Consider the following 57,671-nt stretch of genomic DNA (forward strand, 5'->3'; position numbering starts at 1 on the left):
TGGCGAAGGTGCTACAAAGCTTGTTGAGGTTGAAGTTAATGGGGCAATGACAAACGAAGAGGCCCAGAAGGCTGCTAAACAGATTGTTGGATCTAATTTAGTGAAGACAGCTATTCACGGAGCAGACGCTAATTGGGGGAGAATTATTGGTGCGCTTGGGCAAAGTCAAGTCCAGGTTGATCCGAACAATGTAGATATTTCCATTGGTCCCATTCAAATGTTAAAAGAAAGTACTCCTGTTTCCTTTTCTGAAGAAGAAGCGAAAGCATATTTACTTGGTGAAATGGTTGAAATTCACGTTAATCTACATATTGGTGAAGGTATAGCAAAAGCATGGGGATGCGATTTGTCATATGATTACGTGAAAATAAATGCAAGCTATCGTTCCTAAGGAGGAATAGACAATGAAGCGTATTGTTATTAAATGTGGGGGAAGCGTGATGGATCAGTTATCACCTGCGTTCTTTGAAAGTTTACATTTTTTAAAGAAGAATGGTTATCAACTTATTTTCGTTCACGGTGGGGGTCCTGAAATAAACAAAATGCTGCAAATACACAAGGTGAAATCCCATTTTATTAATGGTTTAAGAAAAACCACGCCAGAAACAATGAAGATTGTTGAAATGGTGTTATCAGGTGTAGCGAATAGGAAGTTAGCGACATTGCTTGATAGTCATGGTTTTGAAGCAGTTGGTTTAAATGGGAGTGACCACGGTTTTTTACAAGCTGATTTTATTAATGAAGCAGAACTTGGGTTAGTAGGAGAAATTACTAGAGTGAAAGCGGAGTTATTAGAGGTCATTCTTAATAAAGGCTATATACCTGTTGTAACACCTATAGCTACAACGGAAGATGGCAAGAAGCTAAACATTAATGCAGATTTTGCTGCTGCATCTGTAGCAAAAGCCATTGAAGCGGAAATGTGTATATTCGTCACCGATGTTGAAGGTGTATTAATTAATAAACAACTCGTAGAGCATTTAGATACAGAAGAAATAAAAGAGCATATTGATAGTGGTGAAATCTCTGGTGGGATGATACCAAAGGTGAATTCTGCTGTGGCGGTGTTAGATCAAGGCCTTGCTAGTGTAATGATTGCTTCCGGGAAGAAAAATTTTTATAACGGAGAAGCATGGACAGGGACTATGTTGACTAAAAAACAAGTAGAGGTGGTACAATGAATCATTTATTCCCCACATATGCTCGCTGGGAAGTGGAACCAGCAGATGCAAAAGGTACAAAACTAATAGATAAAAATGGCAAAGAATATTTAGATTTCACTTCAGGTATTGGTGTCACTAATTTAGGCCATCGCCCTGATGCAGTCCAGGCCGCAATCACAGAACAATTAAACAAGTTTTGGCATGTATCGAATCTATTTACACAAGAAAAACAAGCAGTGGCTGCTGAAAAGTTAGCACATGCATCTAGTTTAGCTTATACATTCTTTGCAAATAGTGGAGCAGAGGCAAATGAAGGGGCAATTAAATTAGCCAAAAAAGCTACAGGTAAAGACAAAATCATCACTTTTAACAAATCCTTTCACGGTAGAACAATTGCTACGATGGGGGCAACAGGTCAGGATAAAGTGAAACAAGGATTTGGAAGTATGCTGCCAACATTTTCGTATGCTGCTTTCAATGATATCGAATCGGTGAAATCATTAATAGATAATGACACAGCAGCTGTGATGGTGGAAGTGGTTCAAGGTGAGGGTGGTATTCATCTTGCAGATTCGGCCTTTTTAAAAGACTTACAGCAATTATGTCAAGAATACAAAGCGTTGTTAATTATTGATGAAATTCAAACAGGCATTGGTAGAACAGGTAAACCATTTGCATTCCAACATTATGACCTCCAACCAGACATTATCACTTGTGCAAAAGGGCTTGGAAGTGGGCTACCAATCGGTGCGATCATAGGCAAAGAAAATTTAAAGGAATACTTCGGTCCAGGCAGTCATGGTTCCACATTTGGAGGAAATCCATTAAGTATTGCTTCAGCAAACGCTACAATGGAAATTGCCTTCAATGAAGACTTTTTGTCAGAAGTGAATGAAAAAGCAGAATATTTACTTGAACAGTTGAAGGAATCGCTATACAATATAGAAGAGGTAACCGCCATTCGTTCATTAGGACTAATGATTGGTATAGAGATGAATACAAATACAGCGCCTTTATTACAATTATTAAGAAATGATGGTTTACTTACGTTATCTGCAGGTGAAAATGTTTTGCGATTATTACCGCCGTTAACAGTAACAATAGAAGAAATAAACCAAGCAGTAGCGATACTGAAAAAGAATATAGTTCCAGTTCAGACAGCCTGAAATATGGCTGCATTTTTAAACCTAAAAATGCATAAAAATTAATTTAGTTCAATGAATATACAGACGTTCACGAGGTGTTTAAGATGGAAGGGTATTTACATTTAAAAAGCGGTCATTGTTATAAAGGGGAATGGCTTAATACGCCACCACAGAATGAGGTTGCAGGAGAAATTGTTTTCTTTACAGGAATGACGGGTTATCAAGAAGTGCTAACAGACCCATCCTATAAAGATCAGATTATCGTTTTCACTTATCCTTTAATTGGGAATTACGGTGTGAATGAAGCAGACTTTGAAAGTAAAGAGCCACACGTAGCTGGAGTGATCGTTTATGAGGGGACTGATGAACCTTCACATTATCAATCTGCCTATACACTGAAGGAGTACTTGCATAAATGGAATATTCCTGTGCTAGGGCATATGGATACAAGGGCTATTGTGAAAAAAATTCGTTCAGTTGGTTCCATGCCAGCAACTATGTCCACTCATTCTGTAAAAGAAACAACATGGTGTATACAGGAGGATCATAAGGTTGAAATGGTCTCTAATCCTCAGATGCAAACATATGGCGAGGGTGATAAGCATGTTGTCCTTTATGATTTTGGCTATAAAAAATCAATTCTCAATAGTTTATTAAAACAAAATTGTAAAGTGACCACTGTGCCCTTTTCTACAACTTTCCATGAAGTTGCTGCGTTAAATCCTGATGGTATCCTGCTGTCCAATGGTCCTGGAAATCCAAAAACGCTTCAAAAAGTTTTACCTGAAATTAAAAAAGTCATTACCAGCTATCCTACTTTGGGGATTTGTTTAGGACATCAGTTAGCAGCACTTGCTCTTGGCGGTAACACAACAAAGTTATCTTTTGGTCATAGAGGGGCGAATCACCCTATTAGTGATCTAAAAACAGGGCGTGTAATGATGTCTTCGCAAAACCATAGTTATGTTGTGGATACAGTAAGTTTAGAAACAACTGGGTTTAAAACAAGGTTCATTAATTTACATGATCAATCTGTTGAGGGTCTCACTCATGAAATTTATCCGATTGAAACGGTACAATTTCATCCTGAAGCTAATCCTGGACCAACAGATACGCATTATTTATTTTTAGAATTTATTCAAACGATTGAAGAGAAGAAAGGGAGCGTTATCGCATATGCCTAAAGACAACAGTATCCAATCTATCCTGGTCATCGGATCGGGACCGATCGTGATTGGGCAAGCAGCAGAATTTGACTACGCAGGCACGCAAGCATGCGCGGCGCTTAAAGAAGAAGGCTATAAAGTAATTTTAGTAAATAATAACCCTGCAACAATTATGTCAGATCACGCTTTTGCAGATAAGATTTACTTTGAACCGTTAACAGTAAATAGTATTGAAAAAGTTATTCAAAAAGAAAAACCAGACGGCTTATTAGGAACTTTAGGCGGTCAAACAGGTCTAAATTTAACCTTTCAACTAAGCGAAGCAGGCGTATTAGATAAATATAAGGTGAAATTATTAGGTAGCAGTATCGAAGCAATAAAAAAAGGTGAAGATCGGGAAGCATTTCGCCAATTAATGAATGACTTAAATGAACCAGTTCCAGAGAGTGAAATTGTTCATCATGTTGAAGAAGCGGTTGCTTTTGCTGAAAAGATTGGTTTCCCTATCATTATCCGTCCTGCTTATACACTTGGTGGAACAGGTGGCGGTATTGCTACAGATATGAATGAATTAAAGCATTTCGTTAAAAGCGGCCTAAAAGAAAGTACGATCACGCAAGTACTTGTAGAAAGAAGTATCGCTGGATTTAAAGAGGTAGAATATGAAGTGATGCGCGACAGCAACAATACTTGTATTACCATTTGTAATATGGAAAATATTGATCCAGTAGGTGTACATACAGGAGATAGTATTGTTGTTGCCCCGAGTCAGACATTAAGAGATGTAGAGTACCAAATGCTTCGCAGTGCTTCTGTTAAAATTATTTCTGAGTTAGGCATCATTGGGGGATGCAATATTCAATTTGCCCTAGACCCAGAAAGTAAAAATTACTATCTGATTGAGGTGAATCCTCGTGTTAGCCGATCTTCTGCTCTTGCTTCTAAAGCAACTGGATATCCGATTGCAAGAATGGCAGCAAAGTTGGCTGTAGGTTATCATCTTTCCGAAATTATTAACCCAGTTACTGGTGATACATTTGCAAGTTTTGAGCCGGCACTTGACTATTGCATTGTCAAATTTCCGAAATGGGCGTTTGATAAGTTCTCTGGTGCTGATCGCAAATTAGGTACGCAAATGAAAGCAACAGGAGAAGTAATGGGGATTGATAGAAACTTGGAGAGAGCGTTAATCAAAGCGGTTCATTCCCTTGAAGGAAAAGGACTTGATCTTCAATATCCTCGCATTAAAAATAATACAAAAGAGACGTTATTGAAGAAGCTAGCAGGTCAAACAGATGAAAGATTCTTTATTATATTGGAATTAATGAGACGTGGTGTAAGCGTTGAGGAGATAAAAAACATCACTAAAATTGATTATTTTTATCTGTCAGCTTTCCAACGTTTAATCTCATTAGAAAAAGAGATTGCACAAACTTCACTCGAGAATATTGAACGGGAAAGGATGCAATTAATTAAAGAAAAGGGCTTTGGCGACGCCTACCTTGCTTCAGTGTGGCAGGTCGATGAAAAAGCTGTCCGTCATAAAAGAAAAGAAATGGGGATTATCCCATCATATAAAATGGTTGATACATGTGCCGCTGAATTCGCTGCGTCTTCCAATTATTTTTACTCTAGCTATTTTGGAGAAAATGAACAAATACCGAGCGATAAAAGAAAAGTGTTAATCATTGGTAGCGGTCCGATACGAATTGGTCAGGGGATTGAATTTGATTATTGCTCTGTACAAAGTGTCTTTGCCCTAAAAGATGAAGGTATTGAAACGATTATGATAAATAATAATCCCGAAACAGTAAGTACGGATTTTACGACAGCCGATCGTCTTTATTTTGAACCGTTAATCATTGAAGACGTGATGAATGTCATTGAAGCGGAGCAAGTGACTGAAGTCATTGTTCAAGTAGGCGGACAAACAGCGCTTAACTTGGCTAATCAGCTAGAGAATTACGGGGTAAAATTACTCGGTACTGATTCGAAAACCATTGATACTCTTGAAGATAGAGAATTATTTTATCAATTATTAGATGAGCTTGAAATCCCACATATTCAAGGATATGTCGCAGAAAATGAAGTTGAACTTGAACAATATGTTAGAAAAATCGGCTATCCTGTTTTGATTAGGCCATCTTACGTTATTGGTGGGATGGGGATGGAAACCATTCATAATGATGAGGAATTCAACGTTTATAAAGCGAAGGATATCCCGTTCCCTGTACTTGTAGATCAATTTTTACAGGCGAAAGAGGCGGAGCTTGACTTAGCCGCAGACGGAGAACATGTTCTGATCCCGGCGGTTATGGAGCATATTGAAAGAACCGGGGTTCATTCGGGTGATAGTATGTCAGTCTTACCGCCACAAAGCTTACCAAAAGAAGTACAAAACCTTATGATTAAGTATGGACAATTGATGGTTAAAATGCTTGGATATAAAGGACTAATGAACATTCAATATATTATTGATGAAAACAAAGTTTATTTACTTGAAGTAAACCCGAGGGCAAGTCGAACAGTGCCAATTGTAAGTAAAGTGACTGGGATTCCATTGGTCCAAAAGGCAACGAGAGTATTATTAGGAAAGAAATTCTTCGAAAAGGACCAACTTCCAAGTGATACGAACCAAACATTTGTTACTGTCAAATACCCGGTTTTCTCTAACTATGCACTAAAAGGTTTGGATGCTAAAGTAGGGCCAGAAATGAAGTCAACGGGAGAAGGAATCGCGTTAGCGGCAACTTTACCGCAAGCTTTAAAGAAAGTGTTCCAATTACATGGAGATAAAGAAAGAACCGTTTTATATAGTGGTGAATTAACAGACGGAATCAGAGCATTGGCATTAGAGTCAAATACCAAACTGCTAGATGCTCAAGGGGCTGAATTAGATGAAACGACTGTTGCCCTTTATAATCCTTTCACTGGAGAAGAAAATCAACGTATGCGGGAATGGGCGGTTAAAAATCGACTACACACTTTCAGTGAATTAGAGTCACTTGAGGCCTATTTACTTGCTTTAACTGAAAAAGATTGGCACGCAGTAGCAATTGAGGATTGGCAAAATGAGAATGTAAAGGAAGTGACGATATCATGATTACAACATCGACTGTATGTGGTAAAAAGTTAAATATAAAAGGAAATAATATGCTAACATTAGCTGACTATTCTTCTGAAGAAATCATTGGTCTTGTCGAAAAGGCTTATGAAATGAAGCATACGGATCATCAAGCCGAAGAGCCATTGAAGGGCAAAATATTGGGGATGATATTTGAAAAGTCATCTACGCGTACAAGGGTTTCCTTTGAAGCGGGAATGTTACAACTTGGCGGTCATGCCCTATATTTAAATCGCAATGACATGCAGATGGGTAGAGGAGAAACGATTGCAGATACCGCGAAAGTACTATCTAATTACGTTGATGGCATTATGATTCGTACATTTTCTCATGATATTATAGAAGAACTTGCTACACATGCTACGATTCCAGTGATTAATGGGTTAACGGACCTTTATCATCCTTGTCAGGCATTAGCTGACTTGTTGACGATTAAAGAAGTAAAAGGAAAATTAGCAGGTATCCATTGCGTTTATGTAGGAGATGGCAATAATGTAGCTCACTCATTAATGATTGCGGCAGCAAAAGTGGGCATGCATATGACGATTGCATGTCCTAAAGGCTACGAACCAAATGAACAAGTGGTCGCTTTAGCACAAGGATTTGCTGAGGTGACGGGTAGTAAGATTGTCGTTGAAAACGACGTGAAAAAAGCGGTTGATGGCGCTGATGTCATCTATACAGATGTCTGGACGAGTATGGGTCAAGAAGAAGAAAATGACATGCGCTTACAAGTCTTTCATGATTATCAAGTGAACGAGTCACTTGTAGCCAATGCAAAAGAAGATTATGTCTTCCTTCACTGTTTGCCAGCGCATCGTGGGGAAGAAGTCTCAGCGACTGTGATTGATGGAGATCACTCTGCAGTTTTCCAACAAGCCGGCAATCGCCTTCACGCACAAAAAGCATTATTAACTGAATTACTATAAGTTAGTAACGAGTGGAAGCATGGATTATTCTGTTATTCGAATAATTCATGCTTTTTTCGTTAGATGAGAATTCATAAATATAACAGGATTGCGCGGTTACTCAGTGAGGAAAAAACTGAAATGAGTGCCGAGTAAAAGATTTTGCACGTCACTAAGACAAAATTCACAAAGATAAATCATAGCGAATCTCATCACAGCGAAACAACAGAAGTCATTCAATCCCTACAATTTCCTTTATGATTCCACCTTCTCTCGGAAATAATAAAAATGTAAGTTTGAAGGGGGGATTCATTTGGGACAAAATCGACAATTTCGAGCCGGGCAGAAAGCGCCCAATAATGGTAAATATATAGAAATCGGTGAGACAGGTAGTAATGTCAATAATCCGCAAATGGTACATCTTCGAGCTGGTGACCGATTTCCTGAGAACTCAAATCATAATCGGTTATGGACGTATCAAAGAAAACCGTAATAGTAAGTAAAACAGATGCCATCCCAATATGTGGATGGCTTTACATATGACAGGAAATAATTTTATAATGAATATAAAGGTCAAAAAAGGTCAGGAGCGTGACGTGTGATTGGATATTAATCAAATGACAACCTCTTTACAAGAAGGTTTAATGAATGCCAAAAGGATGGCGACAGATAAAGGACATCAAGAGGTGGATACGGTGCATCTTTTCCTTTCCTTCTTGCAAGAGGATCATCTATTTACAAATATTTTAAAACGAAGTGGTTTTACAATTGAAATTGTGAATCAATCATTGCAATATTTATTAGAAAGAAAACCTAGTGTTAGTGGAAATGGTGCGAATTTAGATTCTTTTTATCTTACTAATGATTTAAGAAAATCCTTGTCTAAAGCTGATGAATTAAGACGGCAATGGCAGGACGATTATATATCCATTGAACATATACTATGGGCAGTGATTCTTTCAGAGACGAATATCACTCATCTCTTTTCAGCAAAAAAGAAAGAAATCAAACAATCGATTGAAGAAATCAGGGGGAATCAAAAGGTGACATCACAAAACCCAGAAGGCATATATGAAGTACTAAATAAATATGGTAGAGATTTAGTGGAAGAAGTGAAAGCAGGTAAATTAGACCCTGTCATTGGCCGAGATCAAGAAATACGTAATGTCATACGCATTCTTTCAAGAAAAACGAAAAATAACCCTGTCCTCATCGGTGAGCCAGGTGTTGGTAAAACAGCAATTGTTGAAGGATTAGCACAAAGAATTGTTAGAAAGGATGTACCAGAGGGACTGAAAGATAAAACAATCTTCTCTTTAGATATGAGTGCGTTAATTGCTGGCGCTAAATTTCGTGGTGAATTTGAGGAACGCTTGAAAGCAGTGTTAGCAGAGATTAAAAAGAGTGATGGTCGTATTCTTCTGTTTATAGATGAAATACATACAATCGTTGGGGCTGGTAAAACAGAAGGTGCGATGGACGCTGGTAATATGTTAAAGCCGATGCTTGCTCGAGGTGAGTTACATTGTATTGGTGCAACAACATTGGATGAGCATAGAAAGTATATTGAGAAGGATCCTGCATTAGAGAGAAGGTTTCAACAAGTATTAGTAAAAGAACCCGATGTAGAAGACTCCATCTCTATTTTAAGAGGTTTAAAAGAGCGATTTGAAATTCATCATGGGGTCAATATCCATGACAGGGCTATTGTTGCCGCAGCTACTTTAGCTGATCGTTATATTACCGATCGTTTTTTACCAGATAAAGCAATTGACTTAATTGATGAGGCATGTGCAATGATCCGGACAGAAATTGATTCTATGCCAACGGAACTGGATGAAGTAACGAGAAAAGTAATGCTGCTTGAAATTGAAGAAGCCGCTTTGCTAAAAGAGTCTGATGAAATCAGTCAAAGTAGGTTAGAGAAACTAAGAGAAGAACTGACTAACTATAAGGAACAAGCGAAAGAAATGAGGGCGAGATGGCTAACAGAAAAAGCTGCGATACAATCGATTCAATCAAAACGAGAGCAGTTAGAATTATTGAAAAGAGAGTTAGAGGAAGCTGAGAATAAGTATGACCTTAATAAGGCAGCAGAGTTAAGGCATGGGAAAATCCCCGCATGTGAAAAGGAGTTACAACAATTAGAAGAAGAGGCAAATAATAAAGAGAATGATAACCGTTTATTGCGTGAAGAGGTAACCGAAGAGGAAATTTCAGATATTGTATCGAGGTGGACTGGTATACCTGTCTCAAAATTAGTTGAAGGTGAACGGGAAAAGTTATTGCGATTAGAATCGATTCTACAAAAAAGAGTCATCGGCCAAAATGATGCAGTCACACTTGTCTCCGATGCCGTATTAAGAGCAAGAGCAGGCATAAAAGACCCGAAGCGGCCTATTGGTTCTTTTATTTTCTTAGGTCCTACAGGGGTTGGGAAAACAGAGCTAGCAAAGGCTTTAGCGGAATCTTTATTTGATAGCGAAGAACATATCATTAGAATAGATATGTCGGAGTATATGGAAAAACATGCGGTATCAAGGCTAGTTGGTGCCCCTCCAGGTTATGTTGGCTATGAAGAAGGTGGACAATTAACAGAAGCAGTACGTAGGAATCCCTATGCGGTCATATTACTAGATGAAATTGAGAAAGCACATCCTGAAGTGTTCAACATCCTATTACAAATGTTAGATGATGGAAGGATTACCGATTCTCAAGGTCGAACCGTTGATTTTAAAAATACAGTCATCATTATGACATCAAATATAGGGTCTCATCTATTGCTTGAACTCGCTGAAGCGAAAGAGGATAATTATATAATAGAAGAAACTCGGAATAAAGTATTAGATATGTTACGTTCGCATTTCCGGCCAGAGTTTTTAAATAGAGTAGACGAGGTTATTTTATTTCATCCATTAGGTAAAGAAGAGATGAAAGGAATTGTTGAAAAGCTCATCCATGAGCTTCAACAAAGGTTAACCCACCAACAAATTAGCTTAACGATAGATGATAAGGCAAAGGCTTATATTGCAGAAACAGCTTTTGATCCCATATACGGTGCAAGGCCATTGAAGCGTTATATGCAAAAAGAAATAGAAACAGCATTAGCAAAAGAAATGATCGCGGGGAATATCCAAGAGAAATCACATGTCACTATCTCTAGTGATCAAACACAACTAATCATAAAACATTCATGAACTAGTTCAAACTAGCATAAACTGGATATATTAGCGAAAGTAAAAAAAACAAAAGTCATCCATATTGGATGACTTTTGTTGCCATTCTTAATGTAATCCTTCTTTTTCTTCTGGTGCTGCAGGAATCACAGCAGCAAGAATGTAAAGTAAAATACTTACTACAACCGAAAGGACGGTTGCCGTTTGTAAATCATAACTTACACCATTCATGTTGCTTACTACATAAGTAACCATATTCATAAGTAAGAATGTCCAAATGAACGTCCAAATGTATTGCATTTTTACTCACCTCATACGTATGTCAGTCTATTTAATAGTATCATACAATGGTTGGATTATAAACGTGATTCACTGATTTTTTTCAAAGGATTATGTCTAAAATGTGAATAACAGATGGAATCAAGCGTTTGAACTAATTCATTAAAAGCTAGGCAAATATCCTATTCAAATCACCTGTACAATCATACATTAGTATGAACAATAGTAAAGGGGTTAATAAAATGGATAGCCGAAACTTTCAATTGCATACAGAATGGAATATGATTCATTACCCAGAAAAGCCAAGTGGTTTCGGTATTCTTATCATTGGGGATGAACGCCATTTTGTTGATGAGAAACAAAGCTTTTGGACACAAAATGAAGGAAAATCATCTCTCATATCAGCATTAAGAAGAGATGGTTATACTATCTTTTATTCAAATCTATATGGACGAAATTGGGGAAGTCGTAAAGCCATTGAGATGGCAAAAAGATTGTATGCCCATACGATAAGACATGAAATTATTAATGAAAGAATCCATATTATCGCTGAAGGTATGGGCGCACTTGTCGCAAGTGCATTAATGAATGAAATGAATGAGAATATACGTTCAATGACTTTTATCAATCCCATCTTTTCATTAAAAACACATTTGGAACAAGAAAAAGAACATAAATTTTTCTATAAAAAATTAAAGAAAGAAGTAGAAGCTGCACTTGTGAGTAATATTAAAGAGATCGATGAATCCATCGCAATAAATGAAGAACAATTTCTTCAAGTAGACCTCCCAGTAAAGATTATTCATATCCTCTCAAGTAGTCGTGCATATAAACAATCTCATCATTTAAAAGAATTATCAGTGAAATGGTCTGAAAACAATCAACAAGTCTCAATCAATTATTTATTACCAGAGAAAAGGCATAGTTTAAGTAACCATATCATACGATTTCTTAACGAAAATGAGGCGATATTATAAGTCTGAGGAAAATGTCCCTCAGGCCATTTTTTTGAGAAATTAAACTCGCTAATTTGATTAGTCATATTTGCGTGAGTGATTTCGATGATATCTATCGATTATTTCGCATAGTATACAATAAAACAAACGACTGGAGGCTGGGGTATGAAGCAAGCAGTTGTGATTGATGGTTATAGTTTCGTAGGGTTTGGCGCTTGTAAAGGGTTGTTAGAAGAAGGGGAAGAGGTTTTACTGTTCAATTCATTAAAGGCTGATGATGGGCCAGAAAAACAATTATCCATTGGGAGAAACGCGAACTTAACCGAAGTGGATATGAATAGTTTACAAACTTTGCTCGAAGAAGAAGCCACTGTTTTTATTGATGGTTACAGTTTATATATTAAAGATATAAATCTGGAGCAGTTTTTAGTTCCATTGTTAGATATCATCTCTTTTGAAAAGAGAAAATGTGTGATTATTTTACCCATCCAATGGCTGTATTCAAGTGAATCAAAAAAATGGGTACAAAAGACATTTTCTCATGCTCATATCTATTACTTGCCAACCGTTTATGGCCCGTTTCAACCAGAAGAAATGCTTTTTCAACAAAAACTGATGCATCCTAGTTTGAAGAAAAGTATAAGTGAAAAGGAATGGCGGAACGATGCTGTTTATATTGACGAAGCCATCACCTGTTTACTGCATGATTTTTCAGCAAGCAAAAAGAGTGGTGAAAAAATAATTAACTCTGGGATTGAAAACCATTGGCAACAATGTGCAGATTACTTACAAATTAATCTTGAAAGTCATACGGTGGACGATGATGTCAGTTGCCTAGAAGAACATGAAACCATTTATATTAAAAACCATCTATCGGTGGAAAAAGGGCTTCGTCAACAGAAAAGACATGTAGATATTCTCCTATAATATAAAAGTACTTTCATCGGAAAAACCTTTTCAATCACTAAGATAAAAGGTTAGAATGATGTTAGTTGGTCTTTTCGAAAGAAAAAATCAACTAACATAAAGGGGCGAAAGATATAGAAATGAAGAAAGCTTTAATTATGTGGGGGAGTTTAGTCCTGTGTCTTTTCTTATTAACGTCATGTGGACAGGTATTTTCTGGGGGTCAGCTGCAAAAGGCTGGCTTATTAGTGCCGGATACCATTAATGATCAAGTGTGGGGTACGAAAGGGTATAAAGGCCTACTCAAGATACAGTCTACTTATGATATTGATGTGTATTATAAAGAAGGAATGAACTCACAACTCGTTGTCGAAAGAGCGGTAAAGGAATTTTCAAAAAAAGGGGTCAATTTAATTTTTGGACATGGAAATGAATATGCAGAGTACTTTAATCAAATATCAGCACAATATCCAGACATTCAGTTTATAAGCTTTAACGGGGACGCACAAAATGAAAATACGACAAGTTTAAATTTTGAAGGATATGCAATGGGCTTTTTCGGAGGTATGGTGGCTGGTGAGATGACATCTACTAATATTGTTGGTATTATTGCGGCATTTGAATGGCAGCCAGAAGTAAAAGGTTTTATTGATGGTGTGAACTTTCAAAATGATGAAGCAAATGTTAAAATACATTATGTTGAAAATTGGGATGATGCCCATAAGGCTGCGGGGTTAATGGACAAGTTGGTCATAGAAAAAGCAGATGTCGTTTATCCAGCAGGTGATGGATATAATGTCCCTGTCATTGAAAAAGTAAAAGAGCATGGTTTATATGCCATTGGTTATGTTTCTGACCAATCCCATTTAGGAAAATCAGCAGTATTAACAAGTACAATTCAATATGTTGACCATTTGTATGAAATAGTAGCAGAACAATTTCATAATGGAGAACTGCAGTCTGGGAACCTTTCTTTTGACTTTCAAGATGATGTCATTTCATTAGGTGCGTATAGTCCAGAATTATCTCCAACCTTTATTCAACAATTAAATGCAGCAGTAAAAAAATATAAAGAAACAGGTAATTTACCGAAAGAACCATCATAGGAGGATCACAGAATGTCAAATGATAAAACAATGGAATTTATGCAAATCGCGATGAAATATCTACCTGAAGCAAAAGCGGAACTAGAAAAGTCAGGTGTAAATTTATCAATGGAAATGATTCAACCGTTTATGACGATGTTTACACAAGTGATGAATGAAGCTTATGAATTAGGGAAAGCAGATGCACAAAAAGAGCATGAATAAGAAAAAAGCTAGCGGCGTGGGATCGCCGTTAGCTTTTTTTATTCATAAAGACTTCAACGATTGGAGCAGCATGTTTTAAAAGTGGTTTTAATTCCTCTGCAGAATCCATTAATTGAGACATATTGACCATTAATTCCCCTAAATCTAATTGTTCGATTGTATTCAAAATAGAAGGTGATTTTTCCTCCTCCTGCTGATGTTTTCTTCCGAGAATCCAATCTTCACTTTGACGAGCATCTCTATTACCAAACATAAATTGATTAAAAAACGGTTCTTCACTCATATAAGCAATCCTCCTTTTGATCTTCTATTGTATAGGTTATTCCTTATAATATATGGGTGAATAAAAGAAAAGGTTGGACGAAAATAATAATTATGAAGAAAAATATTGAAACTATACCTGCTTATTTGATAAAATTAGTACCAAGTACTAATAATTGATATTAAATTTTATTTCTCGTAAACAAAAAGGTTGAATTTCTTATAACGACAAAGTGGAAAAGAAAAAGGGAGTGGGAAAGATGAATGCTGGAATTGTTGGCTTAGGTAGATACTTGCCCGAAAAAATAGTAACGAATGCTGATTTAGAAAAAATAATGGATACTTCAGATGAATGGATCCGCACGAGAACAGGTATCGAACAAAGGCGGATTGCCGATGACGATACAGATACTTCTGATATGGCATTCGCTGCTGCAAAAAAAGCATTACAGGATGCAGACTTGTCTCCTGAAGATATCGATTTAATTATTGTCTCAACTGTCACACCAGATCAGCCATTTCCAAGTGTTGCTTGTTTATTGCAGGAAAAGTTAGGGGCAAAGAAAGCAGCAGCTATGGATGTAAGTGCAGCTTGTGCTGGTTTTATGTACGGTGTGATTACAGCGAAACAATTTATTGAAACGAAAACGTACCAGAATGTACTAGTGGTAGGCGTTGAAAAGCTGTCTAAAGTAACCGATTGGTCTGATCGTAATACAGCTGTCCTTTTTGGAGATGGTGCGGGTGCTGCTGTCATTGCCCCTGTATCTGAAGGAAGAGGCATTTTATCATTTGAACTAGGAGCAGATGGGAGTGGAGCGAAGCATCTCTATCAAGATAAGTACATTGTGATGAATGGTAGAGAAGTTTATAAGTTTGCTGTTAGACAAATGGGTGAAAGTTGTATTAATGTATTAGAAAAAGCAGGTTTAACAAAAGAGGATGTAGATTTTCTTATCCCTCATCAAGCAAATATTCGTATTATGGAAGCTTCTAGACAACGTTTAGAGTTACCAATTGAAAAAATGTCAAAAACAATTGATAAATATGGTAATACATCAGCTTCTTCTATACCAATTGCTATGATTGAGGAGATAGAAGCTGGGAAAATTAAAGATGATGATATTATCGTAATGGTCGGATTTGGTGGCGGATTAACATGGGGAGCCATCGCTTTAAAATGGGGAAAATAAGTATAAATATAATAGGTTTTATTGATATAAAAGGAGTGACATAATAGTGGAAAAAAAACGTGTCGTTGTAACAGGACTTGGAGCAGTAACACCGGTTGGAAATAATGTAGAACAGTCGTGGAGTAATATTAAAGCTGGAAAATCTGGAGTAGGACCGCTAACAAGATTAAATGCTGATGAATATCCTGCTAAAGTAGCTGCGGAAGTGAAGGATTTTGATATTCATGAGTATTTAGAGAAGAAAGATGCAAGAAAGATGGATCGCTTTACTCATTATGCAGTGGCTTCTTCCATCATGGCAGTGAAAGATGCTAATTTGACGATAAATGATGAAAACGCGCATCGTGTTGGCGTTTGGGTAGGATCAGGAATCGGTGGAATGGAAACATTCGAGAATCAATTTGAAACCTTTTTAAACAGAGGCTACCGCCGAGTGAGTCCATTCTTTGTACCAATGATGATACCGGATATGGCTGCAGGGCAAGTATCAATCACATTAGGTGCAAAGGGAGTGAATTCTTGTACAGTAACCGCTTGTGCAACTGGAACGAATTCAATCGGTGATGCTTTTAAAGTCATTCAGCGTGGTGATGCTGATGTCATGGTAACAGGAGGAGCAGAAGCACCAATTACGAGAATGTCTGTTGCAGGATTCTGTGCTAACACAGCGCTATCTACCAATCCAGATCCAGCTACAGCAAGTCGTCCATTTGATAAAGATAGAGATGGATTTGTTATCGGAGAAGGTGCAGGTATTCTCATTCTTGAAGAATTAGAACATGCACTAGCTCGCGGTGCCAATATTTATGCTGAAATTGTTGGGTATGGTTCTACTGGAGATGCCTATCATATTACCGCACCTGCACCAGAGGGGGAAGGCGGTGCGCGTGCAATGAAAATGGCACTTGACGATGCGGGACTCACTCCTGAACAAATCGATTATATTAATGCTCATGGTACGAGCACAGATTATAACGATAAATATGAAACTGTTGCAGTGAAAAGTGTTTTTGGTGAACATGCTTATCATTTAGCCATTAGTTCAACCAAATCTATGACAGGTCACCTTCTAGGTGCTGCCGGAGGCGTTGAGGCGATTTTCTCTATCTTAGCGTTAAGAGATAGTACGTTGCCACCAACGATTAATTACAATACAAAAGATCCAGATTGTGACTTAGATTATGTACCTAATGTATCAAGAGAAAAAACTATTGGAGCTGTTATGAGTAACTCATTAGGCTTTGGTGGTCATAACGCAACAATCGTCTTCAAAAAATATCAATAATAAAATGAAACACGGATAAGTTCTGCTTTGTTACATGGCGGAATTTGTCCGTGTTTTTTATATTTTTATGGTTTTCTTTTGAACCGATTATTTGTCTCTTCCATAAAATAAACAACAACATTTGATGGGAGAGAAACATATGCCGGTAATTAGAACAGATGAATGGTTAAATCAGCATTTTACTGATCCAGAAAAGTTAATTGAACCATTGTTAGATTCATTCCATGAAAACGAGCCACAAAGGTTATACCAATTCTTATCCTCCTTTGGCATGTATTCACCAAATAGAAGGAATAAAGAACAATTCAAACAGTTAAAAGAAAATAGAACATGGGAAAAGGTTGAATTGTTATTAAATAAGTATAGAAAAAACTGGAAAGGGCCAGATGTCCCAATTTACTTATTTCCAATTGCACAAGGCGGATTATTCTTTAGAACATCTTATGTGAAGTCTGGCTTGTCATTCCCTGACAAGATGTTTTTATTTCTCGCTCCATTAGAAGATGAGAAAGAGTTAGAAGCATTATTTGTTCATGAATACCATCATATCTGCAGAATGAAGAGATTAAAAAAAGAAATGGCTGAGTATACACTATTGGATAGCATAGTATTAGAAGGATTAGCAGAATGGGCAGTGGAGAAGAGTTGTGGAAAATCGTATCGTTCAAAGTGGTGCACAGAACATGATAGAGAAAGAATACGATACTATTGGCATAAATATGTAAAAAACAATATAGACATAAAGAGAGACAATGAATTACATGACCAAATTCTATTCGGTGAGGGGAAATATCCAAAAATGCTTGGCTATTCCATTGGCTATGAAATTGTCTCAATGTATGACAATGAAAAGAAAATCAAGCTTAAAGAAAGCATGGTTATTCCTTCGAAGTTATTTTTGCCTCAGTGGGAAAAAGAATAGAGTAGGTGAGAAAACATGTAAAGGAAATAAGGAAATTGTCAAAGTAAGTAAAATAGTATTTTTTCCTTATATTAACATACAAGTAACAGGATGTAAGAACTATTTCATGACCACTCCATACTATTTATAATATTATCAAAAGATAGATTTTTGAAAAAATTCCTTGTATTCGTAATCTATTTGTAATAATATACAGATAATTAATCCTAGTACTAAATATTTTACAATACTGTAAGATATTACGATTGAGGTGTTGAAATGGTAGGAAAAGAAGATAGTCCTAGCTTGGACACAATTTTACAAGTAAAAGAATTAAAAGCAGGTTTTGATATAGACGGAAAGGTCTATCACGCAGTAGATAATGTATCTTTTGACGTAAAGAAAAAACAAATTCTTGGTGTCGTGGGAGAATCAGGCTGTGGAAAGAGTGTCATGTCTATGTCCATTATGCAGTTATTACCGAAGGAAACAGGAAAAGTCACTGGTGGTGAAATTGTTTTTGAAGGTAAGAATATTGAGAATTACTCCATTAATCAAATGAATACCATCCGAGGTAATGATATCTCAATGATTTTCCAAGAACCAATGACGGCACTTAACCCTGTATTCACAATTGGTTTTCAATTACAGGAGATTCTCTTTAATCATCAGAAGATTTCGAAAAAGGATGCGCGAGAAAAAAGCATCCATCTTTTAAGACAAGTAGGCATATCAAGGCCAGAGAATATCGTTGATGAATATCCCCATCAACTTTCAGGGGGAATGAGGCAACGGGTAATGATTGCTATTGCGATTGCCTGCCAACCAAAGTTACTTATAGCTGATGAGCCAACGACTGCATTAGATGTGACAGTACAAGCCCAAATACTAGATTTATTAAGGGAAATTCAATCAATCAATAATATGGCAATAATTCTTATTACCCATGATCTTGGGGTCGTTGCTGAAATGTGTGACGATGTAATTGTTATGTATGCTGGGAAAATTGTTGAAAGAACAAATGTAGATGCACTTTTTCATAACCCTAAACACCCTTATACACAGTTATTATTACAATCGATCCCTAAATTGGATGAAGAAGAGAAAGAATTAGGGTCGATTGACGGCTTAGTACCATCCCTTAAAGATATGCCAGAAGTTGGTTGTAGATTTGCTGATCGTTGTCCAAAAAGAATGCCTGAATGTACTGAAATCACACCTTTATTAGGTTTTGTTGAAAATGGACATGAGGCTGCCTGTCTTTTATATGAGAACAGCTATCAGACTAATGGGAGGAATACATATGTCAAATAACACAGCTGAGAAGCGAGAAGTGTTATTAGAAGTAGAAGATTTAAAAACATATTTCCCGATTAAAGCAGGTTTTTTTCAAAGAACGGTAGGACATGTCAAAGCTGTAGACGGAGTTAGTTTTCAAATACATAATGGCGAAACATTTGGACTTGTTGGAGAATCGGGTTGCGGCAAATCAACGACAGGTCGAACGCTTTTAAAACTTATGAATCCAACAGATGGAAAAATTATTTTTGATGGACAAGATATTTCAAGTTTGAAAGGAAAAACTTTAAGAGCAATTCGCAAAGATTTTCAAATGGTTTTCCAAGATCCATACGCCTCACTTAATCCAATGCAAATGGTTGGGGACATCGTCTCAGAACCGCTCGTTAATTTTAGAGGGAAATCAGTGAAAGAATTAAAAGAAGAAGTCATGGATCTCCTTAATAAGGTCGGACTTCCGTCAGATGCTTATTATAAATATGCTCATGAATTCTCTGGTGGTCAAAGGCAAAGGATTGGTATTGCGCGAGCATTAGCACTACGTCCAAAGCTAATTATTGCGGATGAACCTGTATCAGCACTTGATGTATCTGTACAGTCCCAAGTATTGAATCTCTTAAAGGAACTGCAAAATGAATTTCAATTAACATTTTTATTTATTGCACATGATTTGAGTGTTGTTAAGCATATGAGTGATCGAATTGCTGTGATGTATTTAGGTGGAATTGTTGAAGTAACTGATAAGAATAGTATTTTTGCAGAACCACTTCACCCATACACACAAGCTTTGATTTCGGCCATACCTGAGCCGGATCCGAGAAAGAAGAAACAGAGAATTATCTTAGAAGGTGATGTACCAAGTCCGGCCAATCCTCCAACGGGTTGCCCGTTTCATCCACGCTGTTCACATGCCATGAAAGAGTGCATGGAAGTGAAACCGACTTTAAAGGAGGTGAAGGCTGGTCATAACGTAGCTTGTCATTTATATAACTAAAAAATCATTTAGGGGGAGAACAATGAAAAAGAAATCTTTTTGGTTAATTTCGTTATTACTCGTATTCTCTATGTTTCTAGCAGCTTGTAATAGCGGGAACGAAACGAGTGGGAATGAAAAAGATGGAGATAAAGAAGAAGCTAACACTGGTGAACCGGTTGAGGGTGGAAAAGTCACGTTAGCGGTAACAACTGCGCCTGAAGGGGTATTTGAAGCGGCTTACTACCGTAGTGCAGTTGATGCACAAATTTTAGAATTTACCGGGGATGAAATTTATCAAGTAAATGATGACCTTGAGTATGAACCAGATCTTGCTACATGGGAAATTAGTGAGGATAAGTTAACATACACTTTCAAATTTAAAGAAGGTGTAAAATGGCATAATGGTGAAGAATTGACAGTAGAAGACTGGCAATTCGCATTAGAAACAATGGCTGATCCAGATTATGATGGCGAGCGTTTTAATTATGTAGAAGGCATTAAAGGCGCAAAAGCGAAAAAAGATGGGAAAGCAGACTCAATTGAAGGCATTAAAGTGATTGATGACTATACAATCGCAATTACATTTGAAGAAATGAAGCTAAACAACCTTGAGAATTTATGGTCCCATCCAATGCCTAAGAAGCATTTTGAAGGTATAGCTGTAGCTGATTTAGGTGAATCAGAGCAAGTAAGAACAAATCCAGTAGGTCTTGGACCATTTAAAGTAAAAAGTGTGAAACCAGGTGAGTACGTAGAGTTAGAGAAATTCGCAGATTACTATAAAGGCGAACCAAAGTTAGATAGTGTCGTAGTAAAAGTGATTGATGCTTCCGTAGCAAATGGAGCGCTTCAAAACGGCGAAGTAGATATTATGGAAGTGATTCCGAACCAAGTGGAAGAACTCGAAAAAATGAATCATATCACTGTTGAAGAGACAACAGGTGTTGGTTATTCATACATTGGTTTAAGATTTGGTCATCGAGATCAAGAAGCACGTACGAATAAAGATGATATTGATAAGTTTAAAAACAAAGATCTTCGCCATGCTCTTTTATATGCAATTGACCGTCAAGCAATGATTGATGCATTCTTGTCTGGTAAAGGTAAAGTATTTAATACGGTTATTCCATCCACTTTCTGGATAGCAGCAGACGAATCTGAGTTAACTCAATATGAGTATAATCCAGAAAAAGCAAAAGAATTACTAGCAGGAGCGGGCTATAAAGATGTAGACGGAGATGGGTTCGTGGAAGATCCAGATGGAGAACCGTTCTCAATTTCTTTTGGGCATTATGCAGGAAATGCTACATTTGAAGGCCGTTCTCAAGCGATCATTCAATCTTGGAATGATATTGGTGTGAAAACAGAGTTAGCGACAGGGTCATTAATCGAATTTAACCTATATAACGATATGAAAACAGAAGATGATGAAGCATTAGAAGCATTCTTTGGCTCATGGAGCACTGGTTCTGACCCAGATCCATCAGGATTATGGGCAAATAATGCCGAATGGAACTTTGGTCGTTGGGTAAATGAAGAAAATGATAAATTATTAAACGAGGCTTTAAGTGAAAAAGCGTTTGATAAGGACTATCGTAAAGAAGTGTATGTAGAGTGGCAAAAACTATTCAATGAAGAAATACCAGCTATTCCATTATGGGAAAACTTAGATTTATACGGTATTAATAAACGCTTACAAGGTGTTCATATTAATGCGGTTGGATTCCAAACTAACACTCATGAATGGTATGTTACAGAATAAGCGTCACGCGAACTTTTAATTGATAAGGAGAATGGAACATGCTGCAATATTCACTTCGCAGAATATTAGGTATGATACCGTTGTTATTCCTTACTTCCATTGTGGTTTTTACCCTGGCAAAGTTTATGCCAGGGGACCCTTTTGGGGGTGAAATTGACCCATCAAATACAAATCCAGAATATATTGAAGAAATGAGAGAAAAACTGGGATACAATGACCCTATTCATATTCAATATATCAGATGGGTAACAAATTTCGTACAAGGAGACTTCGGACACTCGACAGCACATAAAATACCTGTCTTTGATTTAATTGTTGACCGTTTACCGAATACGATATTTTTGGCGATTGTATCACTGATAATTACATATATTTTTGCTTTTGCTATGGGGATGTACTCCGGTAGAAGGCCATACACATGGGGAGATAATCTAATTGCAGGTTACAACTATGTAGGACTAGCTATTCCTTCATTTGTTGCCGGAATCATAGCTATTTACTTTTTCTCCTTTCAATTAGGATGGTTTCCATTTGCAGGATCCGTTGAAGTTGGACTACAACCTGGTACTTGGGACTATTATATAAGTAGAATGCATCATGTACTCCTACCAGCCTTAATTCTTGGTCTCATGGGGACAGCTTCGTATACGCAGTTTTTACGAAATGATGTAATAGAAAACAGCCGTAAAGACTTTGTACGTACTGCTCGAGCAAAAGGCACAAGTGAATCCGCTATTTATAATAAACATATTTTACGGAATTCGATGATCCCATTAATCACTTTTTTAGGTTTTGATATTGCGACATTAATAGGTGGAGCGGTCATCACTGAAACAATTTTTACTTATCCAGGTATAGGTTTATTGTTTTTGGAATCAGTCGATAGACGAGATTATGCTGTATTAATGACGATTACCATGCTGCTTTCATTTTTAACGTTATTAGGTAACTTAATTGCGGATTTACTGTACGGCATTGTTGATCCGAGAATTAGGTTAGGATAGGGGGCAAATATGGTGAAAGCATCTTTAAATACAGACGGTCAAGTTTTAATAAAAAACAAGCAAAAGCAGTTCTCTCCTTGGAAATTAGCGCGGAAAAAATTTCTCAAGAATAAAATTGCAATGACTAGCTTATTTGTTTTCGTCTCATTTGTGCTGATTGCGGTTTTCGGCCCATTATTTACGACACATGATATAACACGAATCAATTTCATGTCGATGAATTTGCCACCTTCTGCGGAGCATTGGTTCGGAACAGATACGAATGGTAGAGATATCTTTACACGTATGGTATATGGAGCGAGAACATCACTTTTAATTGGTTTATCATGTATGACATTTATTATTGTTATCGGAACGATAGTCGGCGCAATTGCTGGATACAATGGTGGAAAGATTGATCAAATATTTATGAGGATAACTGACTTTGTACTAAACTTTCCATTTCTAGTCTTTGTAATTGTTCTTAATACAATCTTAGTGGGGAAAGTCTCTGGCGTTTGGACGCTGATATTAGTTATCAGTTTATTAAGCTGGGGTGGGGTTGCCCGGATCGTTCGCAGCCGATTTTTATCAGAAAAGGAAAATGAATATGTTTTAGCAGCGAAATCAATTGGAACAAGACCTATCAAGATTATTGGAAAGCATATCTTACCTAATGTAGCGTCGACAATCATTGTTCAAGCAACTTTAATGTTGGCAGTTACTATTGTGGCAGAAGCAGGTTTAAGTTTTTTAGGGTCTGGTGTCCCAGCTAATATACCAAGTTGGGGTAACATGCTTTTTGAAGCGCGTGATTCTGACGTATTAAGGAATAAAACTTGGATTTGGGTACCGCCCGCTGCAGCTATTACAATCACAATACTAGCAATTAATTTCATTGGAGAGGGCATTAAAGACGCTCTAAATCCTAAGTCTAGAAGGTAAAGGCTTAGCAGGTAAGTCTGAAAAAGAATGCAATTGACCTTTTAAGGTAATTGCATTCTTTTTTTTGGGGGGAAAATCGATCATGTGATTCGTAATGAGTGTAAAGTTTATGGAATTTAGCTATTAACTATTTATTCTAAATTATATTAATATTTATCTTAATGAATAATAAATGAATATTATAACAATTACTTCCATTTAAAATACACTTTATATAGATTGAATAATTCTATATAAAGTACAAATTGCATTTTTGAATGAGATAGAAAAGAATAATAATGGATTAGATTGTAAAAGAAAGGAATAAAATCAGTGTTGTTTGCCCATACTTATTGACAAATAATCATGCGAGTGGGGGTTAGGAAATGTTATATCTTCATGATGTTTGGGTGAACTGGTTTGAAGGGGAAGAGAATGGTTACAATGTTTGTCAATTTCATGAATGGCGAAAAGATGATGCAGTTGAATTATTGGATCAAGTACCGCTACTAAGAATTACACCAGCACTATTTCATTATATTGAAAATGATCTATCTGAATTACCACAACAACTATTGAATGATGTGTATCAAAAAGCGTATTTAAGAAAAAATCATGAAAGAGTGCAATTGGATTATTGTTTTGTCATTACTGATGGGACAAGCATTATGGCCGTTGATACAATAGGGTATCATATTCCAATTCGAAAGAGTAGATTGATACCAAGACAAGAACAACTTACATATGAAATGATTTCTAATCACGATGAAATGGAATATACTTTTGAACAAAAGCCGAGTCTAAAAAGTTTTCACATTCTTTCTCCAGATCCAGAATTAATGAAAGGCCTGACAAGGAAGGAAAGGCAGCTCAAACAATTAATGTTTATGGCACTAGATCAACTTCATAGTTCAGAAAATGAAGCGGAAATTCGCTATTGGTTTACAGAATGGATGCCTGAAGAGTATAAAAGTATTCAATCAATGGGTTTCCATGATGCATGGATGAATTTATATGAAGACAGTAAGATAGGTTGGTCTAAGAAACATGAAAGATTTTGTGAGAATATCATTAAAGGACAACCTTTTTTTGAAAAGTTATGGGAAATGGAAAATGGTTCAAAGGTAAATTAAATCAAAAAGGGACGCTCAATTTAATTTGAACGTCCCTTTTTTTATTTCCTTTTTCTTCCTAATCCCATAGCGTTTTCCATCTTTTTAACCATTTTACCTGCAACTTTATTGGCATTTTCTGCTCCTGCATCTAATATCTCATCTAATTCTGCTGATTCCATGAGATGATGATATTTATCTTGAATAGGTTTTAAGTGGCTAATAATTACTGTAGCTAAATCCCCTTTAAAATCACCGTACCCTTTTCCTTCATATTTATTCACAATATTTTCAATTGATTCACCTGAGAATATCGAGTAAATCGTTAATAAATTTGAAACGCCAGGTTTATTCTCTTTGTCAAAAGCAACGATGCCATCAGAATCTGTTACAGCGCTTTTAATTTTCTTCTCAATTTGTTTCGGTTCATCCAAAATAGAGATAAATCCTTTTTTATTAGGGTCAGATTTACTCATTTTTTTCGTTGGATCTTGAAGTGACATGATTCGTGCGCCCACTTTTGGAATGCTTACTTCTGGAATCGTAAAGATGTCATTGTATTTTTTGTTGAATCTTTCTGCTAAGTCTCTTGTTAATTCTAAATGCTGTTTCTGATCTTCTCCAACCGGGACAATATCTGTACCATATAATAGGATATCTCCAGCCATTAGTGGTGGGTAGGTTAATAAGCCGGCTGAGACAGCTTCTTTCCCAGCAGATTTATCTTTAAACTGCGTCATTCTTTCTAACTCACCGATATAAGAAATACATTGTAACATCCATGCGGCTTGTGCATGTGCAGGTACTTCGGATTGAACGAATAGAGTTGCCTTATTAGGATCTAAGCCTACCGCAACATAAAGTGCTGCTAGGCTACGGATATTGTTTCTTAGTTGTAAGCGATCCTGTGGAACAGTGATAGCATGTTGATCGACGATACAAAAGTAGCAATCATACTCATTTTGCAGCTCAACAAACTGTCTTAATGCCCCGATATAGTTACCAATTGTTATTGTTCCACTGGGTTGAATACCAGAAAAGAGTGTTTTTTTCATCATAATCCTCCTATTTGCTATGAGAAATGAACATATAAAAAGACCACTCATCCCTAAAAAATCTAGGGACGAATGGTCCGCGGTGCCACCCTAATTATTCACATATGTGAATCTCTTAAAGGCTGGTAACGTTAGCCCAACGTGAATGACTTATATGATCCATGCTCAAAAAGTCCATTCTATTTAATAGGTTACTTATTCGCACCATCCATAAGCTCTCTTAAAACCATCTTAAATATACTACTCTTTTCTCACAGCAATTTGTATTATTTATTTGTAATCATAATATAATATATGTAGAAGTAAATCAAGTGAGCCATATAACAGTGAAAAAAATTTCCCTTTGTTATATACCAATAAAAACTTATGAAAACCCTTACATAACAATAATAATACATGATTCGACATTTTTTTGAAAAAATATAGATAATTTAGATTATTTAAAACGGGCTTGAAATAAACTTTTAAAGAAACTATAATAAAACCTACCAAACGACATCTTTACAAACTTGTTACATTTTGTTCGTGTACAGGTAGATGGTATGATGCAAGGGTGAGTTTATCGTAGTCTGATAGATACAAATTTTAATATTCAAGCAGAATTATCTGAATAGAGGGAATTTGCAACTATCGTAAATGAACTTACTTTTTTTACTTAGATGCATAAAGAAGTCAAATGTTTTTATACTAAAAATTGTTTGATTTTTTCATTAATCTACTCTATGTGAACAACTGTTATTTCTGTAGAGAATCGTTTGAATTAAAAATAGGGGGTTTCACCGTGAAAAAAAGATGGTCAATCTTTTTAAGTATGCTACTTTTAGCTAGCATGGTTCTAGCAGCTTGTGGAGGCGGCGATGACAATGCAGATGGTGGCGATGGAGGTAGTGATGTACCTCAAGAATTAAAAGTAAATATTAAAACTGAACCACCTTCATTAAATCCAGGTTTGGCTGAAGATTCTACTTCTGGTACTGTTCTTCGTAACGTATTAGAAGGATTAACTCGAATTGGTCAAGACGATAAACCAGCGGCCGCTATGGCGGAAGATTGGGAAATTTCTGAAGATCAAAAAACATACACATTTAACATTCGTGAAGATGCACAATGGTCAAATGGTGATCCAGTAACAGCAGAAGATTTCGAATATGCTTGGAAATGGGCTCTAGATCCAGCTAATCAATCGACATATGCTTATCAACTTTATTATATTGAAGGAGCAGAAGCAGCACATAGCGATGAAGCTAGTTTAGATGATGTGGGTATTAAAGCGGTTGATGAAAAAACACTAGAAGTAACGCTTGCGAACCCGACACCATATTTTCTTGAATTAACTGCATTCTATACTTATTTACCAGTAAACAGTAAAATAGCTAAAGAAAATCCTGATTGGGCTACTGATGCTGGTGATGATTATACGACAAACGGACCTTTCCACTTAGCTGAATGGTCTCATAGTGACCAAATCACGCTTGAAAAGAGCGACACTTACTGGGATAAAGACACTGTAAAATTAGATAAAATTGAAATGTACATGATTAATGATGCAAATACTGAATTATCTATGTTTGATAATGGTGAATTGGATTGGGCAGGTTCTCCAACAGGAGCTATTCCAACAGATGCTATGCAAGCGCTAAAAGATGAAGGTAGATTAGAAACACAAGCAATCGCTGGGGTTTATAACTACAAATTCAATACGACTGTTGAACCACTTAACAACGAAAATATTAGAAAAGCTTTATCTCACGCTCTTAATCGTGAATCAATCATCAATAATATTACACAAGGTGAACAACTTCCAGCTATGGGTATTGTTCCACCTACAATGTTCCCAGAAAATGAAGAAGGCTACTTCCCTGATAATGATGTGGAAACTGCAAAAGAATTTTTAGATAAAGGCCTTGAAGAATTAGGACTTAGTGATGCGTCTGAATTGCCTGAAATTAAACTTTCTTATAATACAGATGAAGCTCATCAAAAAATCGCTCAAGCAGTCCAAGATATGTGGAGCGAAAACCTTGGTATTAACGTAACTCTAGACAATGCGGAATGGAATGTATTCCTTGACAGTGTAAACAGTGGAGACTTCCAAATTGCTCGTATGGGTTGGTTAGGAGACTTCAATGACGCCATGAACTTCTTGGAAATGTACAAAGATGCTGACGGCGGTAATAACAATACAGGATGGGAAGATCCTGAATTCCAAAAATTACTTGAACAATCACAAACAGAAACAGATGCTGACAAACGTCAACAAATGTTAAAAGATGCAGAAGCTATCTTCATGGATGCAATGCCAGTTGCTCCAATCTATTTCTACACAAATAACTGGGTTAAAGTTGATAACCTAAATGATGTATTTGTATCTGGTTTAGGTGACGTACAATATAAGTGGGCTCACTTCGAATAATTTGAACGAATGAATAAAAGGTATATAGGATGAAATTTCCTATATACCTTCGTTCTTGTAAGAGAGATGATTCGACTTTTGGAAATGATACTATATATTTCCAAAATGGAATCGCGAGAGAATATAATAGAGAAAACCAACAAAGTAATATGGAGGTGTTGGACAATGACGAAATATATCGGAAAGCGTCTGCTATATATGCTCATTTCATTATGGCTAATTATTACAGCGACCTTTTTCCTTATGCGCATTGCACCCGGAAACCCGTTTGCTTCAGAGAAGAAGTTACCACCTGAAATTGAAGCAAATTTACAAGCACACTATGGCTTAGACAAGCCTTGGTATCAACAATATTATGATTACCTAGTAAATGTTGTCACTTGGGATTTTGGCCCATCTTTTAAATATAAGAGCCAAACGGTTAATGACCTTATTTCAGAAGGATTTCCGGTCTCTTTTGTATTAGGTTTAGAAGCCATTCTTATTGCTGTTGCTTTTGGTGTGTTATTTGGTGTAATAGCTGCCTTAAGACAAAATAAGTGGCAAGATTATTCAACGATGGCAGTAGCGGTTTTAGGAATATCAGTCCCATCGTTTATTATGGCAACTTTCCTACAATATTTCTTGGCCATTAAACTACAAATATTCCCTGTTGCTCGTTGGGAATCATTTATGCACACCGTATTGCCGGCGATTGCACTTGCTGCAGGTCCGATGGCATATATTGCGCGACTAACACGATCAAGCATGATTGAAGTATTAGCAAATGATTATATTAAAACTGCTAAATCAAAAGGTTTAAGTGGTGGAGTAATTACAGTTAAGCACGCAATGAGAAATGCTCTTCTTCCGGTAGTTACTTATTTAGGCCCATTAACCGCGGGTATTTTAACAGGTAGCTTTGTTATCGAGAAAATTTTCGGTATTCCAGGGTTAGGTTTCCACTTCGTAACAAGTATTACAAATCGTGATTATACAGTAATAATGGGTGTAACCGTGTTTTATAGTATTCTTTTACTATTAGCTATTCTCCTAGTGGATATTGCGTATGGAATCATCGACCCAAGGATTAAACTAGCTGGGAAGAAAGGAGAATAATCAATCATGCAAAGTGCGAATGATAAATTCAAAGTTGTCGGCACACAATTAGATGATGCTGAAAAGATTTCGAAGCCAAGTCTTTCTTATTGGAAAGATGTCTTCATTAGATTCCGAAAAAATAAGCTTGCTATGTTTGGTATAGTCCTACTTATTATTCTCATCTTCATGGCAATCTTTGGACCATATATGACAGAATATGACTATAAGTCAAATGATTTAACAAATAAAAATCAGCCACCTTCTGCTGAGCATTGGTTCGGTACAGATGATCTTGGGCGAGATATGTTTGCCAGGACTTGGGAAGGTGCAAGAATTTCTATCTTTATTGGTGTTGCTGCTGCATTAATCGATTTATTTATCGGTGTTGCTTGGGGCGGAATTGCCGGATACAAAGGCGGTAGAACGGATGAAATAATGATGCGTGGAGCCGATGTATTATCAGGAATTCCCTATTTATTATTAGTAATCTTATTAATGGTTGTACTAGGCCAAAGTTTAAGTACGATGATTATTGCTATGACAATAACCGGATGGATTAATATGTCCCGGATTGTTCGAGGGCAAGTACTTAGCTTGAAGAATCAAGAATTTGTTCTTGCTTCTAAAACTTTAGGTGCAAATACAACAAGAATTATGGGTAAACATTTAATTCCAAACTCAATGGGTCCAATTTTAGTTACAATGACATTAACAATTCCTTCTGCGATCTTTACAGAAGCTTATCTTGGATTCCTAGGATTAGGTTTAACACCGCCTCTAGCGAGTTGGGGTACAATGGCCAATGATGGTTTACCAGCGTTAAGATATTACCCATGGCGATTATTCTTCCCTGCGATCTTTATTTGTTTAACCATTTTTGCATTCAATGTAGTCGGTGATGGTCTACGTGACGCACTCGACCCAAGAAGCCGTAAATAAGGAGTGAGAACATGGAAAAAATTCTCGAAGTAAAAGATCTAAAAGTCTCATTCCAAACTTATGGAGGGACGGTACAAGCTGTTCGTGGTGTTAGCTTTGACCTTCATAAAGGTGAGACATTAGCTATTGTTGGTGAATCAGGTTCAGGTAAAAGTGTTACTTCACAAACACTAATGAAACTAATTCCAATGCCTCCAGGCCAAATTACTGGTGGAGAAATTCTTTTCTATGGTGATGATATTGTACCTAAATCAGAAAAAGAAATGGAAAACATACGCGGTAAAGATATAAGTATGATTTTCCAGGATCCAATGACTTCATTAAACCCAACAATGAAAGTTGGTAATCAAATCATGGAAGGTTTGATTAAGCACCAAGGATTATCTAAAGCAGATGCTAAAAAACGTGCAATAAAGTTATTAGAACTAGTTGGTATTCCGATGCCTGATAAACGAGTAAATCAATATCCGCATGAATTCTCAGGTGGTATGAGACAGCGTGCAATGATAGCTATAGCCTTGGCTACAAACCCTAAATTACTGATTGCTGATGAACCTACAACCGCTCTTGATGTAACTATTCAAGCTCAAATTTTAGAGTTAATGAAAGAGTTACAAGCGAAAATGGACACATCTATTATCTTTATCACTCATGATCTAGGCGTTGTTGCCAATGTGGCAGATCGTGTAGCTGTTATGTATGCTGGTCAAATCGTTGAAATAGGCACAGTAGATGAAATCTTTTATGATCCGAAGCACCCTTATACTTGGGGACTACTTGCTTCTATGCCAAGTGTTGATAATGATACAAAAGATGAATTAGCTGCCATTCCTGGTACGCCACCAGACTTAACAAATCCGCCAATTGGTGATGCATTTGCTGCAAGGAACAAATATGCATTAGCCATTGATTACGAGGAAGAACCACCAATGTTTCAAATTTCTGAAACACATTTTGCGAAAACTTGGTTGTTACATCCTGATGCGCCTCATGTGGAACCACCTGAAGCCGTGAAGTTGCGTCAACGTCAAATGTCCTCCAATTTTGATAAACCAATCATTGTGAAGGAGGGTATTTAAGTTATGGCAGAAAAATTACTTGAAATAAAAAATCTAAAACAACATTTTAATGTTGGTAAATCAAATATGGTTAAAGCTGTTGATGGTATTACCTTTGATATTTACAAAGGTGAAACGCTTGGTCTAGTTGGTGAGTCAGGTTGTGGGAAATCCACCACTGGTAGAACAATCATCCGTCTATATAATGCAACGGATGGACAGGTCCTATTTAATGGCGAAAATGTTCACGGTAAAAAATCAAACAATCAACTAAAAGCATTTAACCGGAAAATGCAGATGATTTTCCAAGACCCTTATGCATCCTTAAATCCCCGTATGACGGTTGCGGACATTATTGCTGAAGGTATTGATATCCATGGGCTTGCAAAATCGAAAACAGAGCGTATGGAGCGCGTTTATGAGCTACTTGAAACCGTAGGCTTAAATAAAGAACATGCTAACCGTTATCCACATGAGTTCTCTGGTGGACAGAGACAGCGGATCGGTATTGCTAGAGCGCTAGCTGTAGAACCGGAATTCATTATTGCTGATGAACCAATTTCTGCTCTTGACGTTTCTATTCAGGCACAAGTTGTTAACTTAATGAAAAAACTTCAGCGTGAAAAGGGGCTAACTTATTTATTCATTGCTCATGATTTGTCAATGGTTAAGTATATTAGTGATAGAATTGGAGTAATGTATTTTGGTAAGCTAGTTGAATTAACAACAGCGGAAGAGTTGTATAGCAATCCTCTTCACCCTTATACACAATCTCTATTATCTGCTATCCCTTTACCGGATCCAGAGTCAGAAAGAACTCGTCAACGAAAAACATATGACCCAGCTGTTCATCAATATAGTGCGGATGATAAGGTTGAAATGCGTGAAGTTCGTCCTGGTCATTTTGTTTACTGTTCTGAAAAAGAATTTGCACAATACCAAAAAGAATATAAAAGTTAACTTAAAAACGATCTCTTATTGAGGTCGTTTTTAAATTGATTGAACTTGCTTGAGATCTGCTCCTTCCTAAAGAATCAAAAAATATATTAGTTATGAAAACTAAGAATATTATAAATATGTTTAGTGCTTTCACTCACTAAAATGTATGAATATAGTATACAATAGTTTGTATGAAATTACTATCGCAAAAATTAAAATATTTCTTATTATTACTAATTTCTTTTGCATTGTGTTTAACTTCTAGTAGAATAGGAGATAAGAAAAAGATAATAAATGGATGAGGAGGGAAAAATAGTGAGGGTAATTAAGGTAGCATTTTTCTTACTATTATTAAGTGTAGTTCCACAATTAGACCATGCAAATGCTGAACAGCAAAGTTACCAGCTTCATGCACAGAAAGAATATGCTGGTTTTTTAATGGAATTACCTGAACAAATGAAACGGTTTACATACGATTCAGGCTACGACTTTACCTACCCAGATGCTATTAGAGGTATTTATGTGACTGGACCATCGGCAGGAGGAGCAAATTTTGAGCGGTTAACTAATTTTGTTGATGGGACAGAATTAAATGCGATGGTTATTGATATTAAGGACGATTGGGGAAACCTTACATACCAACCGGAAGATGATAGTAAATATAAAGAGATTGTTGAGCCATATATAAAAGATACGGAAAAGATGCTGTCGACATTAGAAGAAAAAGAGATTTACCCTATTGCGAGGGTCGTTGTTTTTAAGGATTCAACACTAGCTAAGTTAAAGCCGGAATGGTCGTATAAAGAAGGAAATAAAGTATGGACAAACGGAAGAGGAGAAGCTTTTGTTAATCCGTTTATGGAAGAAGTGTGGCAATATAATGTCGATATTGCTATAGAAGCAGCTAAAATGGGATTCCAGGAAATTCAATTTGATTATGTGCGTTTTCCTGAAGGTTTCGAGCATATGGCTGATTCATTGAAGTATAGTAAAGGAAAGTATACAAACGGTAAAGATGATGTTCAGTTAAGAGTAGATGCTGTTACAGACTTCGTTAAGTTTGCGAAAGAACAATTAGAGCCGTACGGTGTCAAAGTATCTGTTGATATTTTTGGTTACACCGCTACTTTACCAGAGGCACCTGGGATTGGCCAGAACTTCTCAAAAATCTCAGAACATGTTGATATCATTTCTTCTATGATTTATCCAAGCCACTGGGGACCTTACTTTGGGATTCAAAAACCAGATTTAGAACCGTACAAGCTTATTAAGGAGTATGCAAAGGTAGAGAATGCCAAAAGAGAAGAACTAGCTTCTCCGCCTATTTCTAGACCTTGGCTACAGGATTTTACCGCATCTTATTTAGGAACTGGTAATTACAAGCCATATGGTAAGCAAGAAATAGAAGATCAAATTAAAGCCTTAAATGAAGAAGGAATTGACGAATTTTTATTATGGAATGCTGGCAACCATTATACAGAAAATGTTGATTATACTCCAATAAACTAAAAAAAAGCAGCTGATATGCCTTTATCAGCTGCTTATTATTTGACACGAAGTGTGTATGCGTTATCATAGTATATAGGATGAGGATTATTTCTTCTTTCCGCCCACGTTTTTCCATCCGGTTTGCATAAACGCAGATTGGTCTACGAATTCGGATTTTTTCTTGCCACCGAAAAATTTTATTCCCAAGCTGTTTAATAGTACACCTAAAAGGGAAGTTAAACTGAGTATGAGCAATGAAACGATAATTAAGTCTGAAAAGTAACCAATCATTGATAAACCTCCAATTTTCTTTTCGGAAAATTCAAGTTATTCTGATGAAGTTCTATTTCTTATAATAAAGCATTTATTAAAGAATGAAAAGAATGAAAATCACAAATACTTTGAGATAGAACGTTCACAAACTTAGTTTATTTATACGTGAATGATGACTTATTTATACGATTTTCTTATACAAGAAGAGAAAGCTGGAAGTTTATCACGACTGGAACTATTAAAATAATAAAGGGGTTTGATCCATGCATTGGTATGAAAAGTTGAATCAGTACTTTCCTGTAGAAGAGATGAAGTCAAAAGAACATATGGAAACACTGTTAAAGGAGAGACCTGATATTTATCATAAAGATGAGGGTCCAATGCATGTGTTAATGTATGTGGAACTTGAAACTTTTGTTTTTATCGACTATTTATTTGTGTCCAAAGATTCAAGAGGACAAGGTTTAGGGCATAAATTAATTGATCAATTAAAGGAAAAAGGCAAACCAATTATACTAGAGGTTGAACCTGTTGATTATGAAGATACTGATACCGAAAAACGCTTAAAATTTTATAAAAGAGAAGGTTTTGAGCACGCTCAATCGATAGGTTACCGTCGTCGATCGCTTGCAACAAATGAAGTAAATGCAATGGAGATTTTATATTGGGCACCAAATAACGAAACGGAAGAAATGATTTTTGATGCAATGATAAAAACATATGAATTGATTCATACGTACAAGGATATCCAGTTCTATGGAGCATCGTATCAACCAGTAGATGAAGTCCTTACTTTTTCTGAGGATGACAATAATAATGATGTTTTAAAAGATATTTAATCTAAAGAAAATCTCGAACAATCTCATGTTGTTCGGGATTTCTTTTTATGTAAGGTGCGGCTCAATATCTTTTCCTTCATTTAATGCTTTTTCATTTAATGTCGATGATTGAGAATATAAATGTTTATTCTTTAAAAATAAAGGGTATTTATTTATTAGAGTTGTATAAGTAATATAGTAACAGTTTTCATTATTCTATAATTGAACAGTTTGTGAACAAATAAAAAAATCAAAATTACATGAAACCTTTTTTGAATCAAAACGTCTTATATTATAGATTCACTAAGGCAGAAGTTAATTGTTTAATTGGCAATAGGTGTATGAAAGAATGTAAAAATGTATATCATCTGTTCTACAGATGGTGTATAATAAAATAGAACAGCTTATTTAAATTAATTATAAATTACAACAATAGTTATAGCCTAGTGGATTATTCTCAATGAGAAAGTAAGCCTGTTCATTGAAAACGGGAAACAAGTGTAGCAATAGCAAGAATAGCATAATTAAACAATTACGACGAATAAAATATACTTTAAATTTCTAAGGAGTGTGAAATTGTAAAATGGTCACATTATACACTTCACCAAGTTGTACATCATGTAGAAAAGCAAAAGCATGGTTAGAGGCAAACGATATTGCATACAAAGAAAGAAATATTTTTTCAGAACCTTTAGCAATTGATGAAATTAAAGAAATCCTTCGTATGACAGAAGATGGAACAGATGAAATTATTTCAACACGTTCTAAAACTTTCCAAAAGTTGGATGTTAATCTTGAGACAATGCCTTTACAGGATTTATTTGAATTAATTAGAGATAATCCTGGTTTACTAAGAAGACCGATTATCTTAGATGAAAAAAGATTACAAGTCGGTTATAATGAAGATGAAATTCGACGTTTCCTTCCTAGAAAGGTTCGTACGTATCATCTACGTGAGGCTCAAAAGTTGGTTAACTAAAACCAATCTTGCTTTTCTTAATTTCTCATTTAACTTGAGTGTGCTTAAAAGATAACGAGCAAATCCTTTTATATGGATTTGCTCGTTTTTTTGTTCTATAAAACAATTTTGGGGTAATATCAGCAAAAGTCGTCTTATCCATCTTTACTGAGAAAAGCAAAGCATAGGTTAGGAGATTTACGCGCCCATCCAAAGTTTAAAGCATCAAAGATAGCCGACAAAAATTCTTTAGGCATTTCTGATACATAATGGGAAGAACGACATTTCTCTCCCCTGACTTTATTAATTGCTTAATAGAGTCGACCGATTTATTTTACAGTTATTCATACCCGATTTTTTCAAAAGGAAAGTACTGCGTTTTAATCACAAATCAGTTGTGAAAAAAAGCTTTTTCATCACCCTAAGCTTGTTTCTTGTAGGGGACAGGTTTTTTTGATAAAATACAAACACAATAAAGATATATTGTATTAGCGAATATAGGCATTCATTCGTTTTTTGCCAATTGCATTTTTGGGCATTCCCTTTACAACATATTTATCATAAAATATAACAAAAGGTAAAACATAATAGGTATATCTGTTTTTACACGTTATTTTCTCATTATTCTTGCTAGAATGACCATAAAAGAATAATTTTCTTGAAATAGGGTAAATGGTAGTAAAGCAGTACAAATTAGGGGTTATAATCCCTTCACAAAAAGCAAGAAGGGAGAGTTGCTAAGTGGAAATCGAGAGAATTAACGAAAACACGGTGAAGTTTTATATCTCGTATATTGATATTGAGGAAAGAGGCTTTGATCGTGATGAAATATGGTACAACCGAGAAAGAAGTGAAGAACTTTTTTGGGATATGATGGATGAGGTTCATACAGAAGAAGATTTTGTGATGGAAGGTCCATTATGGATTCAAGTTCAAGCACTTGATAAAGGATTAGAAATCTTAGTAACGAAGGCGCAATTATCTAAAGACGGACAAAAGTTAGAACTTCCTGTTTCTGATGAAAAAATGAAGGATTTTGCTGTAGATGAAAGAGTAGAAGCTATGCTTGATCAATTGCAGGAAAATGAAGAAGAGGAAGTGGAAGAAAAATTAGATTTCGTTATTGCTTTTCGAGACTTTGAGGATATCATTTCATTATCCAAGCGAGTGGAACTAGGAAATGTTCATACGCAACTGCGTTCATACAAGAATAACTATTATTTAATCGTCGAATTTCCTGAGGAACAATTCGAAGAGGATGAAATTGATAATATTCTAAGTATACTACTTGAATATGGTCATGAAACAGATACGACCATTCACGTCATTTCTGAATATGGAAAGGTAATTATCGCTGAAAATGCTTTAATTGAACTTAAAAAATATTTTTAATAAAAATCCGATTTCTTTAAGAAGTCGGTCTTTTCTTTTTATGCAGGAAAAAAGAACGAGAGGTGAGAAGTTAGTAATGTATAGAAAGGATGTGAGCCGACATGTTAAAGGCAATAACGAATGAGGGTGAGCTTATTTCTGCTCAAGATGTTCATAAATATAAGGAAAAGTCTTTTTATTGTCCAGAATGTAAGGAAGTTGTCATTTTGAAGAATGGCATCTTCAAAAAGTCTCACTTTGCTCATAAACCGCAAAGTCAATGCTTTGAATCATACGAAAAAGAGTCAGAAGTCCACTTAAAAGGGAAATTATTGTTATACGCTTTATTAAAAAAGCACTATAGAAATGTTGAGATTGAGAAATACTTCGCTAACATCGATCAAAGAGCGGATATCAGCTTTGAACATAACGGAGGCGTTTATGCTATTGAATTTCAATGTTCAACCATTCCTACAAAAATAGTTCATAAGCGCACAAATGGCTATATCAAGGCTGGAATAAAACCATTGTGGATATTATCCCACAAACAACTCCATACTATAGGAAATCATTTATTTTCTTTAACCGCTTTTCATTATGCTTTTCTTCAAAAAACTTCCGCAAATAAATTAATCATCCCTTTTTTAAACGTTGATACTGAAAGTTTGTACATACTTTATCATCTCCTCCCAATTACTACGAGAAAGACTTTTGCCCTTCTAGCCCTGAAACCACTTCGTTCGAATACTTTGTACGAATTATTGAATCCGCCGAATAATAAAATGAACTTTTCTTTCTGGTTGCAAGAAAGGGAAAATATAAAAAGATATGGAAACCTTAAATATAGCTCGTTTTCTAACCGATTTAAAGAAGAAATCTACCGTTGCGGCTTTCATATCGAAAACCTTCCAGACTTTTGTGGTCTTCCGGTAAAGGGAGGTGCTAAACTAAGTACTTCACCAATTCAGTGGCAAACCTTTATTTTTATAGATATATTACGCCATGAAGAAGTATTTTCTCTAGAAAACGTCTATGATTCGGTGCAATATCGCTTGGAACGGAAAGATATTCGTATTAGAGTAGAGGTACCTATAGCCCTCAAAAAAGTAATTGATAATTATTTACATCTTTTAAACACTATAAATGTAATAGAGGAGATCGATGGTACTAAATATCAAATAAGGACTTCTAATAGGAAGAATAGAAAAATAAGTAAAGAAGAAGGGGAAATGATTATGAAAATGGCATTAAAAGAATATTGAAGTATTTTAAATGAATGGGTGAAACATAATACTGAACAATTACTTTCATTTGATGTAAGATAGTAACATATAGTAATTTTTAACATAATGAATGTAGGAGGAAAACAATATGGCTAACGATTCTACAGTTAAGAAACTACCAACAAGAAATGAGGTGCCAGTGGAAGAAACTTGGCGTCTTGAAGATATTTTTGCAAGTGACGATGATTGGACTAAAGAATTTAATGAAGTAAAAGAGTTATCTACAGAAGCAGGCAAGTATAAAGGGACATTACATGAAAGTGCCGAGGCTCTTTATGATGTTTTACAATATCAAGATCATTTACTCTCTCGAATTGTGAAGCTCTTTACATATGCAAGAATGAGATATGATCAAGATACAACAAATGCAACTTATCAAAGTTTAGATGATAAAATCAAAGGGTTGTATTCAGTAGTTGCAAGTGAACTTGCTTTCATAGTGCCAGAAATTCTTGCCATTGATGAAGGGCAGTTAGCTCAATATATGGCTGAAAAAGATGAATTAAAACTATATGAACATGCGCTTGAAGAAATCAATCTTCAACGTCCTCATGTACTTACAGCAGAAAAAGAAGCCTTACTTGCACAAGCCTCAGAAGTAATGGATGCATCGAGTAATACTTTTGGTATGTTAAATAATGCTGATTTAACTTTCCCAGCGATTAAAAATGAAGATGGAGAAGAAGTAGAAGTCACACACGGTAGATTCATCAACTTCCTAGAGAGTGATGATCAACGTGTACGTCGAGATGCTTTTCATGCAATGTATACAACTTATGGCCAATTTCGGAATACATTCGCTAGTACGTTAAGTGGAAATGTGAAAAGAAATAACTTCAATGCAAAGGTACGGAACTATCAATCAGCTCGACATGCCGCCTTATCCGCCAACAATATTCCAGAATCAGTTTATGATCAATTGGTAAGTACGATTAATGATCATCTTTACTTACTTCATCGCTATGTGAAACTACGGAAAAAAGTTTTACAATTAGATGAATTGCACATGTACGATCTATACACACCTTTAGTCAAAGATGTAAAAATGGCGACTACTTATGATGAAGCGAAAAAACTAATGATTGAAGGGTTAGCGCCTTTAGGTGAGGAATATCGCAGTATTTTGGAAGAGGGATTACAGAATCGCTGGGTAGATGTTTCGGAGAATAAAGGAAAGAGAAGTGGTGCCTATTCTTCCGGTGCTTATGGTACAAATCCTTATATCCTTCTTAATTGGCAAGATAATATCAATAACCTTTTCACTTTAACACATGAATTTGGTCATTCAGTTCATAGTTATTACACACGGAAGTCACAACCATATGCTTATGGTGATTATTCCATTTTTGTGGCTGAAGTAGCCTCAACTTGTAATGAAGCGTTATTAAATGATCATTTATTAAAAACCATTGATGATGATAAAAAACGTTTATTTCTACTAAATCATTTCTTAGAAGGGTTTAGAGGAACGGTATTCCGTCAAACGATGTTTGCGGAATTTGAGCATGAGATTCACCAAATGGCTCAAAATAACGAGGCTTTAACAGCAGATGCCCTTACTGAGAAGTATTATGAACTGAACAAGAAATACTTTGGCGGTGAGGATATCATTATTGATAAAGAAATCGGTTTAGAGTGGTCAAGAATTCCTCACTTCTATTACGATTATTACGTGTACCAATATGCTACTGGTTACAGTGCTGCAACAGCATTAAGTGAGCAAATTTTAAAAGAAGGAAAACCAGCAGTTGATCGCTTTATTGGTTTCCTAAAAGCAGGTAGTTCCGATTACCCGATAGAAGTGCTCAAAAAAGCGGGTGTGGATATGACAAGTTCAGAACCGATTAAGGCAGCATGCAAAGTATTTGAGGAAAAGTTAAATGAGATGGAACAATTGTTAGAAACGATTTAAATTAATTATCAAGCAGCCTAAATCAAAAGATTTAGGCTGCTTACTCATTCAGAAAACAAACAAATAGTACTGCAAGAAAGACAAGATATTTTTCTAATGATAAAGGAAGTTCACTATAGTGATAGAGAATTTGACAATAATGTGAAATGGTACACAAACTATTGCGAGCTTAAAAAAGCCATGGTATATTTATATTGTGAAGTTAATCACAAACAAACAATTTACCCCTTTGTTTGATCGTGAAAAATTTCTCCCATCCCCTTTGTTAAATATATTTACATGAAAAACCCTACGCCTCATGAGAGAGTGTAGGGTTTTTTACTGTCTGGATTGAAAGTTGGATTGATTCTTGAATGAAGGACGTATTCATTAAACGATTAGGATCCTGCTCTCCCAAACTTTTTATCCTATCAGATTAGATAGTATGGAGATGCACTTACTCATTAAAAGCAGAGTGCTTTGCCTTTTACAAACCTCTTTAAAATCAGGCAGCTTACCATAGTCAGAAGTTACGTTGCACATCCTTGAGAAGGTCAATTGCTCAAAGGTAAGGAAGACGCTTCATGCCGCAATTGTGACTGTAAGATAGCAGGGATAGATGGATAGATGAGGGTTTTTTATCAGGGCATAAAAAAAGACTGATGATAAACATCAATCAGTCGAGTGACTTCCAAAAAGCTCCGTGCTTTGCGGGTACTTGCTCAACAACTTGCTTCAGTTGGAGCTTTTTCATTTCTTTATTTACTTCTTGCTCAGTCATATTATAGACGACTGCTATTTCTGAAGTAGCGACAAGTTTATAATGTTTAATAAACAGCTCTATGTCCGGTAATGGAGAAGGTTCGAGTTTATATGGAACCATTTCCTTTAATATTTGTTCATACACATCAAAGCTGTACTGCCCTGTAATTTTTATGCCTTCATCTTCAATGTTTTCATTGAAGAACACCATCGTTGGAATTTCTTCTACATCCATCTCAGCTGTAATCTTTACATCACATTGAAATGCTTTTGCAGCACTTTCGGAATGTATATCTGTCACAAATTCAACAACGTCTAAGCCAATTTGGTTGGCGCATTCTTTTAATACTTCAAAATCTGATACATTTTTCTTTTCGAGAAACAACTTTTCTTGTAGTTTTCTCAAAAAACGAATGCCGGCTTTTCTGCCCTGTAGTTCGGCTGCCTTAATAGCAATGGAGGCTAACTGAGGGGATAGTACCGGATTTTCGTACCAAACAGATCCGTCACATGACATCCCTGATCGACTAGCGGTTTTCTCCCACTGTTCAACTAATTGGTCGTAGTTTTGCCTCTTGCCTCTATTTAAAGCATTTAGCTTCCCACTTATTACATGCTTGAGAGAAAAATACCGGCCATATTCTACGGACAGTTTTTTAATAATCGGTTCTAAACTCCAACATTCTGGGCATAGCGGGTCAATAAACATATAGATTTCTAACGGTTTATTTTCACTGCCATGACAATGTGGTGAGACAGATTTACTTTCAAATTCTTCATGATTCATTTGTCATCACCCTCTAATTCATCTTTTTCAGGTGTATTTACCATATGTTGTGCCGTGAGAGTTAGTCTCTCAAGAAATCCTTCTTTCAAGCGTATATCCAATTCGACTTCATTCATTGCATCCTCCATACAAGAAAGCCATGCCTTTGCACGCGTCATTGTGATGGCAAAAGGTAGGTGACGTGCTCTCAGCATCGGGTGGCCGTGTTCTGAGGTATATAATGGCGGACCGCCTAAAAATTGTGTCAGAAACTGCTTTTGTTTTCTAATTGTTTCAGTTAAATCGTCAGGAAAGATTGGGACGAGCTCAGGATGTTGTCCAACCCGTTTATAAAATGCTTCAACTAGTTGGTGAAGTTTTTCCTCACCTAACGCGTCGAACGGAGTATTGATATTCTCGACCATTGTAATAGAACCCCTTTAAACAAAAGTATGTTAATAAAAGCGATGATCATGTCATCAGCTAGACATAATTCCTTCATGTTTTGATATTATTTTATCAATGTAACGGTTATATCTCAAACAAATAGCTTTGTGCCACTAATTAATATTAAGAATACAGGTGTTTTCAGTTCTATTATATGGGGCATATCTCTTGAAAAACAAGTACGGAGGATTATCTTTGAGGTGGGATTTCTTAAATTAAAAAAGTAGTGACTAAAATGAAGTCACTACGATACTTAGACAAATTGTTTTTGATTTAGTAAATTCTCTGTTACTTTTTGTACATAGTTTTGTGTTTCTTTAAATGGCGGAATACCATTATACTTATCAACATTACCGGGACCAGCATTATATGCTGCAAGGGCAAGGTCGGTATTATTTCCATATCGATCAAGCATTTGTCTTAAATATTTTGTACCTGCCATTACATTTTGTGTGGCATCAAATCTGTCAGTCACACCAAGCCACTTAGCTGTTTCAGGCATTAATTGCATCAAACCACTCGCACCTGCTGAGCTAACTGCATTTGGATTGAAATTGGACTCTTGTTGAATAACCGCTGTAATTAATTCAGTTGGTACGTTATAGGCGGATGCAGCCTGTTGAATGATATCTTGAATGGATTGATCACTATTCTCTTCTTTAAACTTCGTAAGCTGTACAGGAGGAAGAGAAACGGGAGAAGAAGTGAGCATTGTTTCAGCGATCGTTTGTATTGCTCCTATCTTCTGTGAAAAATCACTAGAAGTATCATTCATACTAGCGGTAATTGTGTTTGATAATAATTGTGAAAAATCAGTTGTATTGCTGTTTTGCGTTGTATTTGGAAGAAAGGTTTGTAAGCTTTGCACTTGCATTAATAGTTTCAGCTGATCAATATTCATTATGACTCTCCTCGTATGTCCTTGTTAATCATCTCATCTTCTTTTCTGAACTTCCCGAAATAATCTTTTCACTTTGTTCTCTGTTTTTCTTATCGGTATGTTCATCTCTTTTAATAGTTTTTTAAAGGAATTTAAGCCATTTTCCCTATTCGAAACCTCATATTCTAATTCATAATCCATCTTATCTAAATATTCACTATAATCTAGGACAATTAAACCGTTATCATCATTTTTTTCGGCACGGCTTGTTAATAAAGAACCAAAAAATTCAAACGTCTCTTCAGGGAAATGAAGATCACTTTTAAGTGAAGATAAATATTGCTTGTCGATGTACCCTTGATTTATGATATGCTTTGCTTCTTCCGGTTGAAGATCATGGTTTGTTTCTAATAATCCATCTGAGTGAGGTTGCTTTAATGTAAGTTCGAATTGATTATTCTTTTCTCTAATTCTGAGCGCACACCCGACGTTTTTTAAAAAGAAAGTTGGTGTATCAAAATAATAATTGATTTGTGTGAAGAAATCTTCGTCTTCTATATGAAGCTGCTTTTTTAATTGAGCAAATTCTTGTTCTGTGAGCATGTTTTTGAATTCAATTTCTATATTTTGTGACATGATTAATCCTTCCTATTCTCTCGACTATATGTATAATCAAATTAGAGATAATACATGATTGCTTATACTTATATTTATTATGGCGCTGTATCACATAATCTGCAATGTTCTTTGAGATTTTTTCCCCTTCTATGGTAAAATGTAAGAGTTTGGAGGTAAAAGAATGAATAAAAAAGTAGAAGTACAAAGTGCGTTATGGAATGATGAAGGAAAGGAATTATTATTAGAAATTGACTCAACTTTATCTGTGAAGGATTTTGAGCCGAGAGAACAGATGCTAGTAGATTCCGACCATTTATCATTTATATACATAACAGAAAAAAATGATGATTATACATATATCATGTTACATGAATCATTATGGCAACAATTAAAGCAATCATTGGTTGTTAATGGTGAAGTGTATTTGTATGATGGAAAAGAAAAACTTAAATTACCTTTATTTCATGAAGAGTTACAATATCTTATTGAAAATATACGGGGTAACAGTAATTATGGAGATGAAATGGTTGAGAAAGTCGAGGCTATGTTTGAATAACTTCTCTACGAATGAAGTGTAATCATGTACCTAAGTTTCTTTCGTCGCTTTATTGCAAAAATTTCTAACAATCATGTTAGAGAAATGAACTTACATAAGGGTGGTGCATGTATGAAGCATTGGGATCAATTTTTAGGGCCGTATAAACAAGCTGTTGAAGAGTTAAAAGTGAAACTAAAAGGGATGAGAAGTCAGTTTGATTTTGTCCCAGAGCATTCTCCAATTGAATTTGTGACTGGAAGAGTAAAACCTATTGCTAGTATATTAGATAAAGCCAACGAAAAAGGCATACCTCTTAATAGGTTGGATGTAGAAATGCAAGACATAGCTGGTATGAGAATGATGTGTCAATTTGTTGATGATATCATGAAGGTAGTAGAATTGTTACGCATGAGAAATGACTTTGAAGTCGTGGAAGAAAGAGATTATATTTCTCATGAAAAAGCAAGTGGTTACCGCTCTTACCATGTAGTTATTGCTTATCCTGTACAAACCATTCATGGGGAGAAAAAGATATTGGCGGAAATTCAAATTAGAACGTTAGCGATGAATTTTTGGGCTACGGTTGAGCATTCATTAAATTATAAATATAAAGGCCAATTCCCATCTGATATTCAAATGAGATTACAAAGAGCCGCTGAAGCAGCATTTAGATTAGATGAAGAAATGTCATCGATTCGAGGAGAAATTCAAGATGCACAAGCATTTTTTTCACAAAATAAAGAAAAGCAGCAAAAGAATAAGTCATAGAATCAAAAATTAGAGGAGCTACTAAAAAATGAGATTTGCGATTACGTCTAAAGGTGATACGAAATCGAATACATTGATGCATAAGATGAGATCGTACTTACTTGATTTTGATCTAGTTTATGATGAAGAACAACCAGATATAGTCATTTCTGTTGGTGGCGATGGAACTTTATTGTACGCATTTCACAGATATAGCAGCCGCCTTGATAAAACAGCTTTCGTTGGTGTCCATACGGGCCACTTAGGATTCTATGCTGATTGGGTACCTGATGAAATTGAAAAGCTTGTGATCGCTATAGCAAAAACTCCTTTCCAAGTGGTGGAATATCCCCTTCTTGAAGTGATTGTCCGCTATTTAAATGGTGGCAAAGAAACAAGATATTTGGCTTTGAACGAGTCCACGGTTAAAGCTGTGAACGGTACTTTTGTGATGGATGTAGAGATTCGGGGTCAACATTTTGAAAGGTTTAGAGGAGACGGCTTATGTTTATCCACGCCTTCAGGGAGTACAGCTTATAATAAGGCGTTAGGTGGTGCGATCTTACATCCATCATTGCCTGCCATTCAATTAGCTGAAATGGCATCGATTAATAATAAAGTGTTTAGAACGGTTGGTTCACCATTGGTTTTACCAGCACATCATGCATGTCTCTTAAAACCTGTGAATGAACCAGATTTTAAGATTACGATCGATCATTTATCATTATTGCATAAAGATGTAAAATCAATTCAATACCGTGTAGCTGATGAAAAAATTCGTTTTGCTAGATTCAGACCATTTCCATTTTGGAAAAGAGTACATGATTCATTTGTTGCCGATTAACTGCGTGACTTTGGATGATATTGATGCTAGTTGAAAGAAATCCGAACAATCATTCTAATTCTGTCAAAGGGTTCGAATATGTTCGGATTTTTCATTCTGTGAATGCAAAAAAAGAATACGTCCAGCTATCCCAAGCAAAAATAGAAAAAGTTACTAATTACCAAGCTTCCAAAGGTTTGATTAAAGATCATGGGATGATACTTAAAAAATATTTGCACACTTACCTCTGCAATTTTTTAAAAAAGAAGCAAGATAATGAAGCCTACTGTTTTTCAGCTCAATTTTACTTGCATCCCAATGTTGCTGTCTTTGGTTGAATGAACTTCGTTTATAAGGAGATATAGAATGTTTACTTTACAATGGCAAATTGATTCACTTGCTACACCAGTTAATATTAAATCATTCCTTTCCCAGCAAAATATTTCTAAAACCGCTTTAACAGATATAAAGTTTGCTGGAGGTTTTATAAAGGTGAATAGAGTTGAACAAAATGTGCGGTATATGCTAAATAACGGCGATGTATTAGAAGTTGGTTTTCCACCTGAGAAAAGAAGTGAAGGTTTGCTTCCTGAAAATATTCCTCTCTCGATTCTTTACGAAGACGATTCACTATTAATCGTTGTGAAGCCAGCAGGTATGAGCACCATTCCATCTCGAGAACATCCAGATGGAAGTTTAGCGAATGCTTTATTAGGTTATTATGACCAGCAAGGAATAGTTTCCACTATTCATATTGTTACAAGACTGGACAGAGAGACGTCAGGTATAGTGTTAATTGCCAAGCATCGTCATGTTCATCACCTTTTAAGTCAACAACAGCAAAATAATGGAGTCAAAAGGAAATATAAAGCTTTTGTTTGTGGTCTAATGGCAACAAAGGAAGGGTGGATAGAAGAACCAATTGGCAGAAAACCTGATAGCATTATCGAAAGAATGGTTAGCCCGAATGGCAAATATGCAGCGACTTATTTTAAACAACTATCCCAGCAAAAAGAAAGACAATTCACTGAGTTAGAATTGTCTTTAAAAACGGGCAGAACCCATCAAATTCGAGTGCATCTTTCTCATATCGGCTTTCCTTTAATCGGAGATCATTTATATGGTGGTTCGACTAAATGGTTGCGAAGGCAAGCTTTGCATTGTTTTTCTCTATCTTTTACCCATCCTATATCAAAGGAACTCCTTAGCTTTTCAATTCCCTATCCTGAAGATATGCAAGCATTATTAAATTAATCAAAGCAAGTAAATTTCCCCTCTTGGAAGGGAAGGGAAGAGGAAACAGATACAGTCTTTAATTCAGGGTACTTAAGAGCAGTTAATTTGTTACCAAAAACTGCTCCAGTATCAATATTATATGTTTGATTGATCTTGCGCACTTCTATCACAGGTGTATGGCCGTAAACAATTAATGTTTGTCCGGTATAATGTTGTGCCCAGTCTCTTCTAATTGGAGATCCATCAGGATGTTTCTCTCCAGTAATATCACCATAAAGAGCAAATGTTTTTACTTTTTTATCGTTTTTACCAATCCACTCTTTCTTCATTCCTGCATGTACTAATAATAGTCTTTCTTCATCTAGTAAATAATAAAGAGGAGATTGTTCGTATAACTCAATAAACTTTCTAAGGATATCTTTTCTTTCTTTATTATTTAAGCTTTGTAATTCCGCTACTGTCGTTTCTAAACCGTGAGTCGTCTTTACAGGATTTCCTAATGCATAACGATATAATTTATTGCAATGATTGCCAGGAACATAGTAGGCACGACGATTTTTTATTAATTGATATACGGTTTGAATGACTTTTAATGATTGTGGACCACGATCAGTTAAATCACCGATAAATGCGAGCTGCCTATCTTCTCTTAAAGGAATGCCGGAATGCCAGTCATAGCCTAGCTGGATGGTGAGATCCTTAAACTCTTTAAAACAACCATGTATATCTCCAATAATATCTAGTTTCATTTGCTGTCCCTCACTTTTATAGTAGTTTGAATCATTTAGGTATGAAAGGTATACAATTCTTATCGTTTGCATTTTTATTTTTCATATGTTTAGATTTTATTTCGACTAATTTTACTAAAAAGGAGTGACATAGAATGGAACATGGGAATTCAGTCGCCTCACTTGTAATTGTTATCGTGATTGCATTCTTAGTACCGATTATACTACATCGTTTAAAAATCAACTTTATCCCTGTTGTAGTAGCAGAAATACTAGCAGGATTAATTATTGGGAAAAGTGGATTTAATATTGTACAAGAGGATATGTGGCTTGAAACTTTATCGACATTAGGGTTTATATTCTTAATGTTTCTAAGTGGGCTTGAAATAGATTTTTCAGCATTTTCATCGAAAAAGAAAAAGCAACGATTGGAAAATGGCAAACCTGAACCAAATGCATTTCTCACTGCGAGCATTATTTTCGCCGGTATTTTTATCGTGTCATTAGTTTTATCGTATGTATTTGTTTTAGTAGGCTTTATCGATAATGTGTTTCTAATGACGTTAATTATATCAACAATCTCACTTGGTGTTGTTGTTCCTACGTTAAAAGAAGGGAACATCATGAATACTAATATCGGGCAAATCATCTTGCTTGTAGCAGTTATTGCCGATTTAGCAACGATGATTCTACTCGCTGTATTTGTTTCAGTTAATGATGGCGGAGAAGGGAATACATGGTTATTATTATTACTATTTATCGCTGGCGTGATCCTATACTTTATAGGAAGAAGATATAAAAATAATAACTTCATACAGTCGCTATCAACAGGAACCATTCAAATTGGCACGAGGGCTGTTTTTGCACTCATTATTTTCTTAGTAGCTGTTTCGGAATCTGTTGGAGCGGAAAATATCTTAGGGGCATTTTTAGCAGGTGTGCTTGTGTCTTTATTGGCACCAAACCAAGAACTTGTTCATAAACTAGATTCGTTTGGATACGGCTTTCTAATCCCGATTTTCTTTGTAATGGTAGGCGTAGATTTAGATATTTGGTCACTTTTTGCTGAGCCAATGTTATTAGCGTTTATTCCGTTATTATTATTGGCATTGCTCATATCTAAATTAATCCCGGTATTTTACATGAAGAAATGGTATGATATGAAAACGGTTGTTGCGTCAGGGTTTATTTTAACTTCCACGCTTTCATTAGTCATTGCTGCTGCGACTATTGGTCAAAGAATGGGTATGATTTCTGAAGAAATGGGTGGGATGTTGATATTGGTAGCTGTTATCAGTAGTATCTTTACACCTATTGTCTTTAAGAAATTATTTCCAAAAGAAACGGTCAAAGAGAAGAAGATTAAAGTATCCTTTATTGGTGCAAACCAGATTACAATGCCGTTATCAAATGAGTTAGCTTCTGATATGTACGAAACTAGTGTATATCATACCGTTCAGCAAAAAGAGGAACCATTTATTACACCAGCCTTTGAGTTGAATGAACTTCCTGCTTTTTCAATGGAAGCGATAAAAGAAACAGAAATTTTGCAAGCTGATGTTGTTGTTATTACAACTGGAGATGAGGATATCAACCTTGAACTGGCAGAAGCACTGAAAGAATCAGGAATTAATCGTGTAATCTGTCGCTTAGAAAACCCCATTCTAGAAGAAAAGGCAATAGCAGCTGGTATTGAATCTTTTTCAAGTATGTTGTCAACGAAAACCTTATTACGAGCGTTGATCGCTTCTCCAAGTGTTGTGGAGATAATTGAAAATCAAGAAACAACATTATATGATGTGACATTACGAAATTCAAAATTTGATGGAATGACGATCAGACGATTTCCATTTGCCGGTGATGTGATATTTGTTCGTATCTTAAGGGGGCAAGAAACTATTATACCCCACGGTGATACAGAGCTTTTATTAAATGATCGCTTAATCGTCACCGGTTCTCGGGAATATGTGGAAGAGTTAAAGTGGGAATTAGAGCTTAACTAAAAGGAGTAGTTATTTCAAGGTGCGAATAGATTCTATGACAGAGTCTATTCGTATTTTTTTATATCTTCTTTCCCGTCACATTCCTATTGAAAATTAAATATTTTTCATGTAATATTAGTACTAGGTACTAATAACTTGTATAAATTATAGGGGGATTATAATATGACGATCTCATTAAAAGGGAAAACTTACGTTGTGATGGGCGTAGCGAATAAACGTAGTATTGCCTGGGGAATAGCAAGGTCACTACATACAGCAGGTGCAAATCTCATTTTTACATACGCTGGTGAAAGATTAGAGAAAAGTGTCCGAGATTTAGTCAGTACCCTTGAAGGTGCGGAGGACTCACTTGTAATACCTTGTGATGTGACAAATGATGAAGATGTAGAAAGTTGTTTTAAACAAATTAAAGAGGCAGTTGGAGAAATTAATGGAATTGCTCACTGTATCGCATTTGCCAATAAAGAAGAGCTTCAAGGGGAGTATATGAATACATCTAGGGATGGCTTCTTATTAGCGCATAATATTAGTTCGTATTCCTTAACAGCTGTTGCTAAAGCAGCAAGACCATTAATGGTTGAAGGAAGTAGCATCGTTACCATGACTTACCTTGGTGGTGAAAGAGCAATTAAAAACTATAATGTCATGGGAGTAGCAAAAGCTTCTCTTGATGCAAGTGTAAAATATTTAGCAGTTGATTTAGGAAAAGAGAATATTCGCATCAACTCTATCTCTGCTGGTCCAATTCGTACTTTGTCAGCTAAAGGTATTGGTGAATTCAATTCAATTTTGAAAGAAATCGAAGAAAATGCACCATTACAAAGAACAACAACGCCTGAGGAAGTCGGAGATACAGCTGTGTTCTTATTTAGCGACATGTCAAGAGGCATTACAGGAGAAAATATCCACGTCGATTCTGGTTATCATATTCGCTAAATTTTTAAACGGACGTAACAAATAAGAGCTAGCTTTTTTAAAAGTTCACATTTTGCGCACTTTACTCGTTGATTTTAGGACGAGTGATGTGCGCATTTTTATTTTTCCAAAATATCTCCCAGAACTCTTTCCATGGTTCGTATCGATGATTTTGTGAGTGACCTTTTTCGAAGCACTCATTAGAGATTCCGCCAATTAAGTGAAATGTAAAACCCATTGGCATGGTCCTTATCCGAAATGCCTCGCAAATCCATATTGCTTAACTATCATCCTGCTTTTTATACATATGCTATCCTTTGGATCCCCTCTAGCTGTTAGCAACATCGATACAAGAAACTTTACAATAAGAAGAAATAAGACAATCAGGGATATGAATATAAATTTATTGTAGTAGTGTTTCTCAGATAGAATTCTTCTTTCGAGTATTTCCTTTCAGTGTTTAAAATGAACGCCCATTTTTATTTCACATATAATATGTTGGAGCTTCGAATTTATTGAAGAGGGACGGGTGAAAGACATGGATACACAAAATAAAAAAAAGAAGCCTTTATTATATGTACAACAATCTAATCTTCCTTCTCCTTCGACGTCAATGCAGTCAACTTATTCCAGTAAAAATGAAGTGGAGAAAGAAGAAAATGAAGTTATCACAAATGCTTCTATAGATGAAAAAGGTATGGTGGAGGAAAAAGGAGAAGATGTACAGCAAGTTTTGGAGGAATACGAGGAAAGTCATTCAGAAAGCGAGCAAGGTTTTAAACGCGTGAAAAGTTTTAAGGATATGAATGTACAGGAAAGGATTGATTATCTCCTTCATTTTCCAAAGCAGTTACCGCCTGTACCTTGCCTATTTATAAGTGATGATAAGCATATTAGGGGATTTATTGAGTTAAAACAAGGCAATGAGTTAATGATTAAAACGTTAAGCGGCAGTATGCAAACCATTCATATTCATAGTATAAAATCGATAAAAATGGTCGGTTTTAGGTAAGTTGACTGTAAATAAAGAGCCAGTCGAGTGAACGACTGGCTTTTATAATCATTAGTCTTCGAAATATTCAACACAATTATCAATTGGTAAATAAATATCTTGAATACATTGAACTGCACAGAAGCAATCCAAATCTACAGAGATACAGTTTTCACTAGAACGGAAACCATCTACTTTGCAGATTTTAGATAAATCAATGCAGCAGCCTTCTGTAATATCAGCAGTTTCAAAGCAACCAGGATCTGTTTCAGTAACTGGTTCTAAGACTCTTAGAGTAGCACATGAATTATCGAATATCTCTTCTACTCTAAAGAAAATTGACGTACAAGAGCAATCATCAACATTTGTCAAAAAAGCGTGGAATGGTGAACCATCAGCTGTGCTTAACGTAAATACGCGCGTGTTAGGGCGTCTGATTTTTTTCTTTTTACCTCTCTTTGGAGAGATCGCGCCGATTGGTTCTAAGAAACAATTTGAACCGCAATCACAATCATCATCTTCGCGAACTTGATCTTGTATATCTCTTATCGCACGTACGACTTCAGCTACACAGCTGCCGTATTTATTATCCTTTTTGTTACAACCCATATTCTTTTCCTCCTTATTTCATTCTTTGATCTACATTAATAACATATTGATGAAACAGGCTATGGGTTACGGACAAACGCCTTATTTTTTAAAAAAATAGGCATATTTTTTAGGTGAAGGGTGGAGATAAGAATGGATCTTACCTTTTTTGAATTTCTTTTACTCTCATTTGCTTCTTTCCGTCTAACAAGACTAATTGTTTATGATCAAATCACTGAATTTATAAGAAGACCATTTATGTTAGAAGTTGATGAAGAGGATGAACAAGGGAATATAGAGACTTATATCATTCCAAAAAATAAAGGGGTAGCTGGCTTTTTTGGTAAGCTCCTTAGTTGTTATTGGTGCACGGGGATATGGAGTGCAGTAATTATATATGTAATGTATGCATATTTCCCTACAATCGGTGTGTTGTTAGTGGTGATTTTGTCAATTAGCGCCGTAGCGGCAATTATTGAAGGGGCAATTCAAAAAATGATTATTCAATAAAAAATTGGGCTATTGCATTATACGAGCTCTCCATCATTTGAATATGTTAAAGATAAAAGGCATATATGATGAAGGAGGGTATGGAAGGTGAACAAAAAAATATATACAAATAAAGAAGCTTTTAAAAAGAGAATTGCAGAAACAGGGGGAAGTAAAAAATCCTCCGGTTGTGGTTGTGGGAAGAAAAAGAAGAAAAGCAATTAATATAAAAAGACGAGCCATTCATAAAAGGTTCGTCTTTTGTTTTTTTTTGGATAAGAAATCAACTTTTAGAGAGAATAAACAAATAATGAAAAAGATAAGGAAGGGACAAGAAATGCCAAAATACTTGCTACTACTTATAAGTTTATTTTTGATCGCAGGGTGTAGTAAACATGATTCTGATGAAGCGCCGTTATCACTTGTTAAACCAACAAATCCTACCCCATCATTAATACATAGTGAATCACGGTCAACCGATGAAGACATGCTGCAAAGTATAGAAGAAGATATTGAAAAACAGAAAGAATTATATGATGCAGCAATTGTAAAGAATGATGATACCGTTTTAGTTGCTTACAAAGTTAGACATTTACAAAGATTTCACATGAAAAAAATTGAGAAAGATGTTAAAGGAAAATTAGAAGACAAATATCCTGATGTTAAATTTATTGTTTCCAGTGATTTTAAAATTTTTCTTGAAGTTGTCGAATTGCATGAACAACTGAAGAATCCACAATTCAGTGCCAAGGAAGCCCAAAAAAAGTTCGATAAAATAGTTAAGTTGAAAAAAGAATTAACATAGGAAGGTGAGAAGGATGTGTGCAAAACCAAAAAAAACGCCTGACCAAGAGCAATATGATCAATTAGAAAAAAAATATGAAACGAAGCGACCAGTTTTGAAAAATTGTCTTCGGGCATTTTGGGTTGGAGGATTATTTTGCTTAGTAGGACAAGCGATTTCCTATTTTTATATCTATTTCTTTAATTTCACCGAGCAAACAGCGAGTAATCCTACTGTAGCCACGATGATATTTATTGCGATGCTCCTGACTGGATTTGGTGTTTATGACAGACTTGGGCAATTTGCAGGAGCGGGTAGTGCTGTGCCAGTAACTGGTTTTGGAAATGCGGTTATTTCTGCAGCAATTGAACATCGCACCGAAGGATTTGTTCTCGGTGTCGGTTCAAATATGTTTAAACTCGCAGGTTCGGTTCTCCTGTTTGGCGTATTCTCAGCTTTTGTCGTTGCATTAATCAAAACTATTTTAATTTATATGGGGGTAATCTAATGCTAAAGGGGAAGCAATCCTGGGTTTTTAGTCAACGTCCAGCAATTATTGCTACCGGTGTGACTGGAGGACCTTTTGAAGCCAATGGGAACTTAGCTGATGATTTTGATCTCCTCCATGATGATTTATGGATGGGAGAAGATTCATATGAAAAAGCACATCGTGTACTAATGGAAGGTGCTAGTCGAACAGCATTAAGAAAAGGGGAAATGGAAAAAAAAGATGTGCAATTTTTTCTAAGTGGAGATTTAATTAATCAGATAACCCCAACGAGTCTTAGTGCAAGAGCGTTGGAAATACCTTACTTCGGTTTGTTTGGCGCATGTTCCACATCAATGGAAGGATTAGCGCTTGGTTCATTTATGATTAATTATGGTGGAGCAAATGCAGTTATAACTGGAGCAGCGAGTCATAATGCTGCTGTTGAAAAGCAATTTCGCTACCCTACAGAGTATGGCGGGCAAAAGCCACCAACTGCACAATGGACAGTTACAGGTGCGGGTGCAGCACTTCTCGTTCAAAATAATGGAGGAAATGATCCAGTTACGACAGCTGCAACAATCGGTAAGGTTGTTGACATGGGGATCACTGATCCATTTAATATGGGCGGGGCGATGGCTCCTGCGGCCGCAGATACAATTTATAATCATTTTCAAGATTTACAAATTGAACCTTCTTATTATGACTTAATTGTTACTGGAGATTTAGGGAAAATTGGTCGTGTAACTACATTGGAATTATTAAAGAATAAGGGGCTTATCATCCCAGATGAACAGTTCCAAGATTGTGGCATACTTATTTATAAAGAAGATCAGCCCGTTCAATCAGGCGGTAGCGGTGCAGGTTGTTCTGCATCCGTTTTATATGGACATTTATTAAATAGAATGAAAAGAGGAGAGTTAAAAAAGATCTTAATGGTCGCTACAGGAGCGCTATTATCTCCGCTGACGGTGCAACAAAAAGAATCGATTCCTTGTATTGCACATGCAGTAGCGATTGAAATGCCATAAAGTTAGGAGGATAAATAAATGCTGCCAATGTTTTTTTGGGCTTTTGTTGTCGGAGGCTTATTTTGTGTAATTGGCCAAATTTGTTTTGATGTATTTAAACTGACACCAGGTCATACTTTAAGTGCACTGGTTGTATTAGGAGCGATATTGGATGGAGTAGGACTTTACGAGCCATTATTGGATTTTGCTGGTGCGGGTGCGTCTGTGCCTATTACGAGTTTCGGTAATTCACTTGTGCACGGGGCATTACAAGAAGCAGAACAGCATGGATTAATTGGCGTACTAACAGGTATGTTTGAAGTTACGAGCTCAGGTATTTCATCTGCCATCTTGTTTGCTTTTATTGGCGCCCTTATTTTCAAACCAAAAGGATAAGCCTGATTTCGGTGAATTAAAGGCCAAGCGGGTACATGCCCAAACATTCTCACAAACCATACATAATGTATAAAGACAAATACATTAGTGAGGTGAAATTCATATGGGCTTTGGAGTTGGAGGCTATGGCACAAATTGTGGTTGTGGCGGATATGGCGGCTACGGATATGGTGGTGGCGGTGGCTATGCTGGAGGTACTTTCGTTTTAATTGTTGTCCTCTTCATTTTATTAGTCATTGTTGGTGCTAGTTTCTGCTAATTGTCTTTTGATTTTTGAAGAGATGTGTAATCGCGCATCTCTTCTTTTTTATATGGATAAAAATCATCAGCAAGATAAAAGAACAGATTTTTATCACGTTTTTAATTGGGCGACATAAGATAAATGGAGTTCAAGAAGGAGCGTGAGGTAGCGGATGGATAATCATTTTTTTAAGAATATCGAGAAAAAAACAGGCGTGAATATGAAGGATGTATTCGATTTAGCGAGCTCGTTACAAAATGCGAATTTTAAAGATGAAGACACGGTTCGTGGCGTCATTCGCAGAGTGTCTGAAATCGCCAACAAACCAGTATCTCAAGAAATGGAAGATAAAATTGTCGATTCTATTGTTAAAGATGGTAAGTCATTAGACTTTAATACAATAAACAAAATGATTAATAAAAAATAATGAGAGTCTAATAAGCAAATTTTTTATCAAACAATGATAGCCTGCGTGAGAGGATACACACGCAGGCTTGTTTTTATTTACTTAATGCTTTATTTCTGATAGGGGGAAGAAAACGTGATGGATAGGCTTTTTTCCCTTTTCTGTGTTGTAAGAGTGATATATGTAACTGTTCTTTGGCCCTTGTCATTGCTACATATAATAATCTTCGTTCTTCTTCTAAACTTTGATCTATTCCTGAACGATATTCTTCAAGTGCATAATCGTGGGGAAGGCTACCATCGACTACACTTAAGAGATAGACAAAGGGATACTCTAATCCTTTGGCTTTATGAATGGTGCTAAAGGTTACAGCGTTCTCAATCGTTTTACTTAATTGCTTCATTTCTTTGATTTTTGCACGCATATGATCAGCATACTCAATGAACTCAAGTATCGTAGAAAACTTTTTAGCAATTAATTTTAGTTCTTTTAAATCCTCTGAACCTTTATCCATTTTGTTGCCTTCATTGCCACGCTTTTTAATGAAATCTTGTATTTGTAGTTCTTTTTCAATTTTTTCAAGTGCTAAAAAAGGTGATAATTGTTTAATGGCTTTAATTGTTGTCACTGTTTTCTTGGCTTTGCTTTGTTGGAACGCATATTTGCTTTGTACCATAGATAAACATTCAAGTAAGCTGCAATCTTGTAAGATACTGTTTGCTTTCATATCTTGCAAATGTGATTGCGCTAAAAAAAGGGCAGGTAAGGCATCCTTAAGAGCCTGGGTATCATCTTCATTAATCGCTAATCTTAAAAAACTAAGCAGTGTCCGAATAATAAAGCGATCATAAAATGATTCGGCATCTTGTTCTATCTTAAAAGGAATATTAGACCTGGTAAACCGTTCAAATAGGGCACGACTCGTTGAATGTGTTCGATAAAGGATGGCAAAATCATTAGGTTCGTGACCTTGTCTTATTTTTTCTTGAATATCTGTTAAAATCATCAAAGCTTCTTCTTCTTCATCGTAAGGGTAGAAGAGTGTAGGGTAAGCCTCGCTTTTAAATTGCGCGACCATGTTTTTTGCTTTTCTTCTTTTGTTTTTTTTGATCACTTGACTGGCATAAGCAGTGATCTCGTGACTAGAGCGATAATTTTGTTGTAATGTAATTTGGAAACTGTCCTCAAACATCTGTTCAAACTCGGTTAAATAAGATGGATCACTCCCTCTAAAAGCATAAATAGATTGATCATCATCACCAACTGCACAAATATGCTCACTTTCAGGTGCTAGCATTCTAAGTAATTCAAATTGAACTTTATTTACATCTTGGAATTCATCAATTAAGATATATTTAAATCGCTTTTGATACTGTGCTAATATTTGCGGATTATTTTTAAACAGCTCATAACAGCTACTG

At 35.9% G+C, this 57,671-nt stretch carries 58 protein-coding genes and 1 other annotated feature (2 of these 59 running past the window's edge); of the genes, 47 read left to right on the forward strand and 11 right to left on the reverse strand.

The window, feature by feature from the left end; genetic code table 11:
• From argJ to clpB, 8 genes are all read left to right on the forward strand, one after another.
• A protein-coding gene (gene argJ / locus H9655_RS13570; protein WP_225230635.1) for a bifunctional ornithine acetyltransferase/N-acetylglutamate synthase crosses the window boundary here: on the forward strand, positions 1–391 show its 3' portion. It extends 839 nt beyond the left edge of the window; 391 of the gene's 1,230 nt are visible here — the last part of the coding sequence; its start codon lies off the left edge, out of view; the stop codon is at positions 389–391.
• 13 nt (positions 392–404) lie between these two features.
• Positions 405–1,181 carry an acetylglutamate kinase gene (argB, locus tag H9655_RS13575; protein ID WP_191814866.1) on the forward strand — a complete coding sequence of 259 codons (777 nt, stop codon included), beginning with the start codon at positions 405–407 and terminating at the stop codon, positions 1,179–1,181.
• Positions 1,178–2,329, forward strand: coding sequence for an acetylornithine transaminase (locus H9655_RS13580; protein ID WP_191814868.1), 1,152 nt, complete (start codon positions 1,178–1,180; stop codon positions 2,327–2,329). The genes argB and H9655_RS13580 overlap by 4 nt, the downstream gene beginning before the upstream one ends.
• 83 nt (positions 2,330–2,412) lie before the next feature.
• Positions 2,413–3,492: a carbamoyl phosphate synthase small subunit gene (locus H9655_RS13585; RefSeq protein ID WP_191814870.1), complete on the forward strand. Its 1,080-nt coding sequence runs from the start codon at positions 2,413–2,415 to the stop codon at positions 3,490–3,492.
• Positions 3,485–6,577, forward strand: coding sequence for a carbamoyl phosphate synthase large subunit (locus H9655_RS13590; RefSeq protein WP_191814873.1), 3,093 nt, complete (start codon positions 3,485–3,487; stop codon positions 6,575–6,577). The genes H9655_RS13585 and H9655_RS13590 overlap by 8 nt, the downstream gene beginning before the upstream one ends.
• Complete coding sequence (gene argF, locus H9655_RS13595; RefSeq protein ID WP_191814875.1) at positions 6,574–7,527, forward strand: ornithine carbamoyltransferase; 954 nt, start codon at positions 6,574–6,576, stop codon at positions 7,525–7,527. Before H9655_RS13590 ends, argF begins: the two co-directional genes overlap by 4 nt.
• Positions 7,528–7,819: 292 nt before the next feature.
• Entirely contained in the window at positions 7,820–7,999 is a 180-nt protein-coding gene (locus tag H9655_RS13600) for a YjzC family protein (protein ID WP_191814877.1), read from the forward strand.
• Positions 8,000–8,108: 109 nt separating this feature from the next.
• A complete protein-coding gene (clpB, locus tag H9655_RS13605) occupies positions 8,109–10,703 on the forward strand; it encodes an ATP-dependent chaperone ClpB (protein ID WP_225230636.1) in 2,595 nt (864 codons plus the stop codon).
• Between the two features lie 87 nt (positions 10,704–10,790).
• On the opposite strand, the gene H9655_RS13610 is transcribed toward clpB, so the two are convergent.
• Entirely contained in the window at positions 10,791–10,982 is a 192-nt protein-coding gene (locus H9655_RS13610; RefSeq protein WP_191814879.1) for a YjzD family protein, read from the reverse strand.
• A gap of 221 nt (positions 10,983–11,203) precedes the next feature.
• On the opposite strand from H9655_RS13610, the gene H9655_RS13615 reads away from it, so the two are divergent.
• The 4 genes from H9655_RS13615 (at position 11,204) to H9655_RS13630 (ending at position 14,133) form a co-directional block, all read left to right on the forward strand.
• Positions 11,204–11,938: a lipase family protein gene (locus tag H9655_RS13615; RefSeq protein ID WP_191814881.1), complete on the forward strand. Its 735-nt coding sequence runs from the start codon at positions 11,204–11,206 to the stop codon at positions 11,936–11,938.
• A gap of 144 nt (positions 11,939–12,082) precedes the next feature.
• Positions 12,083–12,844: a hypothetical protein gene (locus H9655_RS13620; RefSeq protein WP_191814883.1), complete on the forward strand. Its 762-nt coding sequence runs from the start codon at positions 12,083–12,085 to the stop codon at positions 12,842–12,844.
• Positions 12,845–12,963: 119 nt separating this feature from the next.
• Positions 12,964–13,929, forward strand: coding sequence for a BMP family ABC transporter substrate-binding protein (locus H9655_RS13625; RefSeq protein WP_191814885.1), 966 nt, complete (start codon positions 12,964–12,966; stop codon positions 13,927–13,929).
• A gap of 12 nt (positions 13,930–13,941) precedes the next feature.
• Positions 13,942–14,133, forward strand: coding sequence for a ComZ family protein (locus H9655_RS13630; protein ID WP_191814887.1), 192 nt, complete (start codon positions 13,942–13,944; stop codon positions 14,131–14,133).
• A gap of 28 nt (positions 14,134–14,161) precedes the next feature.
• On the opposite strand, the gene H9655_RS13635 is transcribed toward H9655_RS13630, so the two are convergent.
• Positions 14,162–14,416, reverse strand: coding sequence for a hypothetical protein (locus tag H9655_RS13635; protein WP_095369814.1), 255 nt, complete (start codon positions 14,414–14,416; stop codon positions 14,162–14,164).
• Positions 14,417–14,654: 238 nt separating this feature from the next.
• Between H9655_RS13635 and H9655_RS13640 the strand changes: the two genes are divergently transcribed.
• The 9 genes from H9655_RS13640 (at position 14,655) to H9655_RS13680 (ending at position 24,850) form a co-directional block, all read left to right on the forward strand.
• Positions 14,655–15,587 (forward strand): beta-ketoacyl-ACP synthase III, encoded by a 933-nt coding sequence (locus tag H9655_RS13640; RefSeq protein WP_095369813.1) that lies wholly within the window; start codon positions 14,655–14,657, stop codon positions 15,585–15,587.
• A 46-nt stretch (positions 15,588–15,633) separates the two neighbouring features.
• Positions 15,634–16,872, forward strand: coding sequence for a beta-ketoacyl-ACP synthase II (gene fabF, locus H9655_RS13645; RefSeq protein WP_095369812.1), 1,239 nt, complete (start codon positions 15,634–15,636; stop codon positions 16,870–16,872).
• Between the two features lie 139 nt (positions 16,873–17,011).
• The gene (locus H9655_RS13650; RefSeq protein WP_191814889.1) at positions 17,012–17,794 is read left to right on the forward strand and encodes a DUF2268 domain-containing protein; all 783 of its coding nucleotides are present in this window, start codon (positions 17,012–17,014) and stop codon (positions 17,792–17,794) included.
• Between the two features lie 258 nt (positions 17,795–18,052).
• Positions 18,053–19,087, forward strand: a complete 1,035-nt coding sequence (locus H9655_RS13655) for an ABC transporter ATP-binding protein (RefSeq protein ID WP_191814890.1) — start codon at positions 18,053–18,055, stop codon at positions 19,085–19,087.
• Positions 19,077–20,066 (forward strand): ABC transporter ATP-binding protein, encoded by a 990-nt coding sequence (locus H9655_RS13660; RefSeq protein WP_095369809.1) that lies wholly within the window; start codon positions 19,077–19,079, stop codon positions 20,064–20,066. The genes H9655_RS13655 and H9655_RS13660 overlap by 11 nt, the downstream gene beginning before the upstream one ends.
• A gap of 22 nt (positions 20,067–20,088) precedes the next feature.
• Positions 20,089–21,810, forward strand: a complete 1,722-nt coding sequence (opp4A, locus tag H9655_RS13665; protein ID WP_191814892.1) for an oligopeptide ABC transporter substrate-binding protein — start codon at positions 20,089–20,091, stop codon at positions 21,808–21,810.
• A gap of 38 nt (positions 21,811–21,848) precedes the next feature.
• Entirely contained in the window at positions 21,849–22,814 is a 966-nt protein-coding gene (gene opp4B, locus H9655_RS13670; protein WP_191814894.1) for an oligopeptide ABC transporter permease, read from the forward strand.
• A gap of 9 nt (positions 22,815–22,823) precedes the next feature.
• The gene (gene opp4C, locus H9655_RS13675) at positions 22,824–23,738 is read left to right on the forward strand and encodes an oligopeptide ABC transporter permease (protein WP_191814896.1); all 915 of its coding nucleotides are present in this window, start codon (positions 22,824–22,826) and stop codon (positions 23,736–23,738) included.
• Positions 23,739–24,103: 365 nt separating this feature from the next.
• Positions 24,104–24,850, forward strand: coding sequence for a YjbA family protein (locus H9655_RS13680; protein WP_095369805.1), 747 nt, complete (start codon positions 24,104–24,106; stop codon positions 24,848–24,850).
• A 41-nt stretch (positions 24,851–24,891) separates the two neighbouring features.
• Here H9655_RS13680 and trpS read toward each other — a convergent pair whose 3' ends face one another.
• The gene (gene trpS / locus H9655_RS13685; protein ID WP_095369804.1) at positions 24,892–25,884 is read right to left on the reverse strand and encodes a tryptophan--tRNA ligase; all 993 of its coding nucleotides are present in this window, start codon (positions 25,882–25,884) and stop codon (positions 24,892–24,894) included.
• A gap of 61 nt (positions 25,885–25,945) precedes the next feature.
• Positions 25,946–26,148: a binding site (T-box leader), on the reverse strand.
• A gap of 517 nt (positions 26,149–26,665) precedes the next feature.
• Between trpS and H9655_RS13690 the strand changes: the two genes are divergently transcribed.
• From H9655_RS13690 to H9655_RS13715, 6 genes are all read left to right on the forward strand, one after another.
• On the forward strand, positions 26,666–28,297 hold the full coding sequence (locus H9655_RS13690) for a peptide ABC transporter substrate-binding protein (RefSeq protein WP_191814898.1): 1,632 nt from the start codon (positions 26,666–26,668) through the stop codon (positions 28,295–28,297).
• 165 nt (positions 28,298–28,462) lie between these two features.
• A complete protein-coding gene (locus tag H9655_RS13695) occupies positions 28,463–29,395 on the forward strand; it encodes an ABC transporter permease (RefSeq protein WP_191814900.1) in 933 nt (310 codons plus the stop codon).
• Between the two features lie 6 nt (positions 29,396–29,401).
• A complete protein-coding gene (locus tag H9655_RS13700) occupies positions 29,402–30,316 on the forward strand; it encodes an ABC transporter permease (RefSeq protein ID WP_191814902.1) in 915 nt (304 codons plus the stop codon).
• A gap of 11 nt (positions 30,317–30,327) precedes the next feature.
• Positions 30,328–31,395 (forward strand): ABC transporter ATP-binding protein, encoded by a 1,068-nt coding sequence (locus H9655_RS13705; RefSeq protein WP_191814904.1) that lies wholly within the window; start codon positions 30,328–30,330, stop codon positions 31,393–31,395.
• A gap of 3 nt (positions 31,396–31,398) precedes the next feature.
• Complete coding sequence (locus H9655_RS13710; RefSeq protein WP_191814906.1) at positions 31,399–32,334, forward strand: ABC transporter ATP-binding protein; 936 nt, start codon at positions 31,399–31,401, stop codon at positions 32,332–32,334.
• A gap of 273 nt (positions 32,335–32,607) precedes the next feature.
• Complete coding sequence (locus H9655_RS13715; RefSeq protein ID WP_191814908.1) at positions 32,608–33,822, forward strand: putative glycoside hydrolase; 1,215 nt, start codon at positions 32,608–32,610, stop codon at positions 33,820–33,822.
• 84 nt (positions 33,823–33,906) lie between these two features.
• Here H9655_RS13715 and H9655_RS13720 read toward each other — a convergent pair whose 3' ends face one another.
• Positions 33,907–34,092 (reverse strand): hypothetical protein, encoded by a 186-nt coding sequence (locus H9655_RS13720; protein ID WP_191814910.1) that lies wholly within the window; start codon positions 34,090–34,092, stop codon positions 33,907–33,909.
• A gap of 245 nt (positions 34,093–34,337) precedes the next feature.
• Between H9655_RS13720 and H9655_RS13725 the strand changes: the two genes are divergently transcribed.
• The 5 genes from H9655_RS13725 to pepF all read left to right on the forward strand — a co-directional run bounded on the left by H9655_RS13725 (position 34,338) and on the right by pepF (position 40,416).
• On the forward strand, positions 34,338–34,913 hold the full coding sequence (locus tag H9655_RS13725) for a GNAT family N-acetyltransferase (protein WP_191814912.1): 576 nt from the start codon (positions 34,338–34,340) through the stop codon (positions 34,911–34,913).
• 562 nt (positions 34,914–35,475) lie between these two features.
• On the forward strand, positions 35,476–35,871 hold the full coding sequence (spxA, locus tag H9655_RS13730; RefSeq protein ID WP_095369795.1) for a transcriptional regulator SpxA: 396 nt from the start codon (positions 35,476–35,478) through the stop codon (positions 35,869–35,871).
• Positions 35,872–36,591: 720 nt separating this feature from the next.
• Positions 36,592–37,242 carry an adaptor protein MecA gene (mecA, locus tag H9655_RS13735; RefSeq protein WP_191814914.1) on the forward strand — a complete coding sequence of 217 codons (651 nt, stop codon included), beginning with the start codon at positions 36,592–36,594 and terminating at the stop codon, positions 37,240–37,242.
• Between the two features lie 101 nt (positions 37,243–37,343).
• Positions 37,344–38,483: a competence protein CoiA gene (locus H9655_RS13740; RefSeq protein WP_191814916.1), complete on the forward strand. Its 1,140-nt coding sequence runs from the start codon at positions 37,344–37,346 to the stop codon at positions 38,481–38,483.
• A gap of 109 nt (positions 38,484–38,592) precedes the next feature.
• Positions 38,593–40,416 (forward strand): oligoendopeptidase F, encoded by a 1,824-nt coding sequence (pepF, locus tag H9655_RS13745; RefSeq protein ID WP_191814918.1) that lies wholly within the window; start codon positions 38,593–38,595, stop codon positions 40,414–40,416.
• Positions 40,417–41,071: 655 nt separating this feature from the next.
• Here the strand turns inward: pepF and H9655_RS13750 are convergent.
• From H9655_RS13750 to H9655_RS13765, 4 genes are all read right to left on the reverse strand, one after another.
• Positions 41,072–41,944, reverse strand: coding sequence for a ClpXP adapter SpxH family protein (locus H9655_RS13750; protein ID WP_191814921.1), 873 nt, complete (start codon positions 41,942–41,944; stop codon positions 41,072–41,074).
• The gene (locus H9655_RS13755) at positions 41,941–42,348 is read right to left on the reverse strand and encodes a globin domain-containing protein (RefSeq protein ID WP_191814923.1); all 408 of its coding nucleotides are present in this window, start codon (positions 42,346–42,348) and stop codon (positions 41,941–41,943) included. Before H9655_RS13755 ends, H9655_RS13750 begins: the two co-directional genes overlap by 4 nt.
• Before the next feature lie 275 nt (positions 42,349–42,623).
• Positions 42,624–43,271 carry a lytic transglycosylase domain-containing protein gene (locus H9655_RS13760; protein WP_191814925.1) on the reverse strand — a complete coding sequence of 216 codons (648 nt, stop codon included), beginning with the start codon at positions 43,269–43,271 and terminating at the stop codon, positions 42,624–42,626.
• 33 nt (positions 43,272–43,304) lie between these two features.
• Entirely contained in the window at positions 43,305–43,886 is a 582-nt protein-coding gene (locus H9655_RS13765; RefSeq protein WP_191814927.1) for a CYTH domain-containing protein, read from the reverse strand.
• 163 nt (positions 43,887–44,049) lie between these two features.
• On the opposite strand from H9655_RS13765, the gene H9655_RS13770 reads away from it, so the two are divergent.
• The 5 genes from H9655_RS13770 to H9655_RS13790 all read left to right on the forward strand — a co-directional run bounded on the left by H9655_RS13770 (position 44,050) and on the right by H9655_RS13790 (position 47,230).
• Positions 44,050–44,424, forward strand: coding sequence for a UPF0738 family protein (locus tag H9655_RS13770; RefSeq protein ID WP_191814929.1), 375 nt, complete (start codon positions 44,050–44,052; stop codon positions 44,422–44,424).
• 111 nt (positions 44,425–44,535) lie between these two features.
• Positions 44,536–45,174, forward strand: coding sequence for a GTP pyrophosphokinase (locus tag H9655_RS13775; RefSeq protein ID WP_191814931.1), 639 nt, complete (start codon positions 44,536–44,538; stop codon positions 45,172–45,174).
• Positions 45,175–45,202: 28 nt separating this feature from the next.
• The gene (locus H9655_RS13780) at positions 45,203–45,997 is read left to right on the forward strand and encodes an NAD kinase (RefSeq protein ID WP_095369785.1); all 795 of its coding nucleotides are present in this window, start codon (positions 45,203–45,205) and stop codon (positions 45,995–45,997) included.
• Between the two features lie 98 nt (positions 45,998–46,095).
• A complete protein-coding gene (locus H9655_RS13785; protein ID WP_225230637.1) occupies positions 46,096–46,314 on the forward strand; it encodes a hypothetical protein in 219 nt (72 codons plus the stop codon).
• A 28-nt stretch (positions 46,315–46,342) separates the two neighbouring features.
• The gene (locus tag H9655_RS13790; RefSeq protein WP_191814935.1) at positions 46,343–47,230 is read left to right on the forward strand and encodes an RluA family pseudouridine synthase; all 888 of its coding nucleotides are present in this window, start codon (positions 46,343–46,345) and stop codon (positions 47,228–47,230) included.
• Here H9655_RS13790 and prpE read toward each other — a convergent pair.
• Entirely contained in the window at positions 47,227–47,961 is a 735-nt protein-coding gene (gene prpE / locus H9655_RS13795; protein ID WP_191814938.1) for a bis(5'-nucleosyl)-tetraphosphatase PrpE, read from the reverse strand. The genes H9655_RS13790 and prpE overlap by 4 nt on opposite strands.
• Before the next feature lie 134 nt (positions 47,962–48,095).
• Between prpE and H9655_RS13800 the strand changes: the two genes are divergently transcribed.
• The 3 genes from H9655_RS13800 (at position 48,096) to H9655_RS13810 (ending at position 51,870) form a co-directional block, all read left to right on the forward strand.
• Positions 48,096–49,943, forward strand: a complete 1,848-nt coding sequence (locus H9655_RS13800; protein WP_191814940.1) for a monovalent cation:proton antiporter family protein — start codon at positions 48,096–48,098, stop codon at positions 49,941–49,943.
• 162 nt (positions 49,944–50,105) lie between these two features.
• Positions 50,106–50,879 carry an enoyl-ACP reductase FabI gene (gene fabI / locus H9655_RS13805; protein WP_191814942.1) on the forward strand — a complete coding sequence of 258 codons (774 nt, stop codon included), beginning with the start codon at positions 50,106–50,108 and terminating at the stop codon, positions 50,877–50,879.
• 517 nt (positions 50,880–51,396) lie between these two features.
• Complete coding sequence (locus H9655_RS13810) at positions 51,397–51,870, forward strand: CotO family spore coat protein (RefSeq protein WP_191814944.1); 474 nt, start codon at positions 51,397–51,399, stop codon at positions 51,868–51,870.
• A 51-nt stretch (positions 51,871–51,921) separates the two neighbouring features.
• On the opposite strand, the gene H9655_RS13815 is transcribed toward H9655_RS13810, so the two are convergent.
• Positions 51,922–52,458, reverse strand: coding sequence for a CotY/CotZ family spore coat protein (locus tag H9655_RS13815; protein WP_191814947.1), 537 nt, complete (start codon positions 52,456–52,458; stop codon positions 51,922–51,924).
• 132 nt (positions 52,459–52,590) lie between these two features.
• On the opposite strand from H9655_RS13815, the gene H9655_RS13820 reads away from it, so the two are divergent.
• The 7 genes from H9655_RS13820 (at position 52,591) to H9655_RS13850 (ending at position 56,271) form a co-directional block, all read left to right on the forward strand.
• Positions 52,591–52,947, forward strand: coding sequence for a DUF1360 domain-containing protein (locus tag H9655_RS13820; RefSeq protein WP_191814949.1), 357 nt, complete (start codon positions 52,591–52,593; stop codon positions 52,945–52,947).
• A gap of 250 nt (positions 52,948–53,197) precedes the next feature.
• A complete protein-coding gene (locus H9655_RS13825) occupies positions 53,198–53,731 on the forward strand; it encodes a YhcN/YlaJ family sporulation lipoprotein (RefSeq protein ID WP_225230638.1) in 534 nt (177 codons plus the stop codon).
• A gap of 13 nt (positions 53,732–53,744) precedes the next feature.
• Entirely contained in the window at positions 53,745–54,218 is a 474-nt protein-coding gene (gene spoVAC / locus H9655_RS13830) for a stage V sporulation protein AC (protein WP_191814953.1), read from the forward strand.
• Positions 54,218–55,228 carry a stage V sporulation protein AD gene (spoVAD, locus tag H9655_RS13835; protein WP_191814956.1) on the forward strand — a complete coding sequence of 337 codons (1,011 nt, stop codon included), beginning with the start codon at positions 54,218–54,220 and terminating at the stop codon, positions 55,226–55,228. The genes spoVAC and spoVAD overlap by 1 nt, the downstream gene beginning before the upstream one ends.
• Before the next feature lie 18 nt (positions 55,229–55,246).
• Positions 55,247–55,603 (forward strand): stage V sporulation protein AE, encoded by a 357-nt coding sequence (gene spoVAE / locus H9655_RS13840; protein ID WP_095369774.1) that lies wholly within the window; start codon positions 55,247–55,249, stop codon positions 55,601–55,603.
• Between the two features lie 103 nt (positions 55,604–55,706).
• A complete protein-coding gene (locus H9655_RS13845) occupies positions 55,707–55,862 on the forward strand; it encodes a YjcZ family sporulation protein (RefSeq protein WP_191814958.1) in 156 nt (51 codons plus the stop codon).
• Positions 55,863–56,016: 154 nt separating this feature from the next.
• Positions 56,017–56,271 (forward strand): stage VI sporulation protein F, encoded by a 255-nt coding sequence (locus H9655_RS13850; RefSeq protein WP_191814961.1) that lies wholly within the window; start codon positions 56,017–56,019, stop codon positions 56,269–56,271.
• A 73-nt stretch (positions 56,272–56,344) separates the two neighbouring features.
• Here the strand turns inward: H9655_RS13850 and H9655_RS13855 are convergent, their stop codons facing one another.
• A protein-coding gene (locus tag H9655_RS13855; RefSeq protein WP_191814963.1) for an ATP-dependent helicase crosses the window boundary here: on the reverse strand, positions 56,345–57,671 show its 3' portion. Its footprint extends 965 nt past the window's final position; 1,327 of the gene's 2,292 nt are visible here — the last part of the coding sequence; its start codon lies beyond the right edge, outside the window; the stop codon is at positions 56,345–56,347.

Source organism: Cytobacillus stercorigallinarum (genome assembly GCF_014836495.1).
Taxonomy (GTDB): Bacteria; Bacillota; Bacilli; order Bacillales; family Cytobacillaceae; genus Cytobacillus; species Cytobacillus stercorigallinarum.

What these genes read in the sequence shown, in the direction of transcription:
- H9655_RS13710 (WP_191814906.1), top strand. Translation starts at nt 31,399, where the DNA reads ATGGCAGAAAAATTACTTGAAATAAAAAATCTAAAACAACATTTTAAT.
- H9655_RS13695 (WP_191814900.1), top strand. Translation starts at nt 28,463, where the DNA reads ATGACGAAATATATCGGAAAGCGTCTGCTATATATGCTCATTTCATTA.
- H9655_RS13680 (WP_095369805.1), top strand. Translation starts at nt 24,104, where the DNA reads ATGTTATATCTTCATGATGTTTGGGTGAACTGGTTTGAAGGGGAAGAG.
- H9655_RS13775 (WP_191814931.1), top strand. Translation starts at nt 44,536, where the DNA reads ATGAAGCATTGGGATCAATTTTTAGGGCCGTATAAACAAGCTGTTGAA.
- H9655_RS13585 (WP_191814870.1), top strand. Translation starts at nt 2,413, where the DNA reads ATGGAAGGGTATTTACATTTAAAAAGCGGTCATTGTTATAAAGGGGAA.
- H9655_RS13770 (WP_191814929.1), top strand. Translation starts at nt 44,050, where the DNA reads ATGAATAAAAAAGTAGAAGTACAAAGTGCGTTATGGAATGATGAAGGA.
- H9655_RS13610 (WP_191814879.1), bottom strand. Translation starts at nt 10,982, where the DNA reads ATGCAATACATTTGGACGTTCATTTGGACATTCTTACTTATGAATATG.
- H9655_RS13820 (WP_191814949.1), top strand. Translation starts at nt 52,591, where the DNA reads ATGGATCTTACCTTTTTTGAATTTCTTTTACTCTCATTTGCTTCTTTC.
- H9655_RS13810 (WP_191814944.1), top strand. Translation starts at nt 51,397, where the DNA reads ATGGATACACAAAATAAAAAAAAGAAGCCTTTATTATATGTACAACAA.
- H9655_RS13740 (WP_191814916.1), top strand. Translation starts at nt 37,344, where the DNA reads ATGTTAAAGGCAATAACGAATGAGGGTGAGCTTATTTCTGCTCAAGAT.
- spoVAC (WP_191814953.1), top strand. Translation starts at nt 53,745, where the DNA reads ATGTGTGCAAAACCAAAAAAAACGCCTGACCAAGAGCAATATGATCAA.
- opp4B (WP_191814894.1), top strand. Translation starts at nt 21,849, where the DNA reads ATGCTGCAATATTCACTTCGCAGAATATTAGGTATGATACCGTTGTTA.
- H9655_RS13850 (WP_191814961.1), top strand. Translation starts at nt 56,017, where the DNA reads ATGGATAATCATTTTTTTAAGAATATCGAGAAAAAAACAGGCGTGAAT.
- H9655_RS13715 (WP_191814908.1), top strand. Translation starts at nt 32,608, where the DNA reads ATGGATGAGGAGGGAAAAATAGTGAGGGTAATTAAGGTAGCATTTTTC.
- trpS (WP_095369804.1), bottom strand. Translation starts at nt 25,884, where the DNA reads ATGAAAAAAACACTCTTTTCTGGTATTCAACCCAGTGGAACAATAACA.
- H9655_RS13720 (WP_191814910.1), bottom strand. Translation starts at nt 34,092, where the DNA reads ATGATTGGTTACTTTTCAGACTTAATTATCGTTTCATTGCTCATACTC.
- opp4C (WP_191814896.1), top strand. Translation starts at nt 22,824, where the DNA reads ATGGTGAAAGCATCTTTAAATACAGACGGTCAAGTTTTAATAAAAAAC.
- H9655_RS13640 (WP_095369813.1), top strand. Translation starts at nt 14,655, where the DNA reads ATGAATGCTGGAATTGTTGGCTTAGGTAGATACTTGCCCGAAAAAATA.
- fabI (WP_191814942.1), top strand. Translation starts at nt 50,106, where the DNA reads ATGACGATCTCATTAAAAGGGAAAACTTACGTTGTGATGGGCGTAGCG.
- H9655_RS13765 (WP_191814927.1), bottom strand. Translation starts at nt 43,886, where the DNA reads ATGTCACAAAATATAGAAATTGAATTCAAAAACATGCTCACAGAACAA.
- H9655_RS13790 (WP_191814935.1), top strand. Translation starts at nt 46,343, where the DNA reads ATGTTTACTTTACAATGGCAAATTGATTCACTTGCTACACCAGTTAAT.
- H9655_RS13760 (WP_191814925.1), bottom strand. Translation starts at nt 43,271, where the DNA reads ATGAATATTGATCAGCTGAAACTATTAATGCAAGTGCAAAGCTTACAA.
- H9655_RS13580 (WP_191814868.1), top strand. Translation starts at nt 1,178, where the DNA reads ATGAATCATTTATTCCCCACATATGCTCGCTGGGAAGTGGAACCAGCA.
- H9655_RS13660 (WP_095369809.1), top strand. Translation starts at nt 19,077, where the DNA reads ATGTCAAATAACACAGCTGAGAAGCGAGAAGTGTTATTAGAAGTAGAA.
- opp4A (WP_191814892.1), top strand. Translation starts at nt 20,089, where the DNA reads ATGAAAAAGAAATCTTTTTGGTTAATTTCGTTATTACTCGTATTCTCT.
- argB (WP_191814866.1), top strand. Translation starts at nt 405, where the DNA reads ATGAAGCGTATTGTTATTAAATGTGGGGGAAGCGTGATGGATCAGTTA.
- H9655_RS13800 (WP_191814940.1), top strand. Translation starts at nt 48,096, where the DNA reads ATGGAACATGGGAATTCAGTCGCCTCACTTGTAATTGTTATCGTGATT.
- H9655_RS13705 (WP_191814904.1), top strand. Translation starts at nt 30,328, where the DNA reads ATGGAAAAAATTCTCGAAGTAAAAGATCTAAAAGTCTCATTCCAAACT.
- spoVAD (WP_191814956.1), top strand. Translation starts at nt 54,218, where the DNA reads ATGCTAAAGGGGAAGCAATCCTGGGTTTTTAGTCAACGTCCAGCAATT.
- H9655_RS13845 (WP_191814958.1), top strand. Translation starts at nt 55,707, where the DNA reads ATGGGCTTTGGAGTTGGAGGCTATGGCACAAATTGTGGTTGTGGCGGA.
- H9655_RS13590 (WP_191814873.1), top strand. Translation starts at nt 3,485, where the DNA reads ATGCCTAAAGACAACAGTATCCAATCTATCCTGGTCATCGGATCGGGA.
- H9655_RS13620 (WP_191814883.1), top strand. Translation starts at nt 12,083, where the DNA reads ATGAAGCAAGCAGTTGTGATTGATGGTTATAGTTTCGTAGGGTTTGGC.
- argF (WP_191814875.1), top strand. Translation starts at nt 6,574, where the DNA reads ATGATTACAACATCGACTGTATGTGGTAAAAAGTTAAATATAAAAGGA.
- H9655_RS13635 (WP_095369814.1), bottom strand. Translation starts at nt 14,416, where the DNA reads ATGAGTGAAGAACCGTTTTTTAATCAATTTATGTTTGGTAATAGAGAT.
- H9655_RS13625 (WP_191814885.1), top strand. Translation starts at nt 12,964, where the DNA reads ATGAAGAAAGCTTTAATTATGTGGGGGAGTTTAGTCCTGTGTCTTTTC.
- H9655_RS13750 (WP_191814921.1), bottom strand. Translation starts at nt 41,944, where the DNA reads ATGAATCATGAAGAATTTGAAAGTAAATCTGTCTCACCACATTGTCAT.
- H9655_RS13780 (WP_095369785.1), top strand. Translation starts at nt 45,203, where the DNA reads ATGAGATTTGCGATTACGTCTAAAGGTGATACGAAATCGAATACATTG.
- spxA (WP_095369795.1), top strand. Translation starts at nt 35,476, where the DNA reads ATGGTCACATTATACACTTCACCAAGTTGTACATCATGTAGAAAAGCA.
- H9655_RS13615 (WP_191814881.1), top strand. Translation starts at nt 11,204, where the DNA reads ATGGATAGCCGAAACTTTCAATTGCATACAGAATGGAATATGATTCAT.
- H9655_RS13655 (WP_191814890.1), top strand. Translation starts at nt 18,053, where the DNA reads ATGGTAGGAAAAGAAGATAGTCCTAGCTTGGACACAATTTTACAAGTA.
- pepF (WP_191814918.1), top strand. Translation starts at nt 38,593, where the DNA reads ATGGCTAACGATTCTACAGTTAAGAAACTACCAACAAGAAATGAGGTG.
- H9655_RS13725 (WP_191814912.1), top strand. Translation starts at nt 34,338, where the DNA reads ATGCATTGGTATGAAAAGTTGAATCAGTACTTTCCTGTAGAAGAGATG.
- H9655_RS13700 (WP_191814902.1), top strand. Translation starts at nt 29,402, where the DNA reads ATGCAAAGTGCGAATGATAAATTCAAAGTTGTCGGCACACAATTAGAT.
- spoVAE (WP_095369774.1), top strand. Translation starts at nt 55,247, where the DNA reads ATGCTGCCAATGTTTTTTTGGGCTTTTGTTGTCGGAGGCTTATTTTGT.
- H9655_RS13755 (WP_191814923.1), bottom strand. Translation starts at nt 42,348, where the DNA reads ATGGTCGAGAATATCAATACTCCGTTCGACGCGTTAGGTGAGGAAAAA.
- H9655_RS13815 (WP_191814947.1), bottom strand. Translation starts at nt 52,458, where the DNA reads ATGGGTTGTAACAAAAAGGATAATAAATACGGCAGCTGTGTAGCTGAA.
- prpE (WP_191814938.1), bottom strand. Translation starts at nt 47,961, where the DNA reads ATGAAACTAGATATTATTGGAGATATACATGGTTGTTTTAAAGAGTTT.
- H9655_RS13630 (WP_191814887.1), top strand. Translation starts at nt 13,942, where the DNA reads ATGTCAAATGATAAAACAATGGAATTTATGCAAATCGCGATGAAATAT.
- H9655_RS13650 (WP_191814889.1), top strand. Translation starts at nt 17,012, where the DNA reads ATGCCGGTAATTAGAACAGATGAATGGTTAAATCAGCATTTTACTGAT.